Here is a 57,671-nt window from a genome sequence, read left to right as displayed (position 1 = left end):
TGAATGGCCAAGAACAATTGCTAGAATTTGAAAAAGTAGTCATCTTGCGTGTTGTCGATACTAAATGGACAGATCACATTGATGCAATGGATCAATTACGCCAATCTGTCGGCTTACGTGCGTACGGTCAAAACAACCCATTAGTAGAATATCAAACAGAAGGTTATTCTATGTATAACAATATGGTGGGTTCAATCGAATATGAAGTAACACGTTTATTCATGAAATCGGAAATTCGCCAAAATGTCCAACGTGAGCAAGTAGCTCAAGGACAAGCGGAACATCCAGAAACAGAACAAGATGCAGCTGCACAAAGCAACACAAGTGCGAAGCGTCAACCTGTGCGTGTAGATAAAAAAGTGGGCCGTAATGATTTATGCCCATGCGGAAGTGGCAAAAAATTCAAAAATTGTCATGGAAGAAACGCTTAATTAAAGAAAAAACGCAGGGTGGGGCAATTTGTCCCGCCTTTGCTCTTTTTACAATAAAGAGAAAGAAGGAATCATTTTGGAAAACCCAGAAATTCGTACATTATTAGACGAAATGACACAAAAAATTACTAGCTTCAGGAGGTCTCTTTGACTTAGACCAGTTAGAAGAAGACATTGCCGAGGCGGAAAATCGGATGGGAGAACCTGGTTTTTGGGACAACACAGAAACGGCTCAAAAGCTAATTAACGAAACCAATAGTTTGAAAGAAAAATATCAACAATTTCATCAGCTCTCTGAGGAACTTGACGAATTAACGGTGATGTTTGAATTACAACAAGAAGAATATGATGCAGAGATTCAAGAAGAATTGGAAGAAAGAATTCATCTCTTGCAAGAACGTTTAACAACGTATGAGCTATCCTTACTACTAAATGAGCCATATGATCATAATAACGCCCTAATTGAATTACACCCTGGTGCCGGTGGTACTGAATCACAAGATTGGGGAAGTATGCTTTTACGAATGTACACACGTTGGGCAGAAAGTCACGGTTTCCAAGTTGAAACGTTGGATTACCAAGCTGGAGATGAAGCAGGGATTAAAAGTGTCACCTTATTAATCAAAGGTTACAATGCTTATGGTTACCTAAAATCTGAAAAAGGTGTCCATCGTCTTGTGCGGATTTCGCCCTTTGATTCCGCCAAACGCCGTCATACTTCGTTTTGTTCAGTTGATGTAATGCCTGAATTAGACGATACAATAGAGATTGCGATCAATCCAGATGACTTAAAAATTGATACCTATCGAGCAAGTGGTGCTGGTGGTCAGCATATTAATAAAACAGAATCGGCTGTTCGAATTACACATATTCCAACAGGCACCGTTGTCGCAAGCCAAGCACAACGTTCTCAATTAAAAAACCGTGAGCAAGCAATGAGTATGTTAAAAGCCAAATTATATCAATTGGAAATGGAAAAGAAAGCTCAAGAAGCAGCAAGTTTACGTGGTGAACAAATGGAAATTGGTTGGGGCTCACAAATCCGTTCTTACGTGTTCCATCCGTATTCAATGGTCAAAGACCATCGGACAAATTACGAAACCGGCAATGTACAAGCTGTGATGGATGGAGACCTTGATGGTTTCATTGATGCCTACTTAAAACAGCGCTTAAGTTAAGCTCTTCATTAAATTGAAATAAAAATGTAACTTAATGCAAGAAGTTTGCAATATTGACATGTTATAATGAGTAGGATTGAAGAAAAAAGAGATGGAGAGAACGCCATGATTGAAATGAAAGATGTAATGAAGAAATATTCGAATGGTACAACAGCGATTCGAAATATTTCAGTAGAGATTGACCAAGGCGAGTTCGTCTATGTGGTTGGTCCCTCAGGTGCAGGGAAATCAACCTTTATTAGATTAATGTATCGTGAAGAAAAAGCAACAAAAGGTAATTTGACAGTTGCAGGTCATGATTTAATGAAAATAAAAAATAAAGAAGTTCCTTATTTACGTCGTGAAATCGGCATCGTTTTCCAAGACTATAAACTATTACCAAAGAAAACTGTGTATGAGAACGTGGCCTATGCGATGCAAGTTATCGGACGGCGTCCTCGCGAAATCAAAAAACGCGTGATGGAAGTTTTAGATTTAGTCGGTCTAAAACATAAGGTACGTGTTTTTCCAAGCGAACTTTCTGGTGGGGAACAGCAACGGGTATCCATTGCACGAGCAATCGTAAATACACCGAAAGTTTTAATTGCCGATGAACCAACTGGGAACTTAGATCCAGAGAATTCATGGGAAATCATGAAATTGTTGGACCGGATTAACGCACAAGGAACAACAGTCGTGATGGCAACGCATAATAGTACAATTGTAAATACGATTCGTCACCGTGTTATTGCCATTGAAAATGGTCGCATTATCCGTGACCAAGTGGAAGGAGAATACGGCTACGATGATTAGAACATTCTTTTCTCATTTATTTGAAAGTATCAAAAGTTTAAAACGGAACGGTTGGATGACTGTTGCCTCAGCAAGTGCGGTTACAATTACATTAGTTTTAGTTGGTATTTTTATGGGCGTTATTTTTAATGCAACGAAACTTGCTGATGATGTCGAAAAAAACGTGACAGTGTCAGTTTTTGTCGATATTGGTACAAAACAAAATGAAATGAAAACATTAGAAAAACAACTTAAAGGATTAGACAATGTTGAAGATATTTCTTATTCAAACAAAGATCAACAATTGAAAAAAATCCAAGAACAAATGGGGGATGCCTGGAATCTTTTCGAAGGCGACAGTAACCCATTATACGACGTGTATTATGTCCGTGCAAAAACACCAGAAGACACGAAAGATATTGCGAAACAAGCAGCTAAATTCCCAAGTGTTTTTAAAGCCGATTACGGTGGTGTAAACTCAGACAAAATCTTTAAAATCGCTCAAACCGTTCGAACTTGGGGCTTAGCAGCTGCTGCATTACTTTTATTCGTTGCAGTGTTCTTAATTTCCAACACCATTCGGATTACGATTTTATCTCGTCAAAAAGAAATCCAAATTATGCGTCTTGTAGGAGCGAAAAACAGTTTCATTCGTTGGCCGTTCTTCTTAGAAGGTGCTTGGATTGGGTTGATTGGCGCAATCGTGCCAGTCATCATTATGACGTTAGGCTACCATCAAGTTTATAACATGTTTAACCCGCAGTTATTGCGTTCGAATTATTCATTAATTCGTCCAGAAGATTTTATCTGGAAAGTTAATCTATTAATGATTGCAACAGGAATGATTATTGGATCACTAGGTTCAGTTATTTCAATGCGTCGTTTCTTGAAAATTTAAACGAAAAAAAGCTCTCCATTTTGGAGAGCTTTTTTTCGTTTAGTTTTAAAATACTTGTTATTTAATTTAAGAGTTTTCTCAGTTGTACCAACAAATTGATAACTTATAATTTTCAAGTCCTACATATAATGGTAAAATAGAATGGATTGAAATTAATTGGAGGAATAATGAATCGATGAAAAAAAGATTGCTATTATTTATTGGTTTGGCAAGTATACTTACTTTGACAGGATGTGCAAAATGGATTGATCGTGGTGAATCCATCACAGCAGTAGGCTCATCAGCTTTACAACCATTAGTAGAGACAGCGAGTGAGGAATATCAAAGCCAAAATCCGGGAAGATTTATTAATGTCCAAGGTGGCGGAAGCGGAACAGGTCTGAGTCAAGTCCAATCTGGCGCGGTAGACATTGGTAATTCTGATTTATTTGCAGAAGAGAAAAAGGGCATCAAAGCGGAAGACTTAATTGATCATAAAGTTGCTGTTGTTGGGATTACACCAATCGTTAACAAAAATGTCGGTGTCAAAGATATCTCAATGGAAAATTTAAAGAAAATCTTTTTAGGTGAAGTAACAAACTGGAAAGAACTTGGCGGGAAAGACCAAAAAATTGTTATTTTGAACAGAGCGGCCGGTAGTGGTACGCGTGCGACTTTTGAAAAATGGGTCTTGGGAGATAAAACAGCCATTCGTGCGCAAGAACAAGATTCCAGCGGCATGGTTCGTTCCATTGTTTCTGATACACCAGGGGCGATTAGTTATACCGCATTTTCATATGTTACTGATGAAGTAGCTACGTTAAGTATTGATGGTGTTCAGCCAACAGATGAAAATGTAATGAACAATAAATGGATTATTTGGTCTTATGAACACATGTACACTCGTAAAAATCCAAGTGATTTAACCAAAGAGTTTTTAGACTTTATGTTGTCAGATGATATCCAAGAACGTGTGATTGGTCAATTAGGGTATATTCCTGTTTCGAAAATGGAAATTGAACGGGATTGGCAAGGAAATGTCATTAAATAATTCTCTTAACACAAAATTTACAAACTTAACATAAAATTTACATGTTATTAAAAACAAATTGATGTAAAAAAGGTACACTATTTTTATCTGTAAAAGTTGGATTGTTTGAGGAGGAAATATTCTTGGAAGATGTACAGAAAAAATTATTAACAAAATCGAAAAGAGCCAAGATGGAGCAACGAGGGAAATTTATTAGTTTCCTATGTATTGCCTTAATTGTAGCAGTGGTTGTTTCAATTTTCTATTTTGTTGCAAGTAAAGGACTTGCTACATTCTTTAAAGATAAGATTAATGTGTTTGATTTCTTATTTGGAACAAACTGGAACCCAAGTGATATCGGCGCAGACGGTAAACCCATGGTTGGGGCTTTACCGATGATTGCGGGTTCCTTTATTGTAACGTTTTTGTCAGCGATTGTTGCGACGCCATTTGCGATTGGAGCGGCTGTTTTTATGACAGAAATTTCACCTAAAAAAGGAGCGAAATTTTTACAACCAGTTATTGAATTACTTGTAGGGATTCCCTCTGTTGTTTATGGATTTATTGGTTTATCTGTCATTGTTCCTTTTGTCCGTTCAATCTTTGGCGGAACTGGCTTCGGTATTTTAGCTGGTACGTTTGTGCTATTTGTCATGATTTTACCAACGGTTACTACGATGACCGTAGATGCATTAAAAGCTGTGCCTCGACATTATCGTGAAGCGTCGTTGGCGCTTGGTGCTACGCGTTGGCAAACGATTTATAAAGTTGTCTTGCGGGCAGCTGTGCCTGGTATTTTAACTGCGGTTGTCTTTGGTATGGCTCGTGCGTTTGGTGAAGCCTTAGCAATCCAAATGGTAATCGGAAATGCAGCTGTGATGCCAACTAGTTTGACAACACCAGCTTCGACACTAACAAGTATTTTGACAATGGGGATTGGGAATACAATTATGGGAACAGTTGAAAACAACGTTCTTTGGTCTTTAGCCTTGATTCTATTGTTGATGTCTTTACTATTCAACATTGTTATCCGAATTATCGGTAAGAGAGGAGCCTTAAAATAATGAATGCAAAAAAAGCAGATAAAATCGCAACAGGTATCTTATATGCCGTATCTGGCGTCATTGTTTTAATTTTGGCGGCCTTACTGATTTACATTTTAGCTAGAGGAATTCCACATATTTCGTGGGAATTTTTAACACAACCATCCAGAGCCTATCAAGTTGGTGGTGGGATTGGTATTCAGCTGTTTAACTCACTATATTTACTATTGATTACAATGATTATTAGTATTCCAATTTCATTGGGTGCTGGAATTTACTTATCGGAATATGCGAAAAAGAATTGGTTAACTGATTTAATTCGTACCTCGATTGAAATTTTAAGTTCATTGCCTTCCGTTGTTGTGGGGCTGTTCGGCTTCTTGATTTTCGTTGTACAAATCGGATATGGCTTTTCAATCTTATCAGGTGCGTTAGCATTAACATTTTTTAACTTACCATTATTGACTAGAAATGTTGAAGAATCTTTGAAAGCCATTCATTATACACAGCGTGAAGCGGGGTTAGCCTTAGGTCTTTCACGTTGGGAAACAGTTAAAAAAGTTATTTTGCCAGAAGCGTTACCAGGAATTTTGACAGGTGTTATTTTGAGTTCTGGTCGGATTTTCGGTGAAGCCGCTGCGTTAATTTATACAGCAGGACAAAGCGCACCTGCCTTAGATTTCAGTAATTGGAATCCATTGAGCGTTTCAAGTCCGATTAGTATTTTCCGTCAAGCGGAAACGTTGGCTGTGCATATTTGGAAAATTAATACCGAAGGAACGATGCCAGATGGCGCTGCGGTCTCAGCAGGTGCCTCCGCTGTGTTAATTTTAGTAGTTTTACTTTTCAATTTCGGCGCTCGTTTTATCGGCAACCGTCTTTATAAGAGAATGACATCAGCTTAATGTTAGGGGAATTAGCATGAAAGAATACAATTTAAATGATACCCATTTACTTCAACTAGATAGCCAAAAAGACCCGATTGCGTTACACACGGAAGACTTACATGTCTTTTACGGGGACAATGAGGCTATCAAAGGTGTTGATTTGCAATTTGAAAAGAACAAAATAACCGCCTTAATTGGACCTTCTGGTTGCGGTAAATCCACGTATTTACGTTCGCTAAATCGTATGAACGATGGCATTGCCAATTCACGTGTTACTGGAAAAATCATGTATAAAGATGTCGATGTCAATACGAAAGAAGTTGACGTCTACGAAATGAGAAAACGCATTGGCATGGTTTTTCAGCGGCCCAATCCATTTAGTAAATCTATCTATGAAAATATCACATTCGCATTGAAACAGCATGGTGAAAAGGATAAGAAAAAATTAGATGAAATCGTTGAAACAAGTTTGAAGCAAGCCGCACTTTGGGATCAAGTGAAAGATAACTTAAACAAAAGCGCCTTAGCTCTGTCTGGTGGGCAACAACAACGTTTGTGTATCGCTCGGGCAATTGCGATGAAACCAGATATTCTGTTGTTAGATGAACCGGCAAGCGCGTTAGATCCGATTTCAACAGGAACGGTTGAAGAAACGTTAGTGAATTTAAAAGATGATTACACGATCATCATTGTGACACATAACATGCAACAAGCGGCGCGGATTAGTGACTATACAGCTTTCTTCTATATGGGTAAAGTCATTGAATACGACCATACAAGAAAAATCTTTACACGACCAAAAATTCAAGCAACGGAAGACTACGTTTCAGGACATTTTGGTTAGGAGGAGCAAGATGGGCAAAGAAATTATTTCATCAAAAGATTTACATTTATATTACGGGAAAAAAGAAGCATTGAAAGGCATTGATTTAACTTTTAATCAAGGAGAATTAACTGCCATGATTGGTCCTTCTGGTTGCGGGAAGTCAACGTATTTACGTTGCTTGAATCGTATGAATGATTTAATCCCAGACGTAACTATTACTGGAAGTGTCGTCTATAAAGGAAAAGATATTTATGGACCGAAAACAGATAACGTTGAATTACGTAAAGAAATTGGGATGGTTTTCCAACAACCTAATCCATTTCCATTTTCAGTTTATGAAAATGTGATTTATGGCTTGCGCCTAAAAGGAGTCAAAGACAAGCAAGTCTTAGATGAAGCAGTTGAAACCAGTTTGAAAGCTGCTGCCGTTTGGGAGGATGTCAAAGATAAACTTCACAAAAGTGCACTTTCACTTTCTGGTGGACAACAACAGCGGGTTTGTATCGCTCGTGTTTTAGCTGTGGAACCAGATATTATTTTATTAGATGAACCAACTAGCGCCTTGGACCCAGTTTCTAGTGGTAAAATTGAAAACATGCTGTTAACATTAAAAGAGAAATATACCATGATTATGGTGACACATAATATGTCACAAGCATCACGGATCTCTGATAAAACGGCCTTCTTTTTACAAGGTGATTTAATTGAATTTAATGACACGAAAAAAGTATTTTTAAATCCAAAAGAAAAACAAACAGAAGATTACATTTCTGGTAAATTTGGTTAAAAGGGGGAAAAAGAATGTTACGGACACAATTTGAAGAAGAACTATTGAATCTGCACAATCAATTTTATGAAATGGGTATGATGGTTAGTAGTGCCGTCCATAAATCCGTGAAGGCATATATTAATCATGATAAAAAATTGGCTCAAGAAGTGATTGATCGCGATATTGAAATTAATGATATGGAAGTCAAACTTGAGAAAAAGAGTTTTGAAATGATTGCGTTACAACAACCAGTGACAACAGACTTACGTATGATTATCACTGTTATGAAAGCTAGTTCGGATTTAGAAAGAATGGCGGACCATGCCGTTTCAATTGCTAAATCAACGATTCGCTTAAAAGGAGAAACACGTATTCCTGAAATCGAAAAAGAAATTTCAGATATGTCTGATTATGTGAAAAAAATGGTGGATAATGTTTTAATCGCCTATGTTAAAACGGATCAAAAAGATGCACGAATGATTGCACAAATGGATGATCGTACTAATGAATATTTCGATAGTATTTACAAACATGCCGTAGAAGCAATGAAAGCTAATCCAGAAACGGTCATTAGCGGAACTGATTATCTACATGTGGCACAATACTTGGAAAGAATTGGCGACTATGTCACAAATATTTGTGAGTGGATTGTTTACTTGGCAACTGGTAAAATTACCGAATTGAATAGTAATCGTGACGAACAATTTTAAGAAAAACAAATAAAAAAACTAGGAGACGGCCTTTTTTAGACCAATTCCTAGTTTTTTTAGCGTAAAATGAGCTGATTTTATAAAACTAGTCCTTACTAATGAGAAGAAATCGTTCTTAAGTCCTATGACAAATGATCAAAAACAAGGCATAATAATGCATGTAAGGAAAACACTATTGAGTGAAAAATTTGCTAAGGAGGCAATATCCATGAAAGAAAGAGAACGCGTATTAGAATTAGTGAAAAAAGGTATTCTAACGTCAGAAGAAGCGTTAATTTTATTAGAAAATATGGCAACTGAAAAAGATGAAAAACAAATCGAAAAAGCTGCTGAAAAAGTTGATACACAAAATATTGGAACAACAAATAAAGAAGATCAAGTCGCAGATTTAATGGATGCATTAGAAAAAGGCGAATCAGAAGGACCTACTGTTGATTCGTTTGAAGAAAATAAACAGGACAGTGCAGAAAAAGATCGTGAAAACTTAGAAAGAATTCTTGATGAGTTAGCAACAAAAGCCAATCGTGCTTCGGCTGAATTGGACGAAGTCAACGCAGAAATTGCCGGCATCAAAGAAGAAATTAAAGAAGTCGCTGAAGAAATTGGAACATTAGATACAAAAGAAGAATTAGATGCATTAACAGAAGATGAACAAGTTCAACGAAAAGACTTGCACGTTTTACTTGCACAATTAGAAGAAAAATTAGCGACTCAAAGTACTGAAAAAACAGCACTGGAAGAAGAACTAAAAAACATTCGTAAAGAACAATGGAAAGGTCAATGGAATGATACAAAAGAAAAAGTTTCTTCTCAATTCTCTGAAGAGTGGAAAGATCAAGCCACAGACACCTTTAACCAAGTCGGCGGCAAAGTTGCCGAAGTTGGCGGCCAAGTGGGAGAATTCTTGAAAAAAACATTTAATTCTTTCAGTGACACCATGAATGATAATGTGGAATGGAAAGACATTAAAATGAAAGTTCCTGGTGTGGCAACAACTAAGTTTGAACATGAGTTTAATTATCCAAATCCACAAGCAAGTTTAATTGATGTCAAGGTAGCAAATGGTACCGTGGTTTTCAAAACTTGGGATCAAGAAGATGTGAAAGTCGAAGCAAAAATCAAATTATATGGTAAAATGGCAGGAGATTCACCAATGGAAGCTTTCTTAGAACGAAGTGACATTGATGTGGATGATGAAACGATTTCTTTCCAAGTGCCAAACAAACGGGTGAAAGCAGATTTAACGTTCTATTTACCAAAACGCACTTACGATCATGTATCTGTTAAATTATTAAACGGAAATGTCTTAGTAGAAGAGTTAACAGCGAAAGATGTTTACACAAAATCAACGAATGGGACGATTACGTTTAAAAAAATTGATGCAACTATGTTAGAAATTGAAGGCGTGAATGGTGAAATTAAAGTCCTAGAAGGAACGATTTTAGATAACATTATTGAAACAGTCAATGGTGATGTGTCTATTTCCGCGGCACCAGAAAGTCTAAGTGTCTCTCTGATTAATGGAGATATCCGCATTACAGCTAAAGAAAAAACGCTTCGCCGTGTTGAAGCAAGCTCTGCAAATGGGAATATCAAGTTGGCCTTGCCAAATGACTTAGGCGTTGAAGGGCAAGTGAAAACGAATTTAGGTAGTATTAACAGCCGTTTAACAGATATTGAAGTTGTTCGTGAAAAGAAAGATCGCGGCAATCAACAATTACATTTTAGACGTGTACTGGAAGAATCAATGGCTCAAATTAATGCTTCTACAACAACGGGAAGTATTTTCCTAAAAGATACGGATAAATAATTAATAATTTTAAGCTAGATGGGCTGACGAATCAGCCTTTCTAGTGTAAAATTTAGTAGACGAGGTGAAAACATATGAAAAGAAAACTAACAAAATCTCCGAATAACGTGGTTTTAACAGGAAGCTTAGCTGGGATTGCTGATTGGCTAGGAATTGACCCAACAATTATTCGTGTCGTTTATGTCTTGCTCAGCTTTTTCTCAGCAGGATTTCCAGGCATTCTCTTATACATTGCCTTAGCAGTCTTGATCCCTTCTGGAAGAACAGGAAGCGATCGCGGCTACGGCCATCAAAATCCTTATAATAGAAATGTTCGCAATGAAAATCCTTATGCTGCCAATAAAAAGCAACGTAAAGAAGCGGAAAAAATTGATGATGACGAATGGAGTGACTTTTAATGACATATTTTCAGCGATTGGTTGTTAATACACTGACATTCATTTCTTTATCAGTTGTTTTTCCTGGCATGATTCATGTGAGAGGCATAATGCCTGCAATTATTGCCGCCTTTGTTCTCTCAATCCTAAATATGTTGGTGAAACCAGTCTTAACAATCTTGTCGCTCCCATTTACTTTATTAACGTTTGGTCTATTTAGCTTTGTTGTCAATGCAGCGATTTTACAAATGACCTCGTTTTTTGTGGGGGAAATGAACTTTGGCTTCTCAAGTTTTTGGGCAGCGGTGCTAATGGCTGTAATTATGTCAATTGTCAATACGATCGTTACGGATCACAATTTATCTAAATATGAATAAAAAAGCCTGAAGAACGTAGCATAAAATGCGTTCTTCAGGCTTTTTCGATGGTTAAATTTTCTAGGTGACATTCTGGATGACGGCTGATATAGCCATATAAAATGTTTAAAAAATCAACTTGTTGCTTCGAGTAATGCTCAATTGTTTTCGGTGATTTTTTGGGCATGATTTTTTTTGCTAGTTCAAGCGGTGAATATTTTTGAAACGTTTGTTTAGTTACAACACGTGTTGCTACCACCAAGCCTTGGTAAATTAAATAGTATTTGATTTTTTTCTGACAAGGTAACCACATCAGTTGCCAATCTCGTTGGTTAGCTTGACTAATTCGTTGATTTTGGTTTGCAAAGCGCGTCAGAAAGAGCCAATCTTCTTTGAGTTTTGCCGCTTTTTCGAAGGCTTGTTTTTCAGCAGCTTCTTGCATTTGTTGAGCAATTCGTTTGATTGGTTCTCGTCCTTGATTATGGAAAAAGTCGAACAATTCTTGTTGAAATAGTTCGGTCGGAATGGCACTCTCTTTTTGAAAGGTTTGATGCCAATAGTTGGTTGGGACGAGATCGTAGATACTATCCAAAATTATTTTTAAACGGTTTAATTTTCGACGAATCGAATAAGGACCAAAACAGTTCTTTTTAGTGGGAATATTTAAGAGTTTAATCTCTAATTGCCGCTCATTAACGGCTACCGATACATAAGAATATTGTTCATAAGCATTCATTTGGCGATTGTAACGCGGTCGATACTGTTGAATCAGTTGACATTCTAGGAGGAGCGCATCCAATTCTGTGTCAGTATGGAGAACATCGAAGTCTATAATTTGTTTGACTAAACGCATCGTCTTTCGAGAATGTTGATTACTATTAATAAAATAGCTCGACACGCGATTTTTTAATTTTTTGGCTTTACCCACATAAATAATTGTGTCGGTTGCGTCTTTCATTAAATAAACACCCGGTGTTAACGGTAATTGATGGGCTTTTTCCTTTAAATATTCTTTCATAAGTTTCCTCTTTTCTTAAAAGGATCGGCTTCAAGTATACAAAGTTTTCTGAAATAGTCAAGTGACAGAAATAGCATAGATAATTTCAAAGAAAAATAGTTTCATTTTTTTGAAATATGATAATTCTAGGAATTATCTAGTGAATAGCTAGAAACTTGTATTTTTAAATGATAAAATATAACAAGTAGCAGAAAGGACTGACATTCGATATGACAGAAGTGGTAAAGATTTATCAACTGGTAGAAAATCTTTCTTTAGAAGTAGTATACGGAGATGAAGAAAGCTTAAATAGAACAATTAAAACTGGTGAAATTTCCCGGCCAGGCTTAGAATTAACTGGGTATTTTAATTATTATTCCCATGACCGTTTACAATTATTTGGGAGCAAAGAAATTACCTTTGCGGAACGAATGATGCCTGAAGAGCGTTTATTAGTGATGCGCCGTTTATGTGCGAAAGATACTCCAGCCTTTATAGTATCCAGAGGACTAGAAATCCCCGAAGAATTAATTACAGCAGCAAAAGAAAATGGGGTTTCTGTATTACGTTCACCGATTTCAACTTCCCGTTTACTAGGGGAACTATCCAGTTATTTAGATGGCCGTTTAGCTGTTCGGACAAGTGTCCACGGAGTTTTAGTTGATGTTTATGGACTTGGTGTTTTGATTCAAGGAGATAGCGGTATTGGTAAAAGTGAAACAGCTTTAGAGCTTATTAAACGTGGACATCGGCTAATCGCAGACGATCGTGTCGATGTTTATCAGCAAGATGAATTAACCGTGGTTGGAGAGCCACCAAAAATTTTGCAGCATTTAATTGAAATTCGTGGTATCGGAATTATTGACGTCATGAATCTGTTTGGAGCTAGTGCGGTCCGCGGCTTTATGCAAGTTCAATTGGTCGTTTATTTAGAGGCATGGGAAAAAGACAAGAAATATGATCGTCTTGGTAGTGATGATGCAATGGTTGAAATAGCTAACGTTGATGTCCCTCAGATTCGTATTCCTGTTAAGACCGGCCGAAATGTGGCCATTATCATTGAAGTAGCAGCAATGAACTTCCGCGCGAAAACAATGGGCTATGATGCAACAAAAACGTTCGAAGAGCGCTTAACCCGTTTGATTGAAGAAAATTCAGGAGAATAGAAGGAGAAGATGTGATGATGTTAGCTCAAGTAAATTCAATTGCATTTCGCCTTTTCGGTATTCCCGTCTATTGGTATGCAATTATTATTGTTTCAGGGATTGCTTTAGCTGTTTGGCTAAGTAGTCGTGAAGCCGTTCGTGTTGGTTTAAAAGAAGATGATGTCTTTGACTTTATGCTCTGGGGATTACCTGCAGCAATTGTTGGCGCGCGCTTGTATTACGTCGCTTTTCAATGGCAAGACTATGTAGACAATCCGATTGAAATTTTCTTTACTCGAAATGGTGGCTTAGCGATTTATGGTGGTCTTATTGGTGGGGGACTGGCGCTGTTTTTCTTTACGCGTCATCGTTTCATTTCTACATGGACTTTTTTAGATATTGCTGCACCAAGTGTGATTTTAGCGCAAGGAATTGGTCGCTGGGGCAACTTTATGAATCATGAAGCCTATGGGCCAGCGACCACCAGACAATTTTTAGAAAATCTCCATTTACCAACGTTTATCATTGATAACATGAATATCAACGGAACGTATCATCAACCAACATTTTTATATGAATCTGTCTGGAATGTTTTAGGCTTTATCGTTTTAGTGTTATTACGCAAAAAGCCACACTTTTTAAAAGAAGGCGAAGTCTTTTTAGGTTATATAATATGGTATTCTTTCGGCCGTTTCTTCATCGAAGGCTTACGGATGGACAGTTTGTATGCGTTTAGTAACATTCGTGTCTCACAATTGTTGTCTTTAGTGATGTTCGTGGCAGCAATTGTTATTGTGATCGTTCGTAGAAGAAATCCCAATTTGAAATTTTACAATCGGGAGAAACAAAAGAAAAAAATAACAACTTCTTAATCCAACTTGATCGAAGAATATGGTAAACTAAAGAAGTAACGTTGTTTAGCGAAAGGAGAGTTTCACCGATGAAACAAAAAGTCGCTGTTTTAGGTCCAGGTTCCTGGGGGACAGCTTTAGCTCAAGTATTAGCCGAAAATGGACACGAGGTCTGTATTTGGGGAAATAAACCAGAGCAAATCGATGAAATAAATACAAAACACACCAACAAACATTATTTACCAGAATTAATCTTACCTACTTCAATTCAGGCAACCACTGATTTAGCCACTGCTTTAGTAGATGTGGATGCGGTACTGTTTGTGGTACCAACTAAAGCCATTCGTTCAGTAGCACAAGAAGTGGCCCAACATTTAAAAACAAAACCAATTATTATTCATGCAAGTAAAGGGCTCGAACAAGGTACACATAAGCGGATTTCAGAAGTGATAGCGGAAGAGATTCCAGCAGAAAAACGGCAAGGGATTGTGGTTTTATCTGGTCCAAGCCATGCAGAAGAAGTCGCTGTTCATGACATCACAACCATTACAGCAGCAAGCGAAAATTTAGCAGACGCTGTGTATGTGCAAGAGTTGTTTATGAATGATTACTTTAGAATTTATACGAATGATGATGTGATTGGTGTAGAAACAGGGGCGGCCTTAAAAAATATTATTGCTTTGGGCGCCGGAGCGATTCATGGCTTAGGCTTTGGTGATAATGCCAAAGCGGCAATTATGACTCGTGGTTTAGCAGAAATTAGTCGTTTAGGGGTTGCGATGGGAGCAAACCCATTAACATTTATTGGTTTAAGTGGTGTTGGGGATTTAATTGTTACTTGTACAAGTGTCCATTCTCGAAATTGGCGTGCGGGTAATTTATTAGGAAAAGGCCATAAGTTAGATGAAGTCTTAGAAAACATGGGTATGATTGTGGAAGGTGTTTCAACAACTAAAGCAGCCTATGAATTGGCACAACAATTAGAAGTCGAAATGCCAATCACAGAAACAATCTACAATGTCTTGTACAATGACGAAGATGTACAACAAGCAGCAAAAGAAATCATGTTGCGCGATGGCAAAACCGAAAACGAATTTACACTTGATTTTTAGGAGGAAAAAAGATGAAAGTTAAAAAGGCAGTTATTCCAGCAGCTGGGTTAGGAACACGTTTCTTGCCGGCTACCAAAGCGATGGCAAAAGAAATGTTACCGATTGTTGATAAACCAACGATTCAATTTATTGTAGAAGAAGCACTAGCTTCAGGAATCGAAGATATTTTAATTGTGACAGGCAAAGCCAAACGTCCGATTGAAGATCATTTCGATTCAAATGTTGAATTAGAAAATAACTTAAAAGAAAAAAATAAAACCGATTTATTGAAATTAGTCGAAGAAACAACGGATGTTAATTTACATTTTATTCGTCAATCCCATCCGAAAGGCTTAGGACACGCTGTTTTACAAGCGAAAGCATTTGTTGGCAATGAACCTTTTGTCGTGATGTTAGGCGACGATTTAATGGAAGATAAAGTGCCATTAACGAAACAATTAATGGATGATTACGAACAAACACATGCTTCGACAATTGCGGTAATGAAAGTACCCCATGAAGATACTTCAAAATATGGTATTATCAACCCAGAAAAAGAAATCGAAAAAGGACTATACAATGTCGAGAATTTTGTTGAAAAACCAAAACCCGAGGAAGCACCAAGTGATTTAGCGATTATCGGCCGTTATTTATTAACCCCTGAAATTTTTGATGTACTTGAAAATCAAAAACCAGGCGCTGGTAACGAAATTCAGTTAACAGATGCGATTGACACTTTAAATAAAACACAACGCGTTTTTGCTCGTGAGTTTAAAGGAGAACGTTACGATGTTGGCGATAAATTTGGGTTTATGAAAACAAGCATTGAATATGGTTTGACTCATCCAGAAGTAAAAGATAATTTACGAGAATACATTATTAATTTAGGTGCTCAATTAGCGAAAAAAGAGCAACCAAAAGAAAAATAAATAAAAATAAGCGTAAAATTTCAATTCGTTAGAAGGAAATTTTACGCTTATTTTCTTAAAGAAAACGGCATGAGAATTTTATAAAATAAATTGTCATTCTTAGCTTTATGAGTTGTGAAAAATATAAGTTGGTGTTATCCTAAGATTATAAATAAAATTTCAGAGGGGAGTAATGATATGTCAGGTGGGGAAATTGCTGCCTTAATTGCAGCGGTAGCATTTGTTGTTTTAGTCATCTTTTTAGTACTTGTGTTATATAAAGTTTCTCAAGTTGTTTCAAAAATTGAAGATACAATTGATGAAACAAATACAACAATCAAAGTCGTGACTAGCGATGTGAATGTATTGAGTCGCCAAGTGGAAGGCTTGCTTGTTAAAAGCAATGAACTATTAACAGATGTGAATCAAAAAGTGGCAACGATTGATCCGTTGTTTACGGCCGTTGCTGATTTAAGCGAAAGTGTCTCTGAATTGAACACCTCAAGTAAACATTTGATTACAAAGGTAGGAACCGTAGGGAAAGGCACAGCGAAAGCTGGTTTAGTGAGTAAAGTAGGCGGTTCTGCTTTTAGAGCAATGCGTTCAAAAAATAAAAAAACAAATAACTAATTGGAGGAGATTTTTATGGCTAAAAAAGGCGGATTTTTCTTAGGAGCAGTAATTGGTGGAACAGCAGCAGCCGTTGCCGCATTATTACTTGCACCAAAATCAGGTAAAGAATTACGTGATGATTTATCAAATCAAACAGATGATTTAAAAAACAAAGCGCAAGATTACACAGATTATGCTGTTCAAAAAGGAACAGAATTAACAGAAATCGCAAAACAAAAAGCCGGCGTTTTATCAGATCAAGCCTCTGATTTGGCAGGTTCTGTCAAAGAAAAAACAAAAGATTCATTGGATAAAGCACAAGGTGTTTCTGGCGACATGCTTGATAACTTTAAAAAACAAACAGGTGATTTATCTGATCAATTTAAAAAAGCAGCTGACGATGCTCAAGATCACGCAGAAGATTTAGGTGAAATTGCCGAAGATGCAGCAGAAGATATCTATATTGACGTTAAAGATTCTGCGGCAGCGGCCAAAGAAACTGTTTCTGCTGGTGTCGATGAAGCAAAAGAAACCACCAAAGATGTTCCTGAAAAAGCTGCAGAAGCAAAAGAAGATGTTAAAGATGCAGCGAAAGACGTAAAAAAAGAATTTAAAGGGTAACAAGCGTTTAGCTTATGAAAGTTAGCAACGGATCGTGTTGCTTTTGTTCAGTGGCTTACCTTAAAATTTAGAAATGAGGCCATCAGTCCGGTTGACTGATGGCCTCATTTTATTTTTATGCTATTCAATAATTTGCAATTCTTTGGTTGTCTTAGTGAATGGTTCGGAGCCTGTTTTCGTTACGTGTAAACAATCTTCAATACGAACGCCTACTTTTCCAGGAATGTAAATACCGGGCTCAATAGAGAAACACATACCTTCTTCAATGACTAAATCATTGCCATGAACCAGCGATGGGTATTCATGGACAGTGGTTCCAATGCCATGGCCTAAGCGATGGTTAAAGTATTCACCATAACCAGCTTTTGTAATTACACCTCGGGCAATATCATCTAATTCGCCTGCTGTAACACCAGGTTTCACCGCTTCAGTTGCTGCTAATTGTGCTTCTAAAACAATTCCATAAATTTCTTTTTGGAAATCAGAAGGTTCCAAGTAGCTGACTGTTCGTGTGGCATCACTACAATAGCCATTATGAACGACACCTAAATCAAATAACACTAAGTCATGGGGCTCAATTTTTGTTTCGCCAGGTACCCCGTGAGGACTAGCTCCGTTTTTTCCTGTTAAGACTAACGTATCAAAACTCATTGAGCGAATGCCTTGACGTTTTAATTGATACTCGATTTCAGCAACAATTTCTTGTTCCGCAACGCCTGCTTGAATTGCTTTGAAGCCAATCTCAAAAGCGACATCAGCCCAACTACCAGCTTCTAGTAAACGTTGAATTTCAGGTTCTGTTTTAATTAATTGAAGTTTTTCAATTAAAGGCGTAACATCATGCGAAAAATCGCTAGCTGGGAAATAGGTTTTCAATTGATCGAAACGAGCTAAAGAAAGAGCTTGTTTTTCTAAAGCAAAGCGTGGTGTGCCTTGTGTTCGTTTATTTAATAAAGCCGCAATTTTTTCCCAAGGATTTTCGCTATCTAAATAACCATAAACGGGATAAGTCCAACTACTCTTTTCGGCATCTTCGACTTCCAATGCAGGTGTAAATAAAAATGATTGGTCGTCCGCAGCGATAAACAAAGCTAACACGCGCTCATGAGGTTCGCTTTCGTAACCGGAAAAGTAAGCGATATGACCAGGATCACTAATATAAGTGAAGTCAATCTTTTCTTGGTGCATCCAATTTTTTAAATCGGTAATTTTTTCTTGATTCATAAAACATCCTTCTTTCTTTTATTCTGAAGTGAATCACAGTACTATCATAACATGAAATGACAAAAAGTTCCTTTTGAAATGGAAAGTAAATTTTCATGAAAAAACGATAAAACGGTTGCAAAAATAGAAGAATTTTGATATTCTAGGCTAGGAAAGAAATGTAAACAGTGTTTTCAGAAAATGAGAACAAATTCATATTTATAGGAGAAGAAACATGGAAAAACAAACAATTACAATTTATGATGTTGCTAGAGAGGCAAATGTATCTATGGCTACTGTTTCTCGTGTTGTCAATGGTAATCCCAATGTAAAACCAGCAACGCGTAAAAAAGTCTTAGAAGTGATTGATCGCTTAGATTACCGTCCTAACGCAGTCGCACGTGGTTTAGCAAGTAAAAAAACGACAACAGTGGGTGTCATTATTCCAGATGTTAGTAATGCATTTTTTGCTTCATTAGCACGTGGCATTGACGACGTGGCTACAATGTATAAATATAATATCATTTTAGCTAATTCAGATGGAGACGATCAAAAAGAAGTTACTGTATTAAACAATTTACTTGCCAAGCAAGTAGATGGGATTATCTTTATGGGTCATCGCATTACAGATGATATTCGTGGTGAATTTTCACGTTCAAAAACGCCTGTTGTCTTAGCAGGTTCAATTGATCCAGACGAACAAGTCGGTAGCGTTAATATTGATTACACAGAAGCAACGAAAGACGCAACAGCGACTTTAGCGAAAAATGGGAACAAAAAAATTGCTTTTGTTAGTGGTGCATTAATCGATCCAATTAATGGTCAAAACCGGATGAAAGGCTACAAAGAAGCTTTAGCGGAAAATGGCTTGTCTTATAATGAAGGCTTAGTTTTTGAATCTGAATATAAATTTAAAGCAGGTATTAATTTGGCTGAGCGTGTCCGTAACAGTGGAGCAACAGCTGCCTTTGTTACAGACGATGAGCTAGCGATTGGTTTATTAGATGGGATGCTAGATGCTGGTGTGAAAGTTCCAGAAGAATTTGAAATCATTACAAGCAATAACTCATTGCTTACAGAAGTCTCTCGTCCACGTCTATCAAGTATTACACAACCTTTATATGATATCGGTGCCGTGTCAATGCGCTTATTAACAAAACTAATGAACAAAGAAGAAATTGAAGAAAAAACAGTTGTTTTACCTTATGGAATTGATCAAAAAGGTTCAACAAAATAAGAGAAAATTCTACTAGAAATGCAAAAAAGTACAAGAAGAAATCATTTTCATGATTTCTTCTTGTACTTTTTTGCATTCTGCTATTAATACACAGTAAGATTGAAAATTAAAATAAGATTAAGTTGATTAGAAAATCGGCTGGTAAAGCATTGCTTATGGTATCTTTAGATTAAAAAAGAGGTGTTTTTGTGAAGGTAAAAGAATTAACTGTCGAGTATGGTAATAGAACAATTATAGAAAATTTATCTATGCAAGCTGAATTTGGTGAAATAATTGGCTTAGTTGCTCCTAATGGAACTGGAAAAACCACGTTCTTTAATGCTATATCTGGTTTAATCCCTAAAAAAAATGGAAATATTAGTTTAAATAAGATTGATTACAATAGTAGAGGTGCAACGTATTTAAAAGAACTATTTTTTCTTGAAAGTAGTAAAAATTTATATGATTATTTGACGCCGAAAGAACATCTTGAATATATTAAAGCCGCTTGGAAAAGTAATAGCGATATAGAGCATATTTTTGAACAATTAAAGATGAAAGAATATCAAAATAGAACAATAAAAAAATTATCTCTTGGAATGAAACAACATGTATTATTAGCAATGTATCTAGCAAGTGATGCAACAATACTTTTGTTAGACGAACCTTTTAATGGCTTGGATCCTACTAGTGTTAGTTTATTCATAATGTGCTTAAAAGAAATAGTTTCTAAAGATAAAATAGTTATTTTATCTTCTCATGATTTGTATAATGTTGAACACACATGTACACGTATTTTATTTATGAAAAATAAAAAGCTGGTTGAGAATGATCAACGTAACCTTTCTTTACGTGAACAATATGATAACTTATATTTAAGAGGAGAAGAAAGAAATGCTTAAGATAGAAACGATAAAAATATTGAAAGAGAAGAGTCTGTGGTTTGTGTTTGTAGCCTTTATTTTAATGTTAATTTATCCGCTGCTAGCTCAACCCCAACAACTTTCTTTTAAAGAAATGCAATATGAAAACCGAATCAAAAATAACGAACAAGCGAAAGAAAAAATGAAAAATGAGCCTGCAGCAAAAGAAACTTTAAGTGAGATAGAAGATGAAAGTGAGCAATTAAGGAAAGCAATTAATGCCATCAAAATTGGTGATGAATGGGCTTTATTAGAAGCTGAGAAAAAATTGGAAGAAAGTAATTTAAACGCAATGTTAAAAGGAACGTTGTACAGTATACCAATTATTGAGCAACAAAAAAGAGTCAAAGAATTGCAATATTTATCTGAAAACAGGATCAAACAAGTGGATTCTTCTGAAGTTGCTAAAATGCCTGCTTTGAATTACCTAGGTTTTCTTTTATCGATGGATTTTCCATATACATTATTATTAATTATCCCTAGTTTAATGATTATAGCGCTCGCAACTTTAGAAAAAAGAAAAAATACTGTTTCTTTATGGAATGGACTTCCCTTAAAACTATGGGAAAAATATTCTATTAAAATAAGTAGTATTTTGTTTACAGTCGGATTGGTTTCTTATCTGTCAATCTTTCTTTCTGTAATCAGTGCATTTTTCAAAAATGGTCTGGGAAACCCTGATTATCCAGTCGCGATTATTGAAAAGGGACAAAGTGTTACAATCATTTCTCTTTCTAACTATTTGTCGAGAAGCCTAATTATGTTTGGTATGCTGTTATTAGCATTGACAGTATTCAGTTTCTTGCTTTCACTATTTACTGGAAATTTGATTGTTCATAGCTTGCTAATTGTTGGTGTGATATTATCTTCAGGAGTTAGCCTGATTTCCAATAAATTTTTCTTTACATCTTATATGAATTTTCCCAAAATTATTAATGGAGGAAATGGGTATGAGCCGATGGATGAGATAGGTCTCACATTTGATTTTTCTTTAAAGATGATAGTTGTCTATGTATTAATAAGTTTAATAGTATCTGCTATTGTTTTGAGAAACAGAAAGGGATTATTTTAGTTAAAATAGGTTGATTGCTGCATATTATTTCATTAAATGTAGGAGCTATTTTTGAATAGCTCGAGCTAGTATCGATGGTAAAGAATAAGAGAAACAATAAAAGTAGAGACGTAATCCATCAATTGATGAATTACGTCTCTACTTTTTTACATAATTTTGGTTGCAAGCTTAACTTACCAAATTCTTTAGTTGTTCTTTTTATTGTTATTGTTGTTGTTATTATTTGTAGTGGCACGTGGAGCAAGATTTCCCCAGTAAGAAGCGTAATTGCTGTCTGTTCCACCGATCCCAAATTTATAGGTACTTTGTGGTGCACCATCTTTGGCATAGTATGAAGTCGTTGTTTTGCCAGGTGTGTTGAACTTGGCACCATTATAGGTAATTGAGCCAGGCTTTTCACCAGTAAATTCAGAAACTTTTGATTTAATAACGCTTGGATCTAATTCAAATTTTTGACCAATGCCAAACAATTCTGGATTCGCATAGTACAGCGCATTAGCTAAGTTCGCCATATAATTCCCGTTATTGTCGCCGCTGGTCGTCGTCATTGGCGCTGGTAGATCATGTCCCGTCCAAGAACTTAGTGTCACAGTTGGAGTAGAGACAATCAGCCATGAATCTTTAAACTCATCAGTTGTCCCAGTTTTTCCGACCCAATCAGCACTGGCTAAATGAGGATTCAAGCCAGCTAACGTTGGTTTGAATTTTGTCGTATTCGCAGAATCCACCACTGAACGCAACAAGTCATTCATAATAGAAGCGGTCGCCGGTGAATAAACTTGCGTTCCTTCATCTTTGTGTTCGTAGACCACATGTCCGCTATTGTCTGTAATTTTTTCAATCATGTAGGCTTTTTGATATTTGCCTTTGTTAGCAAGTGCTTGGAAACCGTTTGTTTGAGTTACAACATTTGTTTCTACTGGACCCAAAGGTGCAGATTCGTAAGCCCAAGCATCTGAAGCTGGATAGTTCATTTTGCTTAAGTAGTGATTATAAGAAAAATTATCATCACCCATTTTTTTCCTTAGCTCATTATTAACATGAACGACAGGTATATTGAAAGACCAATTCAAGGCATTCCGAACAGTCACGAATTGATTTAAATCCACAGTTGTTGAGTTCACAAATTCACGACCATCAGCATAAGTCGTTGGGTAGTTGGCCAGACGACTTTCAGAACCAATGAGTCCTTGATCAATCGCAGGACCATAGACAGAAATTGGTTTAATCGTAGAACCAACTTGACGATCGGCATTAAAGGCATGGTTGTTTTGATTAATATCGAAGTTTCTGCCGCCGATAAAACCAAGGATACGACCAGTAGCGTTATCCATTAAAATATTGCCAGTTTCAATCATTGTATTCCCATTGACATCTGCAGTTCCATCATCAAGCAAATAACCATAATTTGCGACAGCGGTTTGCATCGTGTTATAAATGTTCTGATCAATGGTCGATTGGATTGTATAGCCTTGCGACTGGATTTCGCGACGTGCTTGTTCTTCATATTGATCTAAACCAACTTGATCTAAATCATCACGATTAACTTTAGCTTTTTTCATATCTAAATCCATGACAATCTCAACTGCTTTATCTAACACCGTGTAGTATAGATAGCCTTCTGTATTGACATTGGCCTGCTCTGTTGGTAAAAAGTCTTTTTTCAAGTCGTAAGCTTTGGCTTCTTCATATTCCTTTTGCGAAATAGCTTTTTCTCGGTACATACTGAAAAGAACAAAATCTTTTCTCTTCATTCCTAAAGACAAATCGTCTTTCAAGGCACCAGTGTTAGTATAGGGCGTGTAAACAATGGGACTTTGGGGAAGTCCTGCGATAAAGGCCGCTTGAGGAAGATTCAAGTCCTTGGCACTTTTACCAAAGAGTCCTTTGGCCGCTTCTTCCACGCCTGCAATATTTTCACCTTTGTTATTACGACCAAAAGGGGAGACATTTAGATACGTTGTCACGATTTCGTCCTTAGAAAAGTATTTTTCAATACGTAAAGCTAATAAAATTTCGTTGGCTTTCCGTTTAAAAGTCGTTTCGTCAGTTAAAATCTGTTGCTTGACCAATTGCTGAGTCAATGTTGAACCACCAGAAGAACCGCCGATACCTGTCGCATCAGAAACCAACGCTCGAACTAGCGCTTTTGGTACCACCCCATGATGTTCTTCAAAATATTCATCCTCTGTTGAAATAATGGCTTTTTTTAGCAATGGAGACATTTGATCGCCATTAATTCGTGTCCGAATTAAATCTGATTTGATGTTAGCAATCGGAGTACCATCTGCGTAAGTCATTTTTGACACTTCGGTAATATCACTGATTTCTTTTTGCAATTCTTCCTTCGTTGGGGGCTGTGTATCTTCAACTAGAAAAGCAAAATAGCCCATTCCAATACCTAAGCCAAGAGAGCCACCTAAGACAATCAGAATAACCCCAAAAACCACTAATGACTGAAAAACGCGAATAATGACATTTAAAATAAGTAAAAAGACATTGCCGCCAGAAGAGGTCGTTGGTTTTTGCTTATTGTTACTTGAATTATTTTTCAAAAGCTTCACCTCAATAAAATGATACATTCTGTGTTATTATAGCAAAAAAAAGCTTCTATGAATAGTTTCTACACCAATTGCCATTTTTTGTTGAAAAAACTTAAGAGAAAATAGGGAAATCTCATTTTTTGACTTTTCAAGTGTGACAGAATCGGTTACTATGAATAGGGGAATTTGATCTATTATTATGTTTTACTATAGGAGGAAAATCATGAATTCAGCTTTTTTTGAAGAATTAAAAGCCCGTGGGTTGGTCTACCAAGTCACAGATGAAGAAGCCTTACAAAAACAATTAAATGAAGAATCTGTTAAATTATATATCGGCTTTGATCCAACGGCAGACAGTTTACACATCGGGCATCTACTGCCAATTCTTATGTTACGTCGTTTCCAACAAAATGGTCATGTGCCCATTGCTTTAGTTGGTGGCGGAACAGGCATGATTGGTGATCCATCATTCAAAGATGCAGAGCGTAGTTTAAACACACTTGATACAGTGAAAGCTTGGTCTGAAAGTATTAAGGGCCAGTTGTCACGTTTTATCGATTTTGAAGATGAAAAAAATCCAGCGATTCTAGCAAATAACTATGATTGGCTTGGAGAACTTTCGTTAATTGATTTCTTACGTGATGTTGGAAAAAACTTTACAATTAACTATATGATGAGTAAAGAAAGCGTGAAACGCCGAATCGAAACAGGAATTTCTTATACTGAATTTGCGTATCAATTATTACAAGCGTATGATTTCTTGAAATTGTACGAAACAGAAGGTTGTTTATTGCAATTAGGCGGCAGTGATCAATGGGGGAACATTACTTCAGGGATTGAATTATTACGCCGAGAACAAGAAGTTCAAGGATTCGGCTTAACCATGCCTTTAATTACAAAAGCAGATGGTACCAAATTTGGTAAAACAGAAGGAAACGCAGTTTGGCTAGATGCGGAAAAAACTTCGCCATATGAATTTTATCAATTCTGGATTAACACAGATGATCGTGATGTCGTGAAATTCTTGAAATACTTTACTTTCTTAACATTGGATGAAATTGCAACAATTGAAGAAGAATTTACAGCGAACCCAGGTCAACGTGCTGCGCAAAAAGCGTTAGCCAAAGAAGTGACTACTTTAGTCCACGGTGAAGCAGCCTATCATCAAGCGGTTAAAATTTCAGAAGCATTGTTCAGCGGAGATATCCAAAGCTTAACAGCAGAAGAAATTAAACAAGGATTTAAAGATGTACCAACGTACGAGGTGCAACCAGAGGATCAATTAAGTTTAGTTGACTTATTAGTTACCTCAAAAATAGAACCATCCAAACGTCAAGCCCGTGAAGATGTTCAAAATGGAGCGATTTACGTCAATGGAGAACGTAGACAAGATTTAGCAGCTGAATTGACAGAAACTGATAAAATCGAAGGACAATTTACTGTGATTCGTCGCGGTAAGAAAAAATATTTCTTGTTAAAATACTAAAAAAATGAAAGCTTGGGACGAAGGTCGTTTAGACAACAGGTTCCAAGCTTTCGCTTTTAAAAAAGATAAATTGGGATTAATTCTGTTACAAAAAACTCTTTTTTACTATTGGGCATATTCAATTACAGATAACTTGTGCTATGCTAGAATAAAAAGTGCAGTCGCTATAAGGAGTAGGTTATGAAATCAATTGTCGAAAAGTTAAACTTAACGAAGTATCAGCAACTAGTTATTTTAAATAGACCACAGGGAGAGTATCTATCTGAATTTGCTTCAGCCGCGCAGCAATTACCCTCAGAACCAGTTGAGCTGATTTTTGCATTTGTGAAAACAATGGCGGAATTTCAAGAGATTGTTTCAATGGTGATTGAAGGTCAACATTTAGTAGAAAATGGGTTGTTATATGTGGCTTATCCGAAAAAAGGCAATAAAATGTATCCAACCTTTGTCCACCGAGATGAAATTTTTCCAACATTACAAGTAAACGAGGCAGATGGGTATATTAAAGGCTCAACCTTAAAATTTAATCGCATGGTTAGTTTAGATGAGACTTTTACGGTTGTCGGCATGAAGAATGTTCTTAAAAAGCCAGCGAAGAATCAGACCAGTTCTGCTGTTGGGGATTATGTTCAATATTTACCAGAAATTGAAGCGTTGGTACAAACAGAACCAGCTGCTGCAGCGACATTCGCTGCATTAACGCCTGGTTATCAAAAAGAGTGGGCGCGGTATGTATTTAGTGCAAAGCGAGCGGAGACACGGAAAAAGCGGCAAACTGAAATGTTAGTTATTTTAAAAGAAGGCTATAAAACCAAAGCGCTTTATCAGCAAAGGAAGAAATAATGGCGCAGTCAATTGAAACAGTTACAGCATACATCGAAACAGTTGAACCAAACTGGCGAATTGCTTATCAGCAAGTATTAGATGTCGTTTCGCAAAATTTGCCAGCAGGATTTGAATTAACAATGCAATATGGCATGCCAACCTTTGTTGTGCCGCTTTCAGTATTTCCAGAAGGCTATCTTAACCGTGGTGATGAACCGTTACCATTTATCAGCTTAGGCGCTACTAAAAGGCAAGTAGCTTTATATCACATGGGATTAATGGGAAATGAAGCCGTCCGAAGTTGGTTTCAAGAAGCCTATCAGGAACAAGTGTCAACAAAGCTAAACATGGGGAAAAGTTGTCTTCGCTTCACTAATCCTAAGCGAATACCCTATGAACTAATTGGCAAATTAGTAACAAAAATCACGCTAGAAGAATGGCTGCAACAGTATCAACACTACCAAAAGAAAAAGAAGAATTATTAGGAGGAACCACATGTTATTAGGATCACACGTTAGTATGAGTGGCAAGAAAATGCTATTAGGCTCTGCCGAGGAAGCGGCTAGTTATGGCTCAACAACCTTTATGATTTATACAGGTGCGCCACAAAACACGCGTCGGAAACCGATTGAAGAAATGAATATTGAAGCTGGGCAAGCTTTTATGAAGGAACACAATTTAAGTAATATCGTCGTTCATGCCCCGTATATTATTAATTTAGGTAATACAATTAAAACGGAAAATTTCGGTTTTGCCGTAGACTTTTTGCGTCAAGAAATTGAGCGAGCACAAGCGTTGGGAGCAACGCAAATCACGTTACACCCAGGTGCGCATGTTGGTGCAGGTCCAGAAGCCGGCATTAAACAAATTGTTAAAGGTCTAAACGAAGTCTTGTGGAAAGAGCAAATCCCTCAAATCGCTTTAGAAACCATGGCTGGTAAAGGAACCGAAATCGGCCGTACGTTTGACGAACTAGCTGCGATTATTGACGGAGTTACGCTAAATGATAAGCTTTCTGTCACTCTGGATACTTGCCACATTAATGATGCAGGTTATAATGTAAAAGATGATTTTGATGGCGTATTAGTTGAATTTGATAAAATTATCGGATTGGATCGTTTAAAAGTTATTCATGTGAATGATTCTAAAAATCCTATGGGCTCACATAAAGATCGTCATGCCAATATTGGCTTTGGCACTATTGGTTTTGAAGCTTTAAACGGTGTGGTTCACCATGAAAAATTAACTGCTTTACCAAAAATTTTAGAAACACCTTATGTCGGAGAAGACAAAAAAAATAAAAAGGCCCCTTACGGCTTTGAAATTGCGATGTTAAAAAATCAAACATTTGATCCAGAATTATTAGAAAAAATTCAAGGACAAAACTAAAGCAACAATCGCTCTTAAAGGTCCTATTGACATTTAAGAGCGTATATTTTTGACTTTTAATCACTATTTTGCAAAAAAATCAGACTTTTTTCATTATTTAAGAGAAATCCCGCAAAAAGAACTTTTCTTTTTTTGCTATTTCTAGTAAAATAATTCATTGAGAGCAAAACTATACGGAGAGGAGAGAGTTTCAATGGCAACAGGTTGGGTAGTATTAATCGCAGTAATCGCTTTATTAGTAGGCGCTGCAGGGGGCTTTTTCCTTGCACGCAAATATATGCAAGATTATTTCAAAAAAAATCCTCCCGTTAATGAGGATATGTTACGCATGATGATGGCATCAATGGGTCAAAAACCGTCAGAGAAAAAGGTTAGACAAATGATGCAACAAATGAAAAACCAAGGAAAATAGTAAAGGTTATTCAGGTAATCATGAATAAGTGTAAAAACGGGCTGATTTTCAGTCCGTTTTTTTGTTGTTTTGCGGGAGAATAGGATAATCTAGGAGGAAAAGAGCGAAACGTTTAATCAAAAACAACAATAACGAAGAAACCTTCTAGCTCGAAAGTAGTCTTCGTAGAACAACAAAGTAAAAGGAGGGACAACTGAATGTCCATATTCAAAAAATTAGGCTGGTTTTTTAAGCAAGAGAAAAAAAGTTATATTATTGGGGTTTTCTCATTAATGATGGTCGCTCTTGTTCAATTAGTCCCGCCCAAAGTTATTGGCGTCGTTGTAGATGAAATCGTTAACAAAGAAATTCGCTTAACGAAAATTATCGTGTGGGTTGCACTCTTGATTGGTGCTGGGCTTGCCCAATATCTTTTTCGCTATATTTGGCGGATGCATATTTGGGGGAGTGCGGCTCGTTTGGAAAAAGAGCTACGGACTCAATTATTTCATCATTTCACAAAAATGGATAGCATCTTTTATCAGAAATATCGGACAGGTGACTTGATGGCGCATGCAACCAATGATTTAAATGCCATCCAAAATGTTGCTGGAGCTGGGATTTTAACGTTTGCCGACTCTGTGATTACGGGAGGAACAACGATTATCGCAATGGTTCTATTTGTCGATTGGCGCTTAACATTAATTGCTTTATTACCGCTGCCTTTATTAGCCGTCACTTCACGAGTTCTAGGTTCTAAGTTGCATGATGCCTTTCGAAATTCACAAGCTGCTTTTTCAGCGATTAATGATAAAACACAAGAAAGTATTACTGGAATTAAAGTCATTAAAACATTTGGGCAAGAAAAAGAAGATCTTGCTGATTTTACAGAGAAAATTGATGATGCTATCGTCAAAAATAAACGAACGAACTTTTTAGATGCACTATTTGATCCGTTTATTACGCTGATTATTGGTGTTTCTTATGTTTTGACAATTATTATTGGTGGTCGTTTCATCATGGAAGGAACGATTAGTTTAGGTCAGTTGGTCTCTTTCATTGCCTATATTGGGATGCTAGTTTGGCCAATGTTTGCGATTGGGCGCTTATTTAATGTGTTAGAACGTGGGAATGCTAGTTACGATCGTGTGAACGAATTATTACATGAAAAAACGCATATTATCGAACGAAAAGATGCCATCAAAACAATGGCGCAAGGGACAATTTCAATGAAGATTGATTCTTTTTCTTATCCAAAAGAAGAGACGGTGGCGTTGGAAAATATCCAATTTTCGTTGCAAGAAGGAGAAACCTTGGGGATTGTTGGCAAAACAGGCGCTGGTAAAACCACTATTTTGAAATTGTTGATGCGTGAATATGACCAATACCAAGGAACGATTTCCTTTGGAAAACATAACATTAAAAATTACACATTAGATGCATTGATGGGTGCAATGGGGTACGTGCCACAGGACCATTTTCTCTTTTCCATGACGGTACGAGATAACATTCGTTTTGCTAAACCACACTTGGAACAAGCAGCAGTTGAACAAGCGGCAGCATTAGCATTTATTAACCAAGAAATTAAAGCATTCCCTGAAGGCTATGACACAATGGTTGGGGAACGTGGCGTTTCGCTTTCTGGAGGACAAAAACAACGGATTTCTATTGCACGGGCCTTGATTGTTGAACCAGAATTGTTAATTTTAGACGATGCCTTATCTGCAGTCGATGCGAAGACTGAAGAGGCGATTTTATCAAATCTAAAAGAAACGCGCCAAGAAAAAACCACTATTATTACAGCGCATCGTTTAAGTAGTGTCATGCATGCCAAAGAAATCTTAGTGTTGGATGAAGGGAAAATTATTGAACGGGGGACGCATCCAGAGTTACTGGCTGAGAAGGGTTGGTATCAGCGGATGTGGGAAAAACAGCAATTAGAAGCGAAAATTGAAGGGAGTGAGAGTTAATGGAAGAAAAGTATCAATCCGAATGGTCCAGAGAATTACCGATGAAAGAACAATTAACGATTGTTCAGCGTTTGTTTCGTTTTGCCAAACCGTTTCGACGCATGTTTTACACAGCTATTCTCTTTGCATTTGGCTTATCAATTATCAATATTCTTTTGCCTAGAGTCATTCAAGTTTTTATGGATAATTATTTAACGCCTAAAACTGCTACAATGCAAGTGATTCTAACTTTTGCTGCTATTTATTTCTTTGGTGTCATTGTCAAAAGTATTGTTTGGTTTTTCCAATGGTATTTGTATTCGATGGCTTCTTTAAAAACGTATCAATATATACGAGTGAAATTATTTGAAAAATTACACACTTTAGGTATGCGTTATTTTGATCAAACACCAGCGGGTTCGACGGTGTCTCGTGTTACAAATGACACAGAAACATTGTTTGAATTCTGGTATGTATTCCTAATGGTGATTACAGGAATTTTTGCCGTAATCTCGTCATTTTTTGCAATGTTTCAACTCAGTCCAGAAATCTCATTTTATTGTCTAATTTTCTTGCCGATTTTATTAGTTGTGATTTGGTATTACCAAAAATTTAGTTCAAAATTATATCGCAGTATGCGGGAAAAATTAAGTCAATTAAACACCAAACTAAATGAATACATCTCTGGTATGCAAATCATTCAACAATTTCGCCAAGAAAAGCGTTTGGAAAAAGAATTTGAGGAAACCAATGATGATTATTTAAAAACACGAGTAGCAATGATTCGTATGAATTCGTTATTATTAAGTCCCATCATTAATTTGTTGTATACGTTAGCGATTGCATTGGCCTTAACTATGTTTGGCATCGATGCTTTACATTCTCCTGTAGAAGCGGGGATGATTTATGCTTTTGTAACGTATGTCCAAGCTTTTTTTAATCCGATGACGCAAATGATGGACTTCCTAAGTATCTTTACAGATGGGATTGTCGCAGGTAGCCGTATTTTAAAAATTATGGATACGGAAGAATTAACGCCGCAACAATCAGTAGGTGCGAATGGGGAAATTATTCGCGGGAAAATTGAATTTCGCAATGTTACTTTTTCTTATGACGGCAAAAACGAAGTATTGAAAAATATTAGCTTTGTCGCAAATCCCGGGGAAACCGTCGCTTTAGTCGGTCATACAGGAAGTGGTAAAAGTTCAATTATTAATGTACTCATGCGTTTCTATGAATTTTATGAAGGGCAGATTTTAATTGATGATCGTGACATTCGTGATTTTCCCATGACAGAATTACGGGAAAAGATGGGCTTAGTATTACAGGACGCTTTCATGTTTTATGGAGATATTGCTGGAAATATCCGTTTACTGAATCCCAATATTACAGATGAGCAAATTAAACAGGCTGCGGAATTTGTTCAGGCAGATAAATTTATTCACACGTTACCCAATACCTATCATGCGAAAGTCATTGAACGAGGAGCGAGTTATTCTAGCGGGCAACGTCAATTAATTTCGTTTGCACGAACGATTGTGACTGATCCCAAAATTTTAGTTTTAGATGAAGCAACCGCTAATATTGATACAGAAACAGAAGGATTGATTCAAGAAGGATTAGCCAAAATGCGTCAAGGGAGAACGACAATTGCGATTGCGCATCGCCTTTCGACGATTCGTGACGCAAACTTGATTTTAGTTTTAGACAAAGGGCAGATTGTAGAACGAGGAACGCACGAAACGTTACTGGCAGAAGGTGGCCTTTATGCGGATATGTATCAGTTACAAAGTACGGAAGTTTAACGTAACAATAGAAAGAGTTAAATAACCCAAACAAAGGCATTTAGTGTTAGGAAATTCCTAATTCTAGGTGTCTTTGTAGCTCTTTAAATTGCAAAAAAGAATAGAAATGGTATGATATGAAGAGAGAAAAACAAACGAGGAAGTTAGGTGGAACTGTGAAGCCAGTTATAGTCAAAAATGTGCGAATAGGTGAAGGGAATCCCAAAATTGTGGTGCCCATTGTTGCTCCAACAGCCGAGGATATTTTGGCCGAAGCAACGGCGAGCCAAACACTAGATTGTGATTTGGTGGAATGGCGTTTAGACTATTATGAAAATGTCGCTGATTTTTCCGATGTATGTAATCTTTCACAACAAGTAATGGAACGGTTGGGGCAAAAACCGTTATTGTTAACTTTTCGTACACAAAAAGAAGGCGGCGAAATGGCTTTTTCCGAGGAAAATTATTTTGCATTGTATCATGAATTAGTAAAAAAGGGTGCGTTGGATTTATTGGATATTGAATTATTTGCGAATCCGCTGGCGGCAGATACGTTAATTCACGAAGCTAAAAAGGCGGGGATTAAAATTGTTCTCTGTAATCACGACTTTCAGAAAACACCGTCGCAAGAGGAGATTGTCGCGCGGTTACGCCAAATGCAAATGCGTCAGGCAGATATTTGTAAAATAGCTGTGATGCCACAAGATGCGACAGATGTACTTACGTTACTTTCAGCAACCAATGAAATGTACACCCATTATGCATCCGTTCCAATCGTTACTATGTCAATGGGACAGTTAGGGATGATTAGTCGCGTAACAGGTCAACTGTTCGGATCGGCACTAACTTTTGGCTCCGCCCAGCAAGCGTCTGCACCAGGCCAACTATCCGTACAAGTATTAAGAAATTATTTAAAGACATTCGAACAAAACAAGTGATTCAGAAGGTGAAAAAAGTGGCAAAGAAAAAAACACAACAAAAAACGAATGCGATGCGCATGGTGGAACAACATAAAGTACCATATAAAGAATATGAATTCGCTTGGAGTGAAGATCATTTAAGTGCAGAAAGTGTCGCTGAAAGTTTAGGTATTGAAAAAGGACGAATTTTTAAAACCTTGGTTACAGTAGGTAATAAAACAGGTCCAGTCGTGGCTGTCATTCCTGGTAATCAAGAATTAGATTTGAAAAAATTAGCGAAAGCTAGTGGCAACAAAAAGGTAGAAATGCTTCACTTAAAAGATTTAGAAGCAACCACAGGCTATATTCGTGGGGGCTGTTCACCAATTGGGATGAAAAAACAATTTCCCACCTATTTGGCTGAAGAAGCTCAACAATATTCTGCAATTATTGTTTCTGCAGGCAAACGTGGCATGCAAATTGAATTAGCGCCTGAAGCAATCCTTTCGCTAACCAATGGGCAATTTGCGGAAATAACGACAAAAGAATAAGTGGCTATAAGAAGAAGTCGAGACAGAACCGTTTATCTGTTTTTAAACGTGGAGCAAAAATCACTTGGAATTTTTGCTCCACGTGTTTAATTATCAAATTAATAAAGGAAAAGCATTAAGTAAACAGTGCTACTTTTTATTGGGATAAAATTTTTGTAATGCTTGCCGTGCAAGCATATCGGCCGCTTTGTTTTGACTTTCAGGTAGCCATTTGATTAAGAGCAAAGGAAAATTCTTTTCTAGTTGTTGATATTCTGCTAAATAAGGCTGGTACTTTTCATTTTTAGCATAGTTTTTTTCAATTGTTTGGACAACAATTTTACTATCTGAGTGGAGAAGAACGGTTTGTTGATTGTCTTCATTGGCAATCGCTTGTTTTAAAGCTTCAATCAGCACTTTAAATTCGGCTTCGTGATTACTAACAATGCCTAAAGGCACATGCAATTGTTGCCGCGATTGGTCGGTAAGGTAAACGATACCGCCGCCAGATTCACCTGGATTGCCTTTTGTTGCAGCATCTACATAAATTCTTAACATAAAATTACTCCTAATTTCTTTTTGTTCTTAAAAAAAGTATGTTACTATTATAACATATTTAAATTTAGCGGCGTTGATCCAGAAGTAGTGAGGGCACTTTATGAAAAAACAGAAATTCTATTGGCAGCCAGAATTAGCATCAACAATTATTTACTGGTCTTGCACATTTTGTATATTATTTATTAGTTTAATTTTAGCATTGGAAAATAATGGTCCTTACTTGATTAGTAATCTGGTGATGGTTCCATTTTTTGTGTTTGCTTATCTAGGAATTGCGCGGTCTTTTAATATGACAGAAACATCTTTAATTGTCAGAGATGTTTTGTGGTTTCGCAAAAAAGCACTTCCGCTTTCTCAGATAGAAAAAGTAACCTACAATGAAAAAAGCATCGAAATTTTTTCCTCAGAATTTAAGGAAGGCTCAAAAGTCTTTTTAATGAAAAAGAAAACGATTCCGTTATTTCTTGAGGCACTTAAGGTAAAAAAGCCTGAATTGAAGGTAGCAGAAGATCATTCTTTGGGCCTTCATAAAAAAGAAGAAAAAAACAAGAGTGAGTCATAAGTCGAAACGACTGGTGACCCACTCTCAAAATCTTAAAATAATCAGCTGAAACAAACGCTACGTTTACTTACTTTTTGGAGCAAAGCGTTGTTGGTTCAGCTTTTTTAGTTATCTATTTTTTTGACATGTGCTGCTTGTAGCCCACGATTGCCTTCCATTATCTCGAACTCTACAGATTGATTCTCATCAAGTGATTTGAATCCGTCACCTTCTATAGCAGTGAAGTGGACAAAAATCTCATCTTCTTCGTTGTAAACGATAAAACCATAACCTTTTCTGTTATCGAACCATTTGACAATTCCTTTTTGCATCCAATTCACGCTCCTTTTAGATTTGTAAAGACACTTTCATTATACGAGAAAAGGCTACCAAACGTCAATGGTTGGGTTGTTTAAAAAAGGTTATTTCTAGCCATTCTATTCAATACAAGCTATAATTTAAAAGAAACAATGTGTCACAAAGACGATAAAGAATTGAAAAGGGGTCCGTTATGAAGACAGATATTAACATTGCACAAGCAGCAACATTAAAACCTATTCAAGAGATTGCCGAAACAATCGGTCTTTCAGAAGATTCGCTCGAACTTTATGGAAAATACAAAGCGAAAATAGATTTTCCAACGCTTCAATCCTTAGAAGCGCAACCAGAAGGTAAATTAATCCTCGTTACATCGATTAATCCAACACCAGCAGGAGAAGGAAAGTCAACCGTGACCATTGGTTTAGGAGATGCATTAAATCAAATCAATAAAAAAACAGTTATTGCCCTAAGAGAACCATCATTAGGTCCTGTGATGGGGATTAAAGGTGGCGCAACAGGTGGCGGTTACGCACAAGTATTACCAATGGAAGAAATCAATTTGCATTTTACTGGTGATATGCATGCGATTACGACAGCCAATAATGCCTTAGCTGCGTTACTAGATAATCATTTACAGCAAGGAAATGAATTAAAGATTGATTCTCGACGGGTGATTTGGAAACGGGCAGTGGATCTAAATGATCGTGCGCTCAGACAGGTCGTTGTTGGTTTAGGCGGTCCTTTCCAAGGTGTACCAAGAGAAGACGGTTTCGATATTACTGTGGCAAGCGAAATTATGGCGATTCTTTGTTTAGCGCAAAATTTAACGGACTTAAAAGAACGCTTAAGTCGGATTATTGTCGCCTATAATGACCAAAGAGAGCCGGTGACGGTTAAAGATTTAAACGTGGCAGGTGCGCTGACTTTATTATTAAAAGACGCCTTAAAACCTAATTTAGTTCAAACGATTGAAGGAACTCCAGCTTTTGTTCACGGTGGTCCTTTTGCCAATATCGCTCATGGATGTAACAGTATTTTAGCGACAAAAACGGCTTTGCATCTAGGGGATTATGTCGTAACAGAAGCAGGTTTTGGTGGCGACTTAGGTGGTGAAAAATTTTTAGATATTAAAGTACCTTCTTTAGGAAAAGCACCCGATGCCGTTGTGATTGTGGCAACGATTCGCGCGTTGAAAATGCATGGCGGTTTGGCGAAAGATCAGTTAGCAGAAGAAAATTTACCAGCGTTACAAAAAGGCTTTGCCAACTTAGAAAAACATATTCAAAACATGCAACGTTATGATGTGCCAGTAGTTGTTGCAATTAATGAGTTTACACAGGATACAGAAAAAGAAATTCAACTATTGAAAGAAGCCTGCCAAGCGTTAGGCGTGCCCGTCGAGTTAACAAGTGTTTGGGCGCAAGGTGGCGCAGGTGGTACGAATCTAGCGAAAACAGTAGTAGCAGAGATTGAAGCCAATACAAAACAGTTTCAACCTTTATATAACCCTCGCCAAACAATTGAAGAAAAAATTCAAGCCATTGTACAAACGATTTACGGCGGGGAACAGGCGATTTTTTCTCCGAAAGCAGAAAAACAAATTGCAGACTTTACAAAAAATGGTTGGGATCAATTACCAATTTGCATGGCGAAGACACAGTATTCACTTTCTGACGATCCTCAAAAATTAGGACGGCCAGAAGGATTTACGATTACGATTCGTGAACTAGTTCCAAAAATCGGTGCGGGGTTTATCGTGGCGTTAACGGGTGACATTTTAACGATGCCTGGCTTGCCGAAGGTTCCTGCTGCGTTAAATATGGATGTGGACGAAACGGGTCAAGCGAGCGGTCTCTTTTAAAGCCGCTCTTTCCTGAGACCTATTTTTAGTATATACTTGAAAGTAGCTCAATAAAAAATAATGACGGAAATTTATTGCGTAGTTTATTATAAGGAGCAACGACTATGGGGGAACGAGCAGATACATTTTTAGCACACTTTAATCGCATTGAAAAGTGGATGAGAGAGAGACTGAACAATCCTGTCAATATGGGATTCAGTGAAATGACAAGACGTCTTTCCCGAAAAGAAAAAGGACAGATTGCTCAATTTGAAGAGGATTTGCTTCAAATGGCTCAGTTAAGAAATGCCATCGTTCATGAGCGAATTGCTGATGATTTTGTAATTGCAGAGCCAAACGAATGGGCAGTTCAACGAATTGAAACGATTGAACAAGCTTTAACAAAACCAGAAAAAGTAGTGCCTAAATTTGCGAAACGTGTTACAGCTTTTGAAATCACCACTTCTTTAGAAACGTTATTAACGATTATTGCAAAAAAACAATATTCTCAATTTCCGATTTATGAAAAAGGTGTATTTAAAGGATTAGTCACGGTTCGAGGGATTGGTGTATGGTTTGCCATTGAGAGCACCAAAGGCGAAGTTCACATTGCCAACCGAACGGTGCGAGAATTGTTGGCATCAAATTATAAACGCAGCAACTATCAATTTGTTTCAATTGAAGCAACCGTTTTTGAAGTTGAACAAATGTTTCGGGAGCAGCCACGCTTAGAAGCTGTGCTTATTAGTAAAAGTGGCCATCCTAATGGTGAGTTAGTAGGCATTGTTCGACCAAGAGATTTAGCAAGTATTCATAGAGAAAAGGAATGACGCGATTGTTAGTAGCATATTTTTTAATCAGTGCCTTATTAGTAGGGCTTGACCAATGGAGCAAATATTTGACGGTCCAAAACATTTCTTTGGGTGAAACAAAAGAATTCATTCCTGGATTTTTGTCGCTGACCCATTTAAGAAATACCGGAGCCGCTTGGAGCTTGTTAGAAGGAAAGATGATATTCTTTTATGTCATCACAGTAATAGTTAGTGTCGTGATTATTTATTTATTAATTAAGAATTATAAAAAGAGTATCTGGTATTCTGTAGGTTTATCTTTTGTCTTAGCAGGTGCCATTGGGAATTTTATTGATCGTGTACGTTTAGGCTACGTGGTGGACATGCTCCAAACGGATTTTATGAATTTTCCTATTTTTAATGTTGCAGATAGTACGTTAGTGGTCGGCGTTATTTGTATATTTATTTATTTGATTTTAGATGAAAAAGCAGCAAAGGAAGGCAAAAATGGAACAAATTAACGTAACGATTCAAACAGAAAAAGGCCGGATTGACAAAGTATTAAGTGAACATTTACCCAATCATTCCCGCTCGCAAATTCAACAATGGTTAAAAGAAAAACACGTAACAGTTAATGGTGAAACGGTCCGCGCAAATTACAAAGTTACAGCAGGCGATGAAATTGTTGTAACAATTCCTGAACCAGAAGTGCTAGATATGGTAGCAGAGGATATTCCTTTGACCATTGTTTATGAAGACAATGATGTGATTGTTGTCAACAAACCTCAAGGCATGGTCGTTCATCCTTCGGCAGGGCATCCCAAGGGTACATTAGTGAACGCGTTACTTCATCATGCGGATCACTTATCGGCGATTAATGATGTGGTGCGACCGGGAATTGTTCATCGAATTGATAAAGATACTTCGGGGCTATTGATGGTGGCTAAAAATGATCAAGCCCATGAATCATTAGCAAAACAGCTAAAAGAAAAAACATCGTTACGCAAATACGTCGCCTTAGTCCACGGTGTTATTCCTCACGATAAGGGAGAGATAAATGCGCCTATTGGTCGTTCCAAGGTTGACCGCAAAATGCAAGCGGTCATTGAAGGCGGTAAAGAAGCAGTCACGCATTTTACTGTTTTAGAGCGTTTTGATGCATTTACCTTAGTTGAATTACAACTAGAAACAGGCCGGACACATCAAATCCGTGTTCACATGAAATATATCGGTTATCCATTAGCTGGAGATCCATTATATGGACCGAAAAAAACATTGCCTGGCAATGGACAATTTTTACATGCGAAGTTATTAGGCTTTACACATCCTACTACAGGTGAACAATTAGTCTTTGAAGCACCTTTACCAGAAGTTTTTGAAAAAACTTTACACCAATTAAGAAATAATCATTGATTTTTTTCTGAAGAAGAGGTAAACTCTTTTTTAAGAAGAAAAATAACTAAATAACTGTAACCTTTAAGTTTAGTCCCGTGAGGCTAAGAAGGAATCATGCAAAAGAACACTAGGTGCGCTTAGTTAGTAAGTTGTGTGGGCTACATGGTACCCTTGTACCTTTTTAAACTGTAACCAACATCCTCCTATCCTCATACGGGTAGGAGGATTTTTTGTTGGAAAAAATAACAGGACAATTTCAATAAAAACCCACTTATTTTTCAGCTGCTCAATTGAAGGAAGAATCGCTGACCCCAAGACAGCGAGGACGTAGATAAAAAAGAAATGAGGAGGAAATTATTATGCCAAAGAAAGAAGTTGTTGACGCAGTCACAATGAAACGAGCGCTTACTCGAATCTCGTATGAAATTATTGAAAGAAACAAAGGAATTCAAGACATTGTTTTAGTAGGAATTAAAACGCGTGGGATATACATTGCACAACGTCTAGCCGAACGCTTAAAACAATTAGAAGATATTGACGTGCCAGTTGGTGAATTAGATATTACTTTGTATCGTGATGATGTGAAAGATATGGAGGAACCTGAATTACATTCTTCTGACGTACCAGTCTCAATTGAAGGTAAAGAAGTTATTTTAGTGGATGATGTCTTGTACACTGGCCGGACCATTCGTGCTGCGATGGACGCTGTTATGGATTTAGGTCGTCCGAGAAAAATCTCTTTAGCAGTCTTAGTAGATCGTGGACATCGGGAACTACCGATTCGTGCCGATTATGTAGGAAAAAATATTCCAACATCAAAAACTGAGGAAATTATTGTGGAAATGGAAGAGCGTGACGGCGCAGATCGTATTATGATCAGTAAAGGAAACGAATAAAAAGGAGTGAACAACGTTGTCAGAAAAAGAATTTCGAAATGAGGATGCAGTCTTAGATATTAAAGACAGACCGCAAGCTTTTCACTGGGTTGGCCTAAGTTTACAACATTTATTTACGATGTTTGGTGCAACGGTTTTAGTACCAATCTTAGTGGGAATTGACCCAGGGATTGCGTTAGTCAGTTCAGGATTAGGAACAATGGTCTATCTGATTACTACAAAAGGAAAAATCCCCGCCTATCTTGGCAGTAGCTTTGCTTTTATTGCAGCGATGCAGATGTTAATGAAGAGTGATGGTTATCCAGCCATTGCCCAAGGTGCTATGACAACCGGCTTGGTATACCTAATCGTTTCATTAATCATTAAAAAAATTGGTTCCGACTGGTTGGATAAAATTTTACCGCCTATCGTTGTAGGACCTGTCGTGATGGTTATCGGTTTAGGCTTGGCTGCTAACGCCGCAAATAACGCAATGTATAACAACAACGTTTATGATTTTAAATATATTGCCGTAGCCTTAATTACTTTAGGCTTAACCATTTTTTACAACATGTTTTTCAAAGGCTTCCTGGGATTAATTCCAATTCTTTTGGGAATTGTTAGTGGGTACCTAGTCGCTTTAGCTTTCGGAATTATTGACTTAACCCCTATTAAAGAAGCTGCTTGGTTTGCTTTACCGAATTTTGAAGTACCTTTTGTTCAATATGAACCGAAATTGTATTTAAATGCCATTACAACAATGGCACCAATTGCTTTTGTAACAATGACAGAACATATTGGTCATTTAATGGTCTTGAATAAATTAACCAAGCGCAACTTTTTCCAAGACCCAGGCTTATCTAAAACTTTAATGGGAGATGGCTTAGCGCAAATTGTAGCAGGTTTTGTTGGTGGACCACCAGTTACAAGTTATGGTGAAAATATCGGCGTGCTGGCAATTACAAGAGTACACAGTGTCTTCGTGATTGGTGGAGCCGCGGTGTTCGCTGTAGCTTTAGGCTTTGTTGGAAAATTAAGTGCCTTGATTCTAAGTATCCCAGGACCAGTTATTTCAGGAATTAGTTTCGTCTTGTTCGGTGTGATTGCCGCAAGTGGTTTGAAAATCTTAATCGATAATAAGATTAATTTTGATAAGAAAAAGAATTTATTGATTGCTTCAGTAATTTTAGTCATCGGCATTGGTGGCTTAGTCTTCAAAGTAGGAACCTTTGAATTGTCTTCAATGGCATTAGCAACCGTCTTAGGAATTGTTTTGAATTTAATTTTACCGGAAAACGCACGTAGCGAAGAACAGTAGGAGGACTGGACGAATGATTATTACATCTGAACGAATTAGTTTAAAACATCTTTTAACTGCTGAGGCTTTAACCGACCGTGAAGTCATGGGGTTAATCCGTCGCGCAGGAGAATTTAAACAGGGGGCAAAATGGCACCCAGAAGAACGTCAATATTTTGCAACAAACTTGTTTTTTGAAAATAGTACTCGAACACATAAAAGTTTTGAGGTAGCTGAGAAAAAATTAGGCTTAGAAGTGATTGAGTTTGAAGCAAGTAGAAGTTCTGTTCAAAAAGGAGAAACGTTATACGACACAGTACTAACGATGTCGGCAATTGGTGTAGATGTAGCAGTCATTCGTCATGGTAAAGAAAATTATTACGATGAATTGATTCAAAGTAAAACGATTCAATGTTCTATTATTAACGGTGGGGACGGGAGTGGACAACACCCTACACAATGTTTATTGGATCTGATGACTATTTATGAAGAATTTGGTGGATTTGAAGGCTTGAAAGTGGCGATTGTGGGAGATATTACACATTCTCGCGTTGCTAAATCAAATATGCAGTTATTAAACCGTTTAGGCGCTGAAATTTATTTTTCAGGTCCAGAAGAGTGGTACGATCATCAGTTTGATGTCTATGGACAATATGTGCCGCTAGATGAAATTGTTGAAAAAGTCGATGTGATGATGTTGCTTCGCGTGCAGCACGAACGTCATGATGGTAAGGAAAGTTTTTCAAAAGAAGGCTATCATTTGGAATATGGTTTAACCAACGAACGGGCAACTCGTTTACAGAAACACGCAATTATTATGCATCCAGCGCCAGTCAATCGGGATGTTGAACTGGCAGATGAATTAGTGGAAAGTCTGCAATCAAGAATCGTCGCGCAAATGAGTAACGGAGTCTTTATGCGCATGGCAATTTTGGAAGCAATTTTACATGGAAAGGCCTAGGTGGAGAAATGAAGACGTTAATTAAGAATGGAAAAATCATCAAAAAAGAGAATCAATTGATTGAGGCAGCACTTTGGCTAGAAAATGGTGTGATTCACGCAATCGGGGAATCGTTTGACGAAGCAGATTTTGAGCAAGTGTTTGATGCGAACGGGCAACTAATCACGCCAGGCTTGGTGGATGTGCATGTTCACTTTAGAGAACCAGGCTTTACGTATAAAGAAACGATTAAAACGGGTAGTAAAGCTGCTGCTCGCGGTGGTTTTACTACGGTTTGCGCAATGCCCAATTTGAATCCAGTACCAGATACGGCTGAAAAATTAAGTGAGGTTTACGACTTAATTCAAAAAGATGCAGTCGTGAAAGTTTTACAATATGCCCCCATTACAGAAGAGCTACGGAGTGAAGTTTTAACCAATCAGAAGGCCTTAAAAGAAGCGGGCGCCTTTGCATTTACGAATGATGGTGTTGGTGTCCAAACGGCAGGAACGATGTACTTAGCCATGAAAGAAGCGGCTGCATTAAATATGGTACTTGTTGCGCACACGGAAGATGAATCTTTATTATTTGGTGGTGTGATGCATGAAGGAGAAGTTTCTAAGAAATTAGGCCTACCAGGGATTTTAAGTGCAACGGAAGCTTCACAAATTGCTCGGGATATTACTTTAGCGAAAGAAACAGGCGTTCATTATCATGTTTGTCATGTTTCAACAGAAGAAAGCGTGCGCGTTATTCGAGATGCTAAAAAAGCAGGGATTCACGTAACAGCCGAAGTTTCGCCACACCATTTAATTTTAGTCGATGAGGATATTCCTGGTGACGAAGGGTTTTGGAAAATGAACCCGCCATTACGTGGTTTAGCAGATCGACAAGCATTGATTGACGGCTTGTTAGATGGCACGATTGACTGTATTGCTACCGACCATGCGCCCCATGGTTTAGAAGAAAAACAACAATCATTTTTAAACGCACCTTTTGGTATTGTCGGTAGTGAAACGGCCTTCCAATTGATTTATACGAACTTTGTCGAAACAGGCATTTTCACATTAGAACAAGTGATTGATTGGATGGCAGTGAAACCGGCAGAAATTTTTGGATTAAACGCAGGAACACTAACAATTGGTGCACCAGCAGATATTGCAGTTTTTGACTTAGCAACAGCTGCACCAATTGATGCAGAAGCATTTGAATCAATGGCTGTCAATACACCATTTACAGGGTGGACAGTCAAAGGAAAGACACTTATGACATTTGTTGACGGAGCATTAGCTTGGTCGGAGGAGGCGCAGTAGGTTTGAAAAGGTTATTGATTTTAGAAGACGGAACAGTATTTGAAGGAAAAGCGTTTGGTGCAGAAGGCAATGTAGTAGGAGAAGTTGTTTTTACTACTGGCATGACAGGTTACCAAGAAGCAATTACTGACCAAAGTTTTAATGGACAAATGATTACTTTTACGTATCCATTAGTTGGAAATTACGGGGTCAACCGAGATGATTATGAATCCATTGCACCAACCTGTAAAGGTGTCATTGTTAAAGAGCATGCGCGGGTTGCTTCAAATTGGCGTCAACAAATGACCTTGGATGAATTTTTAAAGCGCAAAGGGATTCCGGGAATTTCAGGAATTGATACGCGTGCGCTGACTCGTAAGTTACGATCAGCTGGAACAATGAAGGGGAGCATCATTGATGCCGTGGATGATTTGCCGCATGCGTTTGATCAATTAAAAGCGACAGTCATGCCGAAAAATCAAGTGGCACAAGTCTCCACCACTAAGCCTTATCCGAGTCCAGGTATTGGGCGTAATGTGGTCGTCGTTGATTTTGGGTTGAAACATAGTATTTTGCGAGAATTATCAAAACGGCAATGCAACTTAACCGTGTTGCCTTATAATACAACGGCCGAAGAGATTTTAGAATTAAGTCCCGATGGTGTCATGTTGACAAATGGGCCTGGAGATCCCAAAGATGTGCCTGAAGCTATTGAAATGATTCAAGCAATCCAAGGAAAAGTTCCAATTTTCGGCATTTGCTTAGGTCATCAGTTATTTTCATTAGCGAATGGTGCGGATACGTATAAGATGAAGTTTGGACATCGCGGTTTGAATCATCCTGTACGAGAAATTGCAACAGGACGCATTGATTTCACTTCACAAAATCACGGATATGCCGTGGATGAAGCAACAATTGATCCAGAAAAATTACTTGTGACCCACGTGGAAGTCAATGATGGAACGGTTGAAGGCGTGCGTCATCGAGATTATCCTGCTTTTACTGTGCAATATCACCCAGATGCGGCTCCAGGACCGCACGATGGTCTTCATTTATTTGACGAATTTATGGAATTAATGGATGCATGGAAGGAGCAAAACTAATGCCAAAACGAACGGACATCAAGAAAATCATGGTGATTGGTTCAGGACCAATCATTATTGGACAAGCAGCAGAATTTGACTATGCAGGCACACAAGCCTGTTTAGCGCTAAAAGAAGAAGGGTATGAAGTTGTCTTAGTAAACTCAAATCCAGCAACCATCATGACCGATAAGGAAATCGCGGATCATGTTTATATCGAACCGATTACTTTAGAATTTGTTTCAAGAATTTTGCGAAAAGAACGTCCTGATGCTCTTCTACCAACATTAGGTGGTCAAACTGGATTAAATATGGCGATGGAATTATCGGAATCAGGAATTTTAGATGAGCTAAATGTAGAATTGCTAGGAACAAAGCTCAGTGCGATTGACCAAGCGGAAGACCGTGATTTATTTAAACAATTGATGGAAGAATTAGAACAACCGATTCCAGAAAGTGAAATTGTCAATACGGTGGAACAAGCCGTGGCTTTTGCCAAACGAATTGGCTATCCAATTATCGTTCGTCCCGCATTTACTTTAGGTGGAACAGGCGGCGGCATGTGTGATACAGAAGAAGAACTCCGCCAAATTGCTGAAAACGGTCTGAAATTATCACCAGTTACACAATGTTTAATTGAAAAAAGTATTGCTGGTTTTAAAGAAATTGAATATGAAGTGATGCGTGATTCGGCTGATAATGCGATTGTGGTTTGTAACATGGAAAACTTTGATCCTGTCGGCATTCACACTGGGGATTCGATTGTTTTTGCTCCGAGTCAAACCTTATCAGATTATGAATACCAAATGTTGCGAGATGCGTCTTTGAAAATTATTCGTGCATTAAAAATTGAAGGTGGCTGTAATGTTCAATTAGCTTTGGATCCGCATAGCTTTAATTATTATGTGATAGAAGTGAATCCTCGTGTTTCTCGCTCATCTGCACTTGCTAGTAAAGCCACAGGGTATCCCATTGCGAAGTTAGCTGCAAAAATTGCTGTTGGTTTAACATTAGATGAAATGAAAAATCCAGTTACTGGAACCACTTATGCCGAATTTGAACCGGCTTTGGACTATGTTGTTTCCAAAATTCCTCGTTGGCCTTTTGACAAATTTGAAAAAGGTGCTCGAGAACTAGGAACGCAAATGAAAGCAACCGGGGAAGTCATGGCAATTGGCCGCAATATTGAAGAATCCTTATTAAAAGCAGTTCGTTCTTTAGAAATTGGTGCTTATCACAACGAGTTAGCAGAACTAAGTCATGTCAGTGATTTAGAATTAACGAAGAAAATGGTCCATGCGCAAGATGATCGATTGTTCTACTTATCAGAAGCCATTCGCAGAGGATATAGCATCGAAGAATTACAAAGTTTAACGAAAATTGATTTATTCTTCTTGGATAAACTTTTACACATTATCGAAATTGAAACGACCCTTGAAAGTCACGTGGACAACGTAGCTGTCTTGAAAGAAGCCAAACAAAATGGCTTTTCTGATCGGAAAATCGCAGCACTTTGGGGCCAAACAGAACAAGCCATCGCTGACTTCCGCAGAGCCAATCAAATTGTGCCCGTCTATAAAATGGTGGATACGTGTGCTGCAGAGTTTGAATCACACACGCCTTATTTTTATAGCACGTATGAAGTGGAAAACGAAAGCAATGTTTCGAAAAAGCCTTCTGTACTAGTATTAGGCTCTGGTCCCATTCGCATTGGTCAAGGGGTCGAGTTTGATTATGCAACGGTTCATTCTGTCAAAGCAATCCAAGCGGCTGGTTATGAAGCAATTATTATGAATAGTAATCCTGAAACAGTTTCAACAGATTTCTCTGTTTCTGATAAATTATACTTTGAGCCATTAACTTTAGAAGACGTCATGAATGTGATTGATTTAGAAAATCCGATTGGCGTGATCGTCCAATTTGGTGGACAAACAGCGATTAATTTAGCTGAGCCGCTCACAAAACAAGGCGTTAAAATTCTTGGAACAACGATTGAAGATTTAGATCGTGCGGAAAATCGTGATTTATTTGAACAAGCTTTGCAAGAGTTAGCGATTCCTCAACCACCAGGAGATACGGCCACAAGTGCAGAAGAAGCAGTCGTGATTGCTGATCGTATCGGCTATCCCGTTTTAGTGCGTCCAAGTTATGTTTTAGGTGGTCGGGCAATGGAAATTGTCGAAAATCAAAAGGATTTGGAAGATTATATGCGACATGCAGTCAAAGCTTCTCCAGAACATCCTGTCTTAGTTGATAGCTATTTATTGGGACAAGAATGTGAAGTTGATGCCATTTGTGATGGTGAAACAGTACTAATTCCAGGGATTATGGAACATATTGAACGAGCTGGCGTTCATTCTGGTGATTCAATGGCGGTTTATCCACCGCAGTATCTTTCTCAAGAAATTCAAGCAACGATTGCCGATTATACAAAAAAACTGGCACTTGGTTTAAACTGTGTAGGCATGATGAATATTCAATTTGTTATTCATGAAAATCGTGTTTATGTGATTGAAGTGAATCCTCGTGCGAGTCGAACAGTTCCTTTCTTAAGTAAAATCACAGGGATTCCGATGGCCCAAGTTGCTACAAAAGCGATTCTTGGTGAGAAACTGACTGACCTAGGATATCAAGATGGATTATATCCTGAAAGTAAACAAGTTCATGTGAAAGCCCCTGTATTCTCCTTTACGAAACTACAAAAAGTAGATACGTACTTAGGGCCTGAAATGAAATCAACTGGGGAAGTTATGGGTAGTGATTATTATTTAGAAAAAGCCTTGTATAAAGCCTTTGAAGCATCTGGCTTGCATTTGCCAAGTTATGGAGCTGTACTTTTCACCATTGCTGATGAAACAAAAGAAGAGGCGTTAGAAATTGCTAAGCGTTTTTCAGCAATTGGCTATAGTTTAGTCGCAACGGAAGGAACCGCTGACTTTTTAGCGAAGCATCAGTTGCCTGTTAAGAAAGTGACGAAAATTTCTAATCCTGAAGGGGAAACCGTGCTGGATGTCATTCGCAACGGGAATGCACAAGTGGTAATCAATACCATGGATAAAAATCGTTCCAGTGCCAACCAAGATGGGTTTTCAATCCGTCGAGAAGCAGTCGAACATGGAATTCCATTGTTTACCTCACTTGACACAGCGAATGCGATTTTAAAAGTTTTAGAATCAAGAGCCTTTACGACAGAAGCCATTTAAGCAAAAATCTGGAACAATCGTCTGAGGAGGACTGTTCCAGATTCTTTTACGAAGAAATAGAAAATCATTTATAGGGGAATCAGAGAATAAAGGAGTGAAGGATACTGATGCAGAGAAAGCAAGAAATGATGACCATTGTAGCTCAAAAACAGTTAGCGCCACGCATCTATCAGTTAGACTTACAAGGCGAGTTAGTGAAAGACATGACACGACCAGGACAGTTTGTGCATATCAAGGTTCCGCGTGCAGATTTACTTTTGCGGCGACCGATTAGTATCAACCAAATTGATCATTCGAACGAAACCTGTCGTTTGATTTATCGAGTCGAAGGCGCTGGAACGGAAGTGTTTGCTACAATGAAGGCTGGTGAACAATTAGATATTTTAGGTCCTTTAGGAAACGGCTTTGATATAACTACCGTAGCAGCTGGTCAAACTGCTTTTATCGTTGGCGGAGGAATCGGGATTCCCCCATTGTATGAATTATCAAAACAACTCAATGAAAAAGGCGTGAAAGTGATTCATTTTCTTGGTTATGCATCAAAAGAGGTTGCTTATTACCAACAAGAATTTATGGCATTAGGAGAAACACATTTTGCCACAGATGACGGCTCGTTTGGCGCTCATGGCAACGTGGGCCGTTTATTGTCAGAAGCGTTAGCAAAAGGACGGATCCCTGATGCAGTGTATGCTTGTGGTGCGAATGGTATGTTAAAAGCAATTGATTCTTTATTTCCAACACATCCACACGTTTACCTTTCTTTAGAAGAACGGATGGCCTGTGGAATTGGGGCTTGCTATGCCTGCGTTTGCCATAAAAAAGGAGACACTACTGGAGCAAAAAGTGTCAAGGTCTGTGATGAAGGTCCGATTTTTAAAGCAAGTGAGGTTATCTTATGATGAAAAATCCTTTAGCTGTTTCAATTCCAGGTTTAACATTAAAAAATCCAATTATCCCCGCCAGTGGTTGCTTTGGGTTCGGGGAAGAATATGCTAACTATTATGACCTTGATCAATTAGGTTCAATTATGATTAAGGCAACAACGCCCCAAGCACGATATGGAAATCCCACACCACGTGTAGCTGAAACACCTAGTGGTATGCTAAATGCCATTGGATTGCAGAATCCAGGCTTAGACGTGGTTATGCAAGAAAAATTACCAAAATTAGAAAAATACCCTAACTTACCGATTATCGCAAATGTTGCAGGTGCTTGCGAAGAGGACTATGTGGCTGTTTGCGCAAAAATTGGGCAAGCGCCTAACGTCAAAGCAATTGAATTGAATATTTCCTGTCCCAATGTGAAACATGGCGGCATAGCTTTTGGTACAGATCCAGAAGTTGCTTTTCAATTAACACAAGCAGTCAAAAAAGTCGCCTCTGTTCCGATTTATGTTAAACTATCACCAAACGTAACGGATATTGTGCCGATCGCCCAAGCAATTGAAGCAGGGGGCGCAGACGGTTTTTCTATGATTAATACATTGCTAGGGATGCGCATTGATTTAAAAACGAGAAAACCTATTTTAGCCAATCAAACTGGTGGACTATCTGGCCCAGCCATTAAACCTGTTGCTATTCGCTTAATCCGACAAGTCGCCAGTGTTTCTCAGTTGCCAATTATTGGAATGGGCGGTGTTCAAACAGTGGACGATGTCTTGGAAATGTTCATGGCAGGTGCTAGCGCTGTCGGGGTTGGTACGGCCAACTTTACAGATCCATACATTTGTCCGAAGTTGATTGACGGATTACCTAAGCGAATGGAAGAGTTAGGCATTGAATCGTTGGAACAATTAATTAAAGAAGTGAGAGAGGGGCAGCAAAATGCACGATAGACCAATTATTGCGTTAGATTTTCCCACGCAAAAAGAAGTGGCTGTTTTTTTAGAAAAATTCCCTAAGGAAGAAGCCTTGTTTGTTAAAGTGGGGATGGAACTTTTTTACGCAGAAGGACCAGCGATTGTTCGCTGGCTTAAAGAACAAGGACACGATGTTTTCTTGGATTTAAAATTACATGATATTCCGAATACTGTGGAAAAAGCGATGACAAATTTAGCAAAATTAGGCGTTGCCATTACCAATGTCCATGCAGCAGGGGGCGTTCGAATGATGCAAGCAGCTAAGGAAGGTCTAATCAAAGGGACTCAGCCAGGCGCTAAGGTTCCTGAGTTAATTGCTGTAACCCAGTTGACTTCTACTAGTGAAGAAGAGATGCACCATGATCAATTAATCAACGTTCCTTTAGAGACAAGTGTCATTCATTATGCTAAATGTGCGGAAAAAGCGGGTCTGGATGGCGTGGTTTGTTCAGCATTAGAAGCACGTGGTATTCAAGAAGCAACCAAGCAGACGTTTATTTGCTTAACACCTGGTATTCGTCCAGCAGGAAGTGCAGTAGGTGACCAACAACGGGTCGTTACGCCGCAACATGCTCGAGAAATCGGGTCCACATATATCGTTGTTGGCCGACCTATTACCCAAGCAGAAAATCCTTATGAAGCCTATCAAGAAATCAAAAAAGACTGGAGCGGAAAGTAACATGACAAAAGTAGCAAAAAAGATTGCCAAAGATTTATTAGATATTGAAGCGGTATTTTTAAACCCTAATGAGCCGTTTACCTGGGCTAGTGGCATAAAAAGCCCGATTTATTGTGATAACCGTATCACGATGAGTTATCCTGCTGTGCGTAAAGAAATTGCAGAAGGCTTAGCGGCAAAAATTAAAGAAACTTTCCCAGAAGTCGAAGTGATTGCTGGGACAGCTACCGCAGGGATTCCACATGCGGCATGGGTAGCCGATATTTTAGGATTACCAATGGTTTATATCCGCAGTAAAGCCAAAGATCACGGCAAAGGGAATCAAATTGAAGGCCGAATTTCTGAAGGACAAAAAATGGTAGTTATCGAGGATTTAATTTCAACCGGCGGTAGCGTGTTAGAAGCGGCAGAAGCGGCGGAACGTGAAGGAGCAACGGTTTTAGGCGTTGCGGCAATCTTCACTTATGAGTTACCCAAAGGAACGGCAAATTTTGCAGATAAACAGATGACGTTACTAACGTTAACCAATTACTCAACTTTAATTGATGCTGCATTAGAAGCAAATTATATCGAAGAAAAAGATGTTACCTTATTACAAGAATGGAAAAAAGATCCTGAAAACTGGGGCAAATAACCGTTGAACTAAAGATAGTTCTTGTCGTCTGATTTTTAGTGTCATTTTCAGTAACCAGATTTAACGGTAGGAGAACTTAGGTCATTTGCCGAGGAGCGTAATGATCTAAGTTCTTTTGTTTGACGTAGAAAAGATGTTAGGATAGAGTTTTAACATGAGTTTTACCTGATTACTATGTGGAAATGAAGGAAGAGTGTATGAAAAAAATAAAAAATATGGACGTTGAATGGAGCTATACAGGCAACGATGGACCAGAACATTGGCATACGCTATGTGACTGGTTTGCAGAAGGTGCTAAGTTTGCTTATCAATCGCCAATTGCTTTAGAAAAAGAAAGTGCTGAGACAGTAAATTCTCAGATTACGTTTCATTATAAAAAAGAAGAATTCACTGAAAAGGAATTCAAAAATACGTTTCATTTTGTACCACCAAATACGGAAAGTTACGTAATGTTTGAAAATGTTGCGTATCATTTAACCGATATCCATTTTCATATGCCTAGCGAACATTTGCTGTCGGGAAAGCAGTATCCGCTAGAATTCCATTTGGTTCATATGAATGATGCTGGCGAAAATTTAGTTGTCGGTTGCCTGTTTACCATCACTGAGGAAGAAAATCGTTTTTCAGAAGCGAATCATCCGATGGACTGGGAAAACGGCACGCACCAACAATGGTTTAATCCGTCAATCTTTTTACCAGAGGAGCGTCTACACTACCATTATGTAGGCTCGTTAACAACACCGCCAACTAAGGGTCCAGTGAAATGGTTTGTATTTGATACCATTCAAAAAATGGATCAAGCTTTTTTAAATAAGATCAAGGAAGGTATGTTGGCCTTTAACAATCGGCCCCTTCAGCCGTTGAATGGGCGTAAGATTTATTTTTCAAATGATTAGTGTGTGGAGGAAAAAGTGTTGAATATTCAACAAATGAAGTATGTTGCTGCCATAGCTAACAATGGGAGTTTTCGGGAAGCAGCCAAAAAACTATTTATTACACAACCTAGCTTGTCAAATAGTATTCGAGAATTAGAAGAAGAACTAGGGATTTCCCTCTTTTTACGTACCAATAAGGGCGCTTTTTTAACAGAAGAAGGAATGGTTTTTTTAGAACAAGCAGAGAAAGTCTTAGTTCAAATGGAGTTATTGGAAAATCGCTATCGCGAGACAGTGACCAGCGAACGATTCTCCATCTCTTCGCAACATTACGATTTTTTAGGTGAGGTAATTGCCAAAGTTCTTAAAAAGTATGGGGATCAATATAAAGATTTTCGTGTCTTTGAAACCACAACCTTAAAAGTAATTGAAGATGTCAAAGGATTTCACAGTGAATTGGGGATTATTTATTTAAATGAACAAAATAGTGTCAGTATTGAACGGTATTTAGAACAAGCTAATCTAGCCTACGAGGTAATTAGTACCTTTAATACACACATTTTTTTAGGAAATCATCATCCTTTAGCCAAGCAAAAAGAAATTCATTTAGAGGAATTAGTTCCCTATCCACAAGTTCGCTTTAATCAAGAAGGAAGCAATTTTTCCTATTTTTCTGAAGATTTAGTTGAAATTCCTGAACAGGAATCGGTCATTCATACTACAGATCGTGGAACCTTGATGAATTTGTTGGTAGAAACCAATGCTTATGCTTCTGGTTCAGGAGTCGTAACGGGTTTTACGAAGAAAGAAATTCGGTTAGTGCCATTGGCGCCAGCTTTGGAAAATCGTATTTGTTTACTCTTTCCCAGAAATCGGGAAATCAGTCCAATTGGTCGCTACTTTATCAAAGAATTAAAAGCGTTGTTTAAAAAAGAGGTAGATACCAAAACATTTAGCACTAAGGAATAAAAAGAAGAGGTCGGGACAGAAGTGTTTAACTCCGAGAAATAAGAAGGAATTTCCGAAAATTGTTCTTTAATTTTTGGAGAATTTCGGCTTATTTCCGAAGGAGTTGCTTCTGTTCCCGCCGTTTATTAGTTTTTGAGCGTGGAGCAAAAATCCAAAGTGATTTTTGTCCCACGCTCTTCTTTTTTGGCTCATTTTGAAACAGTAGAAATGGTTTCTCTTTCAATTAATGTGACAGGTACTTGAATGTCTTCTATGATTTGAATGTCTTGTTGCATCGTTTGTAATAACACTTCACCAGCTAGTTTTCCCATTTCTTTAAAGTCTTGTGCCATGGTTGTTAATGGCGGTTCGACAAATGCTGCCGCTTGAATATCGTCAAAACCAATAATCGATAATTCTTTTGGCACATGAATACCTAGGTTTTTACAGTTTCGTAAACAATGTAACGCGCTGAAGTCATTATCGCAGACCACGGCTGTGAGTTGGTGCGCCTCAAAATACTGTTTAAAGTTGTGTTCATCTAAGAGATTGGTTTCCGTGATTGCTGTATGAAATGCCAGATTGGCTTCTTTTAAAGCTTGGAGATAACCTAAATAACGTTGCCGAACGGATTGTAGGGCTGGACTTCCTGAAAGGATATATCCAATTTTTGTATGTCCTAAGCCAATTAAGCGTTCGGTTGCTGTTTTACCACCAGCAAAGTTGTCTGATTGAATGGTTGCAAAAGGTAAATCATGGATCTTTTTATCCAAGACAACGACTGGAAAATTCATCAAAGCCAACTCAAACAATAAGTCGAGGTAGTCATTACTAGTAGCAGCATAATAGACAAGCCCGGCAAACTCATTCACAATGTCCGCAGCATTTTTCTCTCTCAAAAAATTAGGCGAGGTCATAAAGACTTCTAAACCAGCTGCTTGAATAGTAGGGGCCAAACCGCTATAGAAATTTCCTACTGATAAATCGTCTGCAAAAGGCAATAAAAAAAGAACTTTATTTAAAGAGGTATGAAGAGGATGCTTTGGTGCTTGAACAAAACTTCCTTTTCCTTGGTGACGTTGGATTACGCCTTGCGTTTCCAACTCAGTTAGCGCTCGTTTGGACGTAATTCTACTGACGTTAAACTGAGCCGATAATTCTTTTTCGGTAGGCACTTGCGCTCCAACAGGCAATCGCCCTGAATCAATTTCATTTTGTAAATAATCAATAATTTGTTGATATAATGGTTGCTTCATTCATTTCACCTCACAATAAGATATATCTTATTTATAGTTTACCATAAATTAATTGGTTTTAAAATGAAAAAAATGATCGAAATCACTAGACAAAGTGAAATGTAAACGCTATAATTCAATTGTAAAATGATATATCAAATTTAAGAGGTGACGAGAATGGTTTATACAGAAGTTCCAAAATCCGTAGCAACATTTATGGAGACAATTACAGAAAAATGCGGTGAAGCACATCAAGATTGGGCAAAAAACTTTCAGGCGGCCTTTGCCAATACTTTACTAACAACAGTGAAACGTCAAGAAGATGGTACTACCTTTTTATTAACAGGCGATATTCCAGCAATGTGGTTGAGAGACTCAACAGCACAAGTTCGTCCCTATTTAGTGATTGCGAAAGAAGACGAAGACCTTGCTCAAATGATTGCTGGGTTGGTTAAGCGCCAGTTTCGTTATATTTGCATTGATCCTTATGCCAATGCGTTTAATGAAACAGATAATCATGCAGGCCATCAAACTGATAAGACCGAAATGAATGGCTGGATTTGGGAACGGAAATATGAAATTGATTCATTATGTTACCCGGTCCAATTAGCCTATTTACTTTATAAAAATACTGGGATGACCGAACAATTTAATTCAGATTTTGTGGAAGGCGTCAAAAAAATTCTCAACGTTTTCACAACAGAACAAGATCACGCACAGTCACCTTATTTATTTGAACGAGATACGTGGCGTCAAGAAGATACGTTGGTTGAAGCAGGGAAAGGAACACCAGTTGGCAAAACAGGGATGACATGGTCAGGCTTCCGTCCTAGTGATGATGCCTGCCAATATGGTTACTTAGTTCCTTCTAACATGTTTGCAGTCGTAATTTTAGGCTATATTCAAGAAATTTTCTCTGATGTTTTAGAAGATGCTACGATTGTGGCGATTGCTAAAAAATTACAAGAAGAGATTGAAGAAGGCATCCAAACATTTGGACGAACAAAAAATCAAAATAACGAAACGATTTATGCGTATGAAGTGGATGGCTTAGGCAATGCAAGCGTGATGGATGACAGTAATGTTCCCAATTTAGTAGCAGCCCCTTATCTGGGTTATTGTTCAACAGAGGATGAACAATATTTAACAACGCGTCAAACCTTATTAAGTAAAGAAAATCCTTACTTCTATGAAGGCAAATACGCGAAAGGGATTGGTAGCTCGCATACACCAGAAAATTACGTGTGGCCGATTGCTTTAGCAATGGAAGGAATGACAACCAAAGATAAAGCTGAAAAAGAACGGATTTTAGATTTATTAGTTGCCACAGATGCGGGGACTCATTTGATGCATGAAGGTTTTGACGTAGATAATCCTGAAAATTATACAAGAGAATGGTTTTCATGGGCTAATATGATGTTTTGTGAATTAGTTATGGATTATTTTGACATCCGAGTGGAAAAATAGGAGGAAAAGTGATGACAAAGAAAAAAGTCTATATTGTTTCACATAGTCATTGGGATCGTGAATGGTATCTTCCTTATGAAGAACATCATATGCGCTTAATTGAATTAGTGGATAATGTATTAGATTTAATTGAAAATGATCCAGAGTTTAACAGTTTCCATTTAGATGGACAAACGATTATCTTAGACGACTATTTACAAGTTCGCCCAGAGAAAAAAGAAGCTGTAAAAAAAGCTGTCCAAGCAGGCAAACTAAAAATCGGACCATTTTATATTTTACAAGATGACTTTTTAATTAGCTCTGAATCCAATGTTCGAAACATGCTGATTGGGCATTTAGAAAGTCAAAAATGGGGAGCACCAGTTCAATTAGGTTACTTCCCGGATACATTTGGGAATATGGGTCAAACGCCTCAAATGATGCAATTAGCAAATCTGCCTGCGGCTGCCTTTGGACGCGGGGTGAAACCGATTGGCTTTGATAACCAAGTCTTAGAAAGCGACTATAGCTCACAATATTCTGAAATGTGGTGGGAAGGTCCTGATCAAACGAAAATTTTCGGCTTGCTTTTTGCTAACTGGTATAGTAATGGGAACGAAATTCCTTCAGAAAAAGAAGCGGCAATCGCTTTTTGGAAACAAAAATTGGCTGATGTGGAACGTTACGCTTCCACAAACCATTTATTGATGATGAATGGGGTCGACCACCAACCGGTGCAAAGAGATATTACTAAGGCCATCGCTTTAGCCAATGAACTATTCCCAGAATATGAATTTATTCATTCCAATTTCGATGACTATTTGAAAGCTGTTCAAGAGGAGTTACCAGAAGATTTAGGAACAGTAACAGGCGAATTAACGAGTCAAGAAACGGATGGCTGGTACACATTAGCCAATACTTCTTCTGCTCGCGTCTATTTAAAACAGTGGAACACAAAAGTCCAACGCCAATTAGAAAATATCGCAGAACCTTTAGCAGCAATGGCTTACGAAGTAACTGGCGACTACCCACATGACCAATTTGATTATGCTTGGAAAACATTGCTTCAAAACCATCCGCACGATAGTATTTGTGGCTGTTCTGTCGACGAGGTTCACCGAGGCATGATGACTCGCTTTGAAAATGCCAATGATGTCGGGCATTTCTTAGCAGATGAAGCAACACGACAATTAACAGAAGCAATTGATACAAGTGTTTTCCCAGAAAAAGCGCACCCGTTTGTTTTATTTAATACTAGTGGCTATCAGAAAACGGAGGTTGTCACTGTGGAAGTGGAGATTGAACGATTGCCATTTTATACAGGAAAACCTGAAGATCTTTATCATGAATTAAAACAAAAAGCCACCCCAGATTATCAAGTGATTGATCCAACTGGAAAAGCCGTTGCAAGCCGTATTGTCAAAGAAGATGTTCATTTTGGTTACGATTTACCTAAAGATGCTTTCCGCCAACCGTACATGGCTAAATACTTAACGGTCGAATTATCTGTCAAAGAAATGGCGCCATTCTCTTGGGATAGCTTTGCATTGATTCAAGGAGAAACGAAAGCTTTTGAAGGAAGTCTTTTGGCTCAACCAGCAATAAATGAAATGGAAAACGAATTTATTCAAGTGAAAATTGAAAACAATGGTAGCTTAACCATTGCTGACAAAAAAACAGGAGAAACATTTTCAAAATTGTTAACATTTGAAGATACTGGCGATATTGGGAATGAATATATCTTTTTCAAACCGACCGAAGACCAAGGAATTACAACTGAAAATGTAACGGCTGAAATCACGAATAAAGAAAATTCCCCTGTAAAAGCAAGTTATCAAATTAAACAAACTGTCATGTTACCAGTTTCAGCAGATGAACGATTAGAAGAAGAACAAAAGGCTGTTCGTGAGTTTAGAGAACGCCAAGCACAACGTTCAACGACGCTTCGCCCGTTCGAAATAACGACAGCGGTTACAATGATCAAAGAAAGTAACCAATTGTTCTTTGAAACAACCATTAATAATCAAATCAAAGATCATCGTTTACGCGTGCTTTTCCCAACTGGCATGGTCACAGAAACACACGAAGCGGATAGTATTTATGAAGTCGTGACACGACCAAATCAAGTAAGCGACACATGGGAAAATCCAACAAACCCGCAGCACCAACAAGCGTTTGTGAATGTTCATGACCAAAACAAAGGCGTGACTATCTTCAATGAAGGCTTAAATGAGTATGAAGTCTTGGCAGATGGAACCATTGCGGTCACATTAATTCGTTGTGTTGGCGAACTAGGTGATTGGGGCTATTTTGCGACACCAGAAGCACAATGCCAAGGAGAATATACCTTTAAATATGGTT

The 57,671-nt window shown here is 37.8% G+C and carries 57 protein-coding genes (2 of these 57 only partly in view); 51 read left to right on the top strand and 6 right to left on the bottom strand.

Translation table 11 applies throughout. From position 1 onward, the window contains the following. The 13 genes from secA to IGL56_RS07210 all read left to right on the top strand — a co-directional run. Positions 1-431, top strand: partial view of a preprotein translocase subunit SecA gene (gene secA / locus IGL56_RS07270; protein ID WP_002381826.1) — the 3' end only. 2,107 nt of this gene lie to the left of the window's left edge; the window shows 431 of its 2,538 coding nt (coding positions 2,108-2,538); its start codon lies off the left edge, out of view; it ends in the stop codon at positions 429-431. A 76-nt stretch (positions 432-507) separates the two neighbouring features. After that, a protein-coding gene (prfB, locus tag IGL56_RS07265) for a peptide chain release factor 2 (RefSeq protein ID WP_111997025.1) occupies positions 508-1,609 on the top strand; the annotation gives its coding sequence in 2 pieces (ribosomal slippage) (positions 508-579 and positions 581-1,609; 1,101 coding nt in all). Positions 1,610-1,714: 105 nt separating this feature from the next. Further along, positions 1,715-2,401, top strand: coding sequence for a cell division ATP-binding protein FtsE (ftsE, locus tag IGL56_RS07260; protein WP_002361935.1), 687 nt, complete (start codon positions 1,715-1,717; stop codon positions 2,399-2,401). Then, a complete protein-coding gene (ftsX, locus tag IGL56_RS07255) occupies positions 2,394-3,278 on the top strand; it encodes a permease-like cell division protein FtsX (RefSeq protein ID WP_002360154.1) in 885 nt (294 codons plus the stop codon). The genes ftsE and ftsX overlap by 8 nt, the downstream gene beginning before the upstream one ends. A gap of 175 nt (positions 3,279-3,453) precedes the next feature. Beyond that, positions 3,454-4,308, top strand: a complete 855-nt coding sequence (locus tag IGL56_RS07250; RefSeq protein ID WP_002357298.1) for a phosphate ABC transporter substrate-binding protein PstS — start codon at positions 3,454-3,456, stop codon at positions 4,306-4,308. 122 nt (positions 4,309-4,430) lie between these two features. Beyond that, on the top strand, positions 4,431-5,351 hold the full coding sequence (gene pstC / locus IGL56_RS07245) for a phosphate ABC transporter permease subunit PstC (RefSeq protein ID WP_002357299.1): 921 nt from the start codon (positions 4,431-4,433) through the stop codon (positions 5,349-5,351). After that, positions 5,351-6,235, top strand: a complete 885-nt coding sequence (pstA, locus tag IGL56_RS07240; RefSeq protein WP_002357300.1) for a phosphate ABC transporter permease PstA — start codon at positions 5,351-5,353, stop codon at positions 6,233-6,235. Before pstC ends, pstA begins: the two co-directional genes overlap by 1 nt. A 16-nt stretch (positions 6,236-6,251) precedes the next feature. Then, positions 6,252-7,061 (top strand): phosphate ABC transporter ATP-binding protein PstB, encoded by an 810-nt coding sequence (gene pstB, locus IGL56_RS07235; protein ID WP_002357302.1) that lies wholly within the window; start codon positions 6,252-6,254, stop codon positions 7,059-7,061. 10 nt (positions 7,062-7,071) lie between these two features. Next, entirely contained in the window at positions 7,072-7,830 is a 759-nt protein-coding gene (gene pstB / locus IGL56_RS07230) for a phosphate ABC transporter ATP-binding protein PstB (RefSeq protein WP_002357303.1), read from the top strand. A 14-nt stretch (positions 7,831-7,844) separates the two neighbouring features. Continuing rightward, positions 7,845-8,522 carry a phosphate signaling complex protein PhoU gene (gene phoU / locus IGL56_RS07225; RefSeq protein ID WP_002357304.1) on the top strand — a complete coding sequence of 226 codons (678 nt, stop codon included), beginning with the start codon at positions 7,845-7,847 and terminating at the stop codon, positions 8,520-8,522. Positions 8,523-8,730: 208 nt separating this feature from the next. After that, on the top strand, positions 8,731-10,332 hold the full coding sequence (gene liaX, locus IGL56_RS07220; protein ID WP_002357305.1) for a daptomycin-sensing surface protein LiaX: 1,602 nt from the start codon (positions 8,731-8,733) through the stop codon (positions 10,330-10,332). Positions 10,333-10,406: 74 nt separating this feature from the next. Beyond that, the gene (locus IGL56_RS07215; RefSeq protein ID WP_002357306.1) at positions 10,407-10,730 is read left to right on the top strand and encodes a PspC domain-containing protein; all 324 of its coding nucleotides are present in this window, start codon (positions 10,407-10,409) and stop codon (positions 10,728-10,730) included. Next, complete coding sequence (locus IGL56_RS07210; protein WP_002357307.1) at positions 10,730-11,086, top strand: phage holin family protein; 357 nt, start codon at positions 10,730-10,732, stop codon at positions 11,084-11,086. The genes IGL56_RS07215 and IGL56_RS07210 overlap by 1 nt, the downstream gene beginning before the upstream one ends. Before the next feature lie 34 nt (positions 11,087-11,120). Here the strand turns inward: IGL56_RS07210 and IGL56_RS07205 are convergent, their stop codons facing one another. Further along, positions 11,121-12,083 (bottom strand): GIY-YIG nuclease family protein, encoded by a 963-nt coding sequence (locus IGL56_RS07205; RefSeq protein WP_002357308.1) that lies wholly within the window; start codon positions 12,081-12,083, stop codon positions 11,121-11,123. 209 nt (positions 12,084-12,292) lie between these two features. Between IGL56_RS07205 and hprK the strand changes: the two genes are divergently transcribed. The 6 genes from hprK (at position 12,293) to IGL56_RS07175 (ending at position 17,290) form a co-directional block, all read left to right on the top strand. Next, positions 12,293-13,228, top strand: a complete 936-nt coding sequence (hprK, locus tag IGL56_RS07200; RefSeq protein ID WP_002357309.1) for an HPr(Ser) kinase/phosphatase — start codon at positions 12,293-12,295, stop codon at positions 13,226-13,228. Positions 13,229-13,245: 17 nt separating this feature from the next. After that, positions 13,246-14,079 (top strand): prolipoprotein diacylglyceryl transferase, encoded by an 834-nt coding sequence (gene lgt / locus IGL56_RS07195; protein WP_002385872.1) that lies wholly within the window; start codon positions 13,246-13,248, stop codon positions 14,077-14,079. Between the two features lie 68 nt (positions 14,080-14,147). Next, positions 14,148-15,170, top strand: a complete 1,023-nt coding sequence (locus IGL56_RS07190) for an NAD(P)H-dependent glycerol-3-phosphate dehydrogenase (RefSeq protein ID WP_002357312.1) — start codon at positions 14,148-14,150, stop codon at positions 15,168-15,170. Between the two features lie 11 nt (positions 15,171-15,181). Further along, the gene (galU, locus tag IGL56_RS07185) at positions 15,182-16,078 is read left to right on the top strand and encodes a UTP--glucose-1-phosphate uridylyltransferase GalU (RefSeq protein WP_002357314.1); all 897 of its coding nucleotides are present in this window, start codon (positions 15,182-15,184) and stop codon (positions 16,076-16,078) included. Between the two features lie 177 nt (positions 16,079-16,255). Next, positions 16,256-16,687 carry a DUF948 domain-containing protein gene (locus tag IGL56_RS07180; RefSeq protein ID WP_002357316.1) on the top strand — a complete coding sequence of 144 codons (432 nt, stop codon included), beginning with the start codon at positions 16,256-16,258 and terminating at the stop codon, positions 16,685-16,687. 15 nt (positions 16,688-16,702) lie between these two features. Next, positions 16,703-17,290, top strand: a complete 588-nt coding sequence (locus tag IGL56_RS07175) for a YtxH domain-containing protein (RefSeq protein ID WP_002381831.1) — start codon at positions 16,703-16,705, stop codon at positions 17,288-17,290. A 120-nt stretch (positions 17,291-17,410) separates the two neighbouring features. Here IGL56_RS07175 and IGL56_RS07170 read toward each other — a convergent pair whose 3' ends face one another. After that, on the bottom strand, positions 17,411-18,514 hold the full coding sequence (locus tag IGL56_RS07170) for an aminopeptidase P family protein (RefSeq protein ID WP_002357318.1): 1,104 nt from the start codon (positions 18,512-18,514) through the stop codon (positions 17,411-17,413). Positions 18,515-18,728: 214 nt separating this feature from the next. Here IGL56_RS07170 and ccpA point away from each other — a divergent pair, with 214 nt between their 5' ends. The 3 genes from ccpA to IGL56_RS07155 all read left to right on the top strand — a co-directional run bounded on the left by ccpA (position 18,729) and on the right by IGL56_RS07155 (position 21,704). Further along, positions 18,729-19,730, top strand: coding sequence for a catabolite control protein A (gene ccpA, locus IGL56_RS07165; protein WP_002357319.1), 1,002 nt, complete (start codon positions 18,729-18,731; stop codon positions 19,728-19,730). 188 nt (positions 19,731-19,918) lie between these two features. Then, positions 19,919-20,611: an ATP-binding cassette domain-containing protein gene (locus IGL56_RS07160; RefSeq protein ID WP_002357321.1), complete on the top strand. Its 693-nt coding sequence runs from the start codon at positions 19,919-19,921 to the stop codon at positions 20,609-20,611. Next, the gene (locus IGL56_RS07155; RefSeq protein WP_002392422.1) at positions 20,604-21,704 is read left to right on the top strand and encodes an ABC transporter permease; all 1,101 of its coding nucleotides are present in this window, start codon (positions 20,604-20,606) and stop codon (positions 21,702-21,704) included. Before IGL56_RS07160 ends, IGL56_RS07155 begins: the two co-directional genes overlap by 8 nt. 185 nt (positions 21,705-21,889) lie before the next feature. Here the strand turns inward: IGL56_RS07155 and IGL56_RS07150 are convergent, their stop codons facing one another. Then, positions 21,890-24,286, bottom strand: a complete 2,397-nt coding sequence (locus IGL56_RS07150) for a transglycosylase domain-containing protein (protein WP_002385874.1) — start codon at positions 24,284-24,286, stop codon at positions 21,890-21,892. Positions 24,287-24,470: 184 nt separating this feature from the next. Here IGL56_RS07150 and tyrS point away from each other — a divergent pair, with 184 nt between their 5' ends. The 10 genes from tyrS (at position 24,471) to ybaK (ending at position 33,521) form a co-directional block, all read left to right on the top strand. Then, a complete protein-coding gene (gene tyrS, locus IGL56_RS07145) occupies positions 24,471-25,733 on the top strand; it encodes a tyrosine--tRNA ligase (RefSeq protein ID WP_002357324.1) in 1,263 nt (420 codons plus the stop codon). Between the two features lie 4 nt (positions 25,734-25,737). Beyond that, positions 25,738-25,917: a hypothetical protein gene (locus IGL56_RS07140; protein ID WP_002365741.1), complete on the top strand. Its 180-nt coding sequence runs from the start codon at positions 25,738-25,740 to the stop codon at positions 25,915-25,917. After that, positions 25,914-26,576, top strand: a complete 663-nt coding sequence (locus tag IGL56_RS07135) for a YdeI/OmpD-associated family protein (protein WP_002371904.1) — start codon at positions 25,914-25,916, stop codon at positions 26,574-26,576. The genes IGL56_RS07140 and IGL56_RS07135 overlap by 4 nt, the downstream gene beginning before the upstream one ends. After that, positions 26,576-27,043 (top strand): DUF1801 domain-containing protein, encoded by a 468-nt coding sequence (locus IGL56_RS07130; protein ID WP_002357395.1) that lies wholly within the window; start codon positions 26,576-26,578, stop codon positions 27,041-27,043. The genes IGL56_RS07135 and IGL56_RS07130 overlap by 1 nt, the downstream gene beginning before the upstream one ends. A gap of 10 nt (positions 27,044-27,053) precedes the next feature. Beyond that, complete coding sequence (locus tag IGL56_RS07125) at positions 27,054-27,947, top strand: deoxyribonuclease IV (protein WP_002357396.1); 894 nt, start codon at positions 27,054-27,056, stop codon at positions 27,945-27,947. Positions 27,948-28,140: 193 nt separating this feature from the next. Next, the gene (locus IGL56_RS07120) at positions 28,141-28,359 is read left to right on the top strand and encodes a YneF family protein (RefSeq protein ID WP_002357397.1); all 219 of its coding nucleotides are present in this window, start codon (positions 28,141-28,143) and stop codon (positions 28,357-28,359) included. Positions 28,360-28,556: 197 nt separating this feature from the next. Further along, positions 28,557-30,308: an ABC transporter ATP-binding protein gene (locus IGL56_RS07115; RefSeq protein WP_430599710.1), complete on the top strand. Its 1,752-nt coding sequence runs from the start codon at positions 28,557-28,559 to the stop codon at positions 30,306-30,308. Further along, complete coding sequence (locus tag IGL56_RS07110) at positions 30,308-32,092, top strand: ABC transporter ATP-binding protein (protein WP_002357399.1); 1,785 nt, start codon at positions 30,308-30,310, stop codon at positions 32,090-32,092. Before IGL56_RS07115 ends, IGL56_RS07110 begins: the two co-directional genes overlap by 1 nt. Positions 32,093-32,247: 155 nt before the next feature. Further along, on the top strand, positions 32,248-33,009 hold the full coding sequence (gene aroD / locus IGL56_RS07105; RefSeq protein WP_002357400.1) for a type I 3-dehydroquinate dehydratase: 762 nt from the start codon (positions 32,248-32,250) through the stop codon (positions 33,007-33,009). Continuing rightward, positions 33,006-33,521 (top strand): Cys-tRNA(Pro) deacylase, encoded by a 516-nt coding sequence (gene ybaK / locus IGL56_RS07100; protein ID WP_002382387.1) that lies wholly within the window; start codon positions 33,006-33,008, stop codon positions 33,519-33,521. Before aroD ends, ybaK begins: the two co-directional genes overlap by 4 nt. Positions 33,522-33,650: 129 nt before the next feature. Here the strand turns inward: ybaK and IGL56_RS07095 are convergent, their stop codons facing one another. Continuing rightward, complete coding sequence (locus tag IGL56_RS07095; protein ID WP_002357402.1) at positions 33,651-34,058, bottom strand: ribonuclease HI family protein; 408 nt, start codon at positions 34,056-34,058, stop codon at positions 33,651-33,653. 100 nt (positions 34,059-34,158) lie between these two features. Between IGL56_RS07095 and IGL56_RS07090 the strand changes: the two genes are divergently transcribed. Next, positions 34,159-34,620, top strand: coding sequence for an EbsA family protein (locus IGL56_RS07090; protein WP_002357403.1), 462 nt, complete (start codon positions 34,159-34,161; stop codon positions 34,618-34,620). Positions 34,621-34,724: 104 nt separating this feature from the next. On the opposite strand, the gene IGL56_RS07085 is transcribed toward IGL56_RS07090, so the two are convergent. Continuing rightward, on the bottom strand, positions 34,725-34,931 hold the full coding sequence (locus IGL56_RS07085) for a cold-shock protein (RefSeq protein ID WP_002357404.1): 207 nt from the start codon (positions 34,929-34,931) through the stop codon (positions 34,725-34,727). A 179-nt stretch (positions 34,932-35,110) separates the two neighbouring features. Here IGL56_RS07085 and IGL56_RS07080 point away from each other — a divergent pair, with 179 nt between their 5' ends. The 16 genes from IGL56_RS07080 (at position 35,111) to IGL56_RS07005 (ending at position 52,650) form a co-directional block, all read left to right on the top strand. Next, complete coding sequence (locus IGL56_RS07080) at positions 35,111-36,781, top strand: formate--tetrahydrofolate ligase (RefSeq protein WP_002357405.1); 1,671 nt, start codon at positions 35,111-35,113, stop codon at positions 36,779-36,781. Between the two features lie 104 nt (positions 36,782-36,885). Then, on the top strand, positions 36,886-37,590 hold the full coding sequence (locus IGL56_RS07075; protein WP_002357406.1) for a CBS domain-containing protein: 705 nt from the start codon (positions 36,886-36,888) through the stop codon (positions 37,588-37,590). A gap of 5 nt (positions 37,591-37,595) precedes the next feature. Further along, a complete protein-coding gene (lspA, locus tag IGL56_RS07070; RefSeq protein WP_002357407.1) occupies positions 37,596-38,072 on the top strand; it encodes a signal peptidase II in 477 nt (158 codons plus the stop codon). Then, positions 38,059-38,964, top strand: a complete 906-nt coding sequence (locus tag IGL56_RS07065; RefSeq protein ID WP_002357408.1) for an RluA family pseudouridine synthase — start codon at positions 38,059-38,061, stop codon at positions 38,962-38,964. The genes lspA and IGL56_RS07065 overlap by 14 nt, the downstream gene beginning before the upstream one ends. 338 nt (positions 38,965-39,302) lie before the next feature. Beyond that, positions 39,303-39,842 carry a bifunctional pyr operon transcriptional regulator/uracil phosphoribosyltransferase PyrR gene (pyrR, locus tag IGL56_RS07060; protein ID WP_301280621.1) on the top strand — a complete coding sequence of 180 codons (540 nt, stop codon included), beginning with the start codon at positions 39,303-39,305 and terminating at the stop codon, positions 39,840-39,842. A gap of 16 nt (positions 39,843-39,858) precedes the next feature. After that, positions 39,859-41,139, top strand: a complete 1,281-nt coding sequence (locus IGL56_RS07055; RefSeq protein ID WP_002357410.1) for a solute carrier family 23 protein — start codon at positions 39,859-39,861, stop codon at positions 41,137-41,139. Between the two features lie 13 nt (positions 41,140-41,152). Continuing rightward, positions 41,153-42,079, top strand: coding sequence for an aspartate carbamoyltransferase catalytic subunit (locus IGL56_RS07050; protein ID WP_002357411.1), 927 nt, complete (start codon positions 41,153-41,155; stop codon positions 42,077-42,079). Between the two features lie 8 nt (positions 42,080-42,087). Beyond that, positions 42,088-43,371, top strand: a complete 1,284-nt coding sequence (locus IGL56_RS07045) for a dihydroorotase (protein ID WP_065813696.1) — start codon at positions 42,088-42,090, stop codon at positions 43,369-43,371. A gap of 2 nt (positions 43,372-43,373) precedes the next feature. Beyond that, a complete protein-coding gene (locus tag IGL56_RS07040) occupies positions 43,374-44,453 on the top strand; it encodes a carbamoyl phosphate synthase small subunit (RefSeq protein ID WP_002360175.1) in 1,080 nt (359 codons plus the stop codon). Beyond that, a complete protein-coding gene (gene carB, locus IGL56_RS07035; RefSeq protein ID WP_002357414.1) occupies positions 44,453-47,635 on the top strand; it encodes a carbamoyl-phosphate synthase large subunit in 3,183 nt (1,060 codons plus the stop codon). The genes IGL56_RS07040 and carB overlap by 1 nt, the downstream gene beginning before the upstream one ends. Before the next feature lie 107 nt (positions 47,636-47,742). After that, positions 47,743-48,534, top strand: coding sequence for a dihydroorotate dehydrogenase electron transfer subunit (locus IGL56_RS07030; RefSeq protein WP_002380354.1), 792 nt, complete (start codon positions 47,743-47,745; stop codon positions 48,532-48,534). Beyond that, positions 48,531-49,469 (top strand): dihydroorotate dehydrogenase, encoded by a 939-nt coding sequence (locus tag IGL56_RS07025; RefSeq protein WP_002379493.1) that lies wholly within the window; start codon positions 48,531-48,533, stop codon positions 49,467-49,469. The genes IGL56_RS07030 and IGL56_RS07025 overlap by 4 nt, the downstream gene beginning before the upstream one ends. Continuing rightward, entirely contained in the window at positions 49,459-50,172 is a 714-nt protein-coding gene (pyrF, locus tag IGL56_RS07020; protein WP_002357417.1) for an orotidine-5'-phosphate decarboxylase, read from the top strand. Before IGL56_RS07025 ends, pyrF begins: the two co-directional genes overlap by 11 nt. Position 50,173: 1 nt before the next feature. After that, complete coding sequence (gene pyrE, locus IGL56_RS07015) at positions 50,174-50,806, top strand: orotate phosphoribosyltransferase (protein WP_002357418.1); 633 nt, start codon at positions 50,174-50,176, stop codon at positions 50,804-50,806. A gap of 182 nt (positions 50,807-50,988) precedes the next feature. Beyond that, positions 50,989-51,702, top strand: a complete 714-nt coding sequence (locus tag IGL56_RS07010; RefSeq protein WP_002382382.1) for a carbonic anhydrase — start codon at positions 50,989-50,991, stop codon at positions 51,700-51,702. Positions 51,703-51,720: 18 nt separating this feature from the next. Next, a complete protein-coding gene (locus IGL56_RS07005) occupies positions 51,721-52,650 on the top strand; it encodes a LysR family transcriptional regulator (protein ID WP_002357420.1) in 930 nt (309 codons plus the stop codon). A 188-nt stretch (positions 52,651-52,838) separates the two neighbouring features. Here the strand turns inward: IGL56_RS07005 and IGL56_RS07000 are convergent, their stop codons facing one another. Then, on the bottom strand, positions 52,839-53,885 hold the full coding sequence (locus IGL56_RS07000) for a GntR family transcriptional regulator (protein WP_002357421.1): 1,047 nt from the start codon (positions 53,883-53,885) through the stop codon (positions 52,839-52,841). A gap of 156 nt (positions 53,886-54,041) precedes the next feature. Between IGL56_RS07000 and IGL56_RS06995 the strand changes: the two genes are divergently transcribed. After that, positions 54,042-55,331 (top strand): glycoside hydrolase family 125 protein, encoded by a 1,290-nt coding sequence (locus tag IGL56_RS06995; RefSeq protein ID WP_002357422.1) that lies wholly within the window; start codon positions 54,042-54,044, stop codon positions 55,329-55,331. Positions 55,332-55,342: 11 nt separating this feature from the next. Then, positions 55,343-57,671: the 5' portion of an alpha-mannosidase gene (locus IGL56_RS06990; protein ID WP_002385877.1), read on the top strand. The gene runs 362 nt beyond the window's last position; only the first 2,329 of its 2,691 coding nucleotides appear in the window; the start codon lies at positions 55,343-55,345; its stop codon lies off the right edge, out of view.

Origin of the sequence: Enterococcus sp. DIV1316a (assembly GCF_050536915.1) — a bacterium.
GTDB classification, from domain to species: Bacteria; Bacillota; Bacilli; order Lactobacillales; family Enterococcaceae; genus Enterococcus; species Enterococcus faecalis.
The sequence above is the reverse complement of the archived record's forward strand: the minus strand, read 5'-3'. Positions and strand labels throughout refer to the sequence as shown.

Coding starts and splice junctions, on each gene's coding strand:
- ftsE (WP_002361935.1), top strand. CDS start 1,715: ATGATTGAAATGAAAGATGTAATGAAGAAATATTCGAATGGTACAACA.
- ftsX (WP_002360154.1), top strand. CDS start 2,394: ATGATTAGAACATTCTTTTCTCATTTATTTGAAAGTATCAAAAGTTTA.
- IGL56_RS07250 (WP_002357298.1), top strand. CDS start 3,454: ATGAAAAAAAGATTGCTATTATTTATTGGTTTGGCAAGTATACTTACT.
- pstA (WP_002357300.1), top strand. CDS start 5,351: ATGAATGCAAAAAAAGCAGATAAAATCGCAACAGGTATCTTATATGCC.
- pstB (WP_002357302.1), top strand. CDS start 6,252: ATGAAAGAATACAATTTAAATGATACCCATTTACTTCAACTAGATAGC.
- pstB (WP_002357303.1), top strand. CDS start 7,072: ATGGGCAAAGAAATTATTTCATCAAAAGATTTACATTTATATTACGGG.
- phoU (WP_002357304.1), top strand. CDS start 7,845: ATGTTACGGACACAATTTGAAGAAGAACTATTGAATCTGCACAATCAA.
- liaX (WP_002357305.1), top strand. CDS start 8,731: ATGAAAGAAAGAGAACGCGTATTAGAATTAGTGAAAAAAGGTATTCTA.
- IGL56_RS07215 (WP_002357306.1), top strand. CDS start 10,407: ATGAAAAGAAAACTAACAAAATCTCCGAATAACGTGGTTTTAACAGGA.
- IGL56_RS07210 (WP_002357307.1), top strand. CDS start 10,730: ATGACATATTTTCAGCGATTGGTTGTTAATACACTGACATTCATTTCT.
- IGL56_RS07205 (WP_002357308.1), bottom strand. CDS start 12,083: ATGAAAGAATATTTAAAGGAAAAAGCCCATCAATTACCGTTAACACCG.
- hprK (WP_002357309.1), top strand. CDS start 12,293: ATGACAGAAGTGGTAAAGATTTATCAACTGGTAGAAAATCTTTCTTTA.
- lgt (WP_002385872.1), top strand. CDS start 13,246: ATGTTAGCTCAAGTAAATTCAATTGCATTTCGCCTTTTCGGTATTCCC.
- IGL56_RS07190 (WP_002357312.1), top strand. CDS start 14,148: ATGAAACAAAAAGTCGCTGTTTTAGGTCCAGGTTCCTGGGGGACAGCT.
- galU (WP_002357314.1), top strand. CDS start 15,182: ATGAAAGTTAAAAAGGCAGTTATTCCAGCAGCTGGGTTAGGAACACGT.
- IGL56_RS07180 (WP_002357316.1), top strand. CDS start 16,256: ATGTCAGGTGGGGAAATTGCTGCCTTAATTGCAGCGGTAGCATTTGTT.
- IGL56_RS07175 (WP_002381831.1), top strand. CDS start 16,703: ATGGCTAAAAAAGGCGGATTTTTCTTAGGAGCAGTAATTGGTGGAACA.
- IGL56_RS07170 (WP_002357318.1), bottom strand. CDS start 18,514: ATGAATCAAGAAAAAATTACCGATTTAAAAAATTGGATGCACCAAGAA.
- ccpA (WP_002357319.1), top strand. CDS start 18,729: ATGGAAAAACAAACAATTACAATTTATGATGTTGCTAGAGAGGCAAAT.
- IGL56_RS07155 (WP_002392422.1), top strand. CDS start 20,604: ATGCTTAAGATAGAAACGATAAAAATATTGAAAGAGAAGAGTCTGTGG.
- IGL56_RS07150 (WP_002385874.1), bottom strand. CDS start 24,286: ATGTATCATTTTATTGAGGTGAAGCTTTTGAAAAATAATTCAAGTAAC.
- tyrS (WP_002357324.1), top strand. CDS start 24,471: ATGAATTCAGCTTTTTTTGAAGAATTAAAAGCCCGTGGGTTGGTCTAC.
- IGL56_RS07140 (WP_002365741.1), top strand. CDS start 25,738: ATGAAAGCTTGGGACGAAGGTCGTTTAGACAACAGGTTCCAAGCTTTC.
- IGL56_RS07135 (WP_002371904.1), top strand. CDS start 25,914: ATGAAATCAATTGTCGAAAAGTTAAACTTAACGAAGTATCAGCAACTA.
- IGL56_RS07130 (WP_002357395.1), top strand. CDS start 26,576: ATGGCGCAGTCAATTGAAACAGTTACAGCATACATCGAAACAGTTGAA.
- IGL56_RS07125 (WP_002357396.1), top strand. CDS start 27,054: ATGTTATTAGGATCACACGTTAGTATGAGTGGCAAGAAAATGCTATTA.
- IGL56_RS07120 (WP_002357397.1), top strand. CDS start 28,141: ATGGCAACAGGTTGGGTAGTATTAATCGCAGTAATCGCTTTATTAGTA.
- IGL56_RS07115 (WP_430599710.1), top strand. CDS start 28,557: ATGTCCATATTCAAAAAATTAGGCTGGTTTTTTAAGCAAGAGAAAAAA.
- IGL56_RS07110 (WP_002357399.1), top strand. CDS start 30,308: ATGGAAGAAAAGTATCAATCCGAATGGTCCAGAGAATTACCGATGAAA.
- IGL56_RS07095 (WP_002357402.1), bottom strand. CDS start 34,058: ATGTTAAGAATTTATGTAGATGCTGCAACAAAAGGCAATCCAGGTGAA.
- IGL56_RS07090 (WP_002357403.1), top strand. CDS start 34,159: ATGAAAAAACAGAAATTCTATTGGCAGCCAGAATTAGCATCAACAATT.
- IGL56_RS07085 (WP_002357404.1), bottom strand. CDS start 34,931: ATGCAAAAAGGAATTGTCAAATGGTTCGATAACAGAAAAGGTTATGGT.
- IGL56_RS07080 (WP_002357405.1), top strand. CDS start 35,111: ATGAAGACAGATATTAACATTGCACAAGCAGCAACATTAAAACCTATT.
- IGL56_RS07075 (WP_002357406.1), top strand. CDS start 36,886: ATGGGGGAACGAGCAGATACATTTTTAGCACACTTTAATCGCATTGAA.
- IGL56_RS07065 (WP_002357408.1), top strand. CDS start 38,059: ATGGAACAAATTAACGTAACGATTCAAACAGAAAAAGGCCGGATTGAC.
- IGL56_RS07050 (WP_002357411.1), top strand. CDS start 41,153: ATGATTATTACATCTGAACGAATTAGTTTAAAACATCTTTTAACTGCT.
- IGL56_RS07045 (WP_065813696.1), top strand. CDS start 42,088: ATGAAGACGTTAATTAAGAATGGAAAAATCATCAAAAAAGAGAATCAA.
- carB (WP_002357414.1), top strand. CDS start 44,453: ATGCCAAAACGAACGGACATCAAGAAAATCATGGTGATTGGTTCAGGA.
- IGL56_RS07030 (WP_002380354.1), top strand. CDS start 47,743: ATGCAGAGAAAGCAAGAAATGATGACCATTGTAGCTCAAAAACAGTTA.
- IGL56_RS07025 (WP_002379493.1), top strand. CDS start 48,531: ATGATGAAAAATCCTTTAGCTGTTTCAATTCCAGGTTTAACATTAAAA.
- pyrF (WP_002357417.1), top strand. CDS start 49,459: ATGCACGATAGACCAATTATTGCGTTAGATTTTCCCACGCAAAAAGAA.
- pyrE (WP_002357418.1), top strand. CDS start 50,174: ATGACAAAAGTAGCAAAAAAGATTGCCAAAGATTTATTAGATATTGAA.
- IGL56_RS07010 (WP_002382382.1), top strand. CDS start 50,989: ATGAAGGAAGAGTGTATGAAAAAAATAAAAAATATGGACGTTGAATGG.
- IGL56_RS07000 (WP_002357421.1), bottom strand. CDS start 53,885: ATGAAGCAACCATTATATCAACAAATTATTGATTATTTACAAAATGAA.
- IGL56_RS06995 (WP_002357422.1), top strand. CDS start 54,042: ATGGTTTATACAGAAGTTCCAAAATCCGTAGCAACATTTATGGAGACA.